Source organism: Roseitalea sp. MMSF_3546 (assembly GCF_030732865.1).
GTDB lineage: Bacteria > Pseudomonadota > Alphaproteobacteria > Rhizobiales > Rhizobiaceae > Roseitalea.
Map to the genome: position 1 here is coordinate 1 of NZ_JASHKB010000005.1, position 55,760 is coordinate 55,760.

Sequence of the window (55,760 nt, forward strand, 5' to 3'; positions counted from 1 at the left end):
TTTGGGCCATCGTCAGCAACCGGACGCCCTACGCGACAAACTTCAAAAATGCTGCTTGACTCAAACATTAGGCTGCCATCAATCGCCGCAATGACCCGTGACCGCAAATCCATCGAAAGTGGCTGACCCATCCATACCGGCCTCCTGATCCCGGCACAGAGCCTGAATCAGAAAACCAGCCCCGTGGGAATCCCCTTCGATTCAAAACGCTCGAAATCCGCTCTAAACGTCGACCGCGGTGACGATCGTTTGCGGTATGGGCACGGGCAGACCGTCTTCGGCCAAGCCCTCGATGTGAAAACGGATGGCGGCGGCGATTTCGGTCTTGGCTTCAGCCACTGTCTAGCCGGTCGCGACGCAGCCGGGCAGATCGGGCACATAGGCGGAATAGACCTCTCCGGCGTTTTCGATCATGATGGCGTAGTGAACCGATTGGAATTCTGCCTTAGCCCAGTTCATTGTCGATAGGTTTCAATTCGACCCACAAGCTCGCGCAACCGTGGAACGATCTTGTTCGTATCAATGTGTGGACAACCTTTGAAAATGCGAGCCATCCTCACATCAAGCCTTATCAGATCAACCTGATTGTGGTGATAGAAGTGCATCAAGTCTCCAAAATCTGATTTTTCCAAACTGGCCCCTCTTTTGAATATTGTATCTAGGAAACAATTTAAGTAGTTCATTCCATTAAATTTTTCGTCAAAGTCAACTGATTTGAACTTGCACTCTTTAACCTCTTTACCACTGCTTTTGGGGTGAGGCAACGTATGCCTTATACGCGGATCAGATCGGTAGTATTTCCTGGCGTATTCTCGTTGAGCGCGTTTAGCCATTCCTAAAAGTCTTTTTCGTTTTTCAATTAGATCAAAAAAAATCTCTAACCTATGAGAGAACTCAATGAACGGCTGTTCGACCATTTCTTCAAGATGATTTTTCTTGCCAGCAAACTTGTACCAGAGACCAAAGAAATAGACTGGGTCACGAATCCATCTCTGGAGAGCGGCGTCCATCTCGTGTTCTGTTATCTGGCCTTCCAGGTATCGTTGAATATAGCGGTTTTCGATGATGTCTGGAGCAACTGGTAGCTCCTCATACCAGAACTCTGCTCCACCCGAAAGGGCGCCAGATTCAGAGAGGAACTGTTTGAGATTAGCGGGTTTGCTTAGTCTGCGTCTGGTGGATCTGTTCAGGCGTCGTTCATCGGCGATCTTCTCCCGCATTAGTTTCAGGAGTTCCCGGCCAGTCAGTACACGTTCGACTGCGCGCGGCATCCAGTATCCCTTATTTGGATACCGATATCCAGCCACATAGTCTGTGGGGTACGGGTAGCAGTTGTTACCGCATAGCTCGTTCAAGACCGATGCGCGACGTTCTCGGTTCTCGCGCGCGTTCTCAGGACCGTCGCGGATCAACTCCATGACGTGCCAATAGGAATAGCCGTATTCGGCTACTCCCTTGTCTTTCAAATCTAAGAGCTGGCGTTTGATCGCTGATGGTTCACCAGAGTCCTTGGTCAGTTCGGCAAAATCCGCGGTGTCTAAGTAGACTCTGATTGGCTGTGTGGGCATTCCTCACGAGGACCCAGTTCTTGCGGCTCAACTACACCCGCTCGTCGCCCCGCACGTGTCGCACTTCAGGCACGTCCCATTCCTCACCATGGTGAAGTTCGAGCATTCGCCGCACATGTCGCCGGTGTAGCCGGCCATCATCGCCTGCATGCGCCGTTCGGCCTCGAGCTGCCTGGCGTCGTCCGCATCGGCCGATCTGTGCGTCGCCGATGGCGACAGGCCCGTCGCGGCGGCCGCGGCGGCCTGGGCTTCGGCCTGCGCGTCGGCCTCGCCCTCGGCGGCGCTTTCGGCCGGCTCGGGGCGGGCGGGCACGGCGCGTTCGGCGAAATCGCGGTGAAAGGCGGTCGCCTCCTCCTGCAATTGCAGAACCGGCGCGGTGGCCGCGCGGGCCGTGCCGCCGGCGCCGGGCGCGATGGCGGTCACATTGGTGTTGGCGGCCCCCGCCGGGGCGCCCGCGCCGGGGCCGGCCGAACGCACCACCGACAGCTTGTGCCCGCGCGTCCAGCCGGTCGAGACGGGCTGCGTCTTGCCCTCCTCGATGCCCCGGCCGAGCGCGGTCGAGGAGAACTCGGACTGGTCGACATGGGCCAGATCGTGCCGGCCAAGATAGGAGATCGCCAGTTCGCGGAAGACATAGTCGAGGATCGAGGTGGCGTTCTTGATCGCGTCGTTGCCCTGCACCATGCCGGCCGGCTCGAACTTGGTGAAGACGAAGGCGTCGACATATTCCTCCAGCGGCACGCCCCACTGCAGGCCGAGGGAAACGGAAATGGCGAAATTGTTGATCAGCGCGCGCAGGGTCGAGCCTTCCTTGTTCATGTCCAGGAAGATTTCGCCCAGGCGCCCGTCATCATATTCGCCGGTGCGCAGGAACACGGTGTGTCCGCCGATCTTGGCCTTCTGCGTGTAGCCCTTGCGGCGCGTGGGCAGCTTTTCCTGCTCGCGGACGATCTTTTCGACCACGCGCTCGACCACCTTTTCGGTGAGCTGGACCGCGCGGGCGGCGGCCGGCGCCTCGACCAGCGCGTCGAGCGCGTCCTCGTCCTCCTCGTCCTCGATGATGGAGGCGTTGAGCGGCTGGGACAGTTTCGAGCCGTCGCGGTAGAGCGCATTGGCCTTCAAGGCCAGCTTCCAGGACAGCATGTAGGCGTTCTTGCAGTCCTCGACGGTCGCCGCGTTGGGCATGTTGATCGTCTTGGAGATGGCGCCGGAGATGAAGGGCTGGGCGGCGGCCATCATGCGGATGTGGCTTTCCACCGAAAGGTACCGCTTGCCGATCTTGCCGCACGGATTGGCGCAGTCGAAGACGGGCAGATGCTCGTCCTTGATGAAGGGCGCGCCTTCCAGCGTCATCGCGCCGCAAATGTGGATGTTGGCGGCCTCGATGTCCTTCTTCGAAAAGCCCAGATGGGCAAGCAGGTCGAAGGTCGGATCGTTGAGGCGCTCCTCGGGCACTTCGAGCGCGGTCATCGTCTCGTCGCCGATGGTCCAGCGGTTGAAGACGAACTTGATGTCGAAGGCGCTCTTGAGGGCGGCGTTGATCTTGTCGATGGTCTCGTCTGAAAGCCCCTTGGCGCGCAGCGTGCCGCGATTGATGCCCGGGGCCTGGTCGAGATTGCCGTGGCCGACCGCATAGGCCTCGATCTCGGCGATCTGGCTTTCCGAATAGCCGAGCGTGCGCAGCGCTGCGGGGACGGCGCGGTTGATGATCTTGAAATAGCCGCCGCCGGCCAGCTTCTTGAACTTGACCAGCGCGAAGTCCGGTTCGATGCCGGTCGTGTCGCAGTCCATGACAAGGCCGATCGTGCCGGTGGGCGCGATGACGGTGGCCTGCGCGTTGCGGTAGCCGTGCTGTTCGCCCAGTTCCAGCGCCCGGTCCCAGGCGGCGCGGGCATGGGCGATCAGGTCGGCGTCGGGGCATTCGTCGGCCTTCAGCGCGACCGGGTTGACGGCCAGATCCTCGTAGCCTTGCGTTTCGCCATGGGCGGCGCGGCGATGGTTGCGCATCACGCGCAGCATGTTATTCGCGTTCGGCTTGTAGCCGGGGAAGGGGCCCAGTTCGCCGGCCATCTCCGCCGAGGTGGCGTAGGAAACGCCGGTCATGATCGCGGTCAGCGCGCCGGCGATGGCCCGGCCCTCGTCGGAATCGTAAGGGATGCCCGAGGACATCAGCAGCCCGCCGATATTGGCATAGCCAAGGCCCAGCGTGCGGTACTTGTAGGACAGTTCGGCGATCTGTTTCGACGGGAACTGCGCCATCATCACCGAGATTTCGAGCACCACCGTCCACAGCCGCACCGCGTGCTCGTAGGCGGCGATGTCGATCCTGTGGCCGTTGGCCGGATCGGCGAAGGCCATCAGGTTGAGCGAGGCCAGATTGCAGGCCGTGTCGTCCAGGAACATGTATTCCGAGCACGGGTTCGAGCCGCGGATGCGGCCGCCGGCCGGGCAGGTGTGCCAGTCGTTCATGGTCGTGTTGAAATGCAGGCCCGGATCGGCCGAGGCCCAGGCGGCGTAGCCGATCTTCTCCCACAGGTCGCGGGCCGGCACGGTCTTTGCCACCTTGCCGTCGATGCGGTTGATCAGCTTCCATTCGCCGTCGTTTTCGACCGTGCGCAGGAACTCGTCCGACAGCGAGACGGAGTTGTTGGAGTTCTGGCCCGAGACGGTCAGATAGGCCTCCGAATCCCAGTCCGTGTCATAGGTGCGGAACTCGAGCTCGGTGTAGCCCTGCCTTGCAAACTGAATCACCCGCTGGATGTAATTGTCGGGAACCAAAGCCTTTTTGGCGGCCCTGACCTCGCGCTTGAGGGCGGGGTTCTTGTTCGGATCGAAGCAGTCCTCGCCATGGCCCTGGCAATTGACGCAGGCGCGCATGATCGCGTTCATGTGCTTGGCGACGGTCTTCGAGCCGGTGACGAGGGCGGCGACCTTCTGCTCCTCGCGCACCTTCCAGTCGATATATTGCTCGATGTCGGGGTGGTCGATATCGACGACCACCATCTTGGCGGCGCGGCGCGTGGTGCCACCCGACTTGATGGCGCCGGCGGCGCGGTCGCCGATCTTCAGAAAGCTCATCAGGCCCGAGGACTTGCCGCCGCCCGACAGCCGCTCGCCCTCGCCGCGAAGCTGCGAGAAGTTGGTGCCGGTGCCCGAACCGTACTTGAACAGGCGCGCCTCGCGCACCCAAAGATCCATGATGCCGCCCTCATTGACCAGATCGTCGCCGACCGACTGGATGAAGCAGGCATGCGGCTGGGGATGCTCGTAGGCGGATTTCGATTTGGTCAGCTTGCCGGTGAACGGGTCGACATAGGAATGGCCCTGGCCCGGCCCGTCGATGCCATAGGCCCAGAAAAGGCCGGTGTTGAACCATTGCGGCGAGTTGGGCGCCACGCGCTGGGTGGCGAGCATGAAGGCCAGTTCGTCCATGAAGGCGCGGGCGTCGTCCTCGGTGTCGAAATAGCCGCCCTTCCAGCCCCAATAGGTCCAGGTGCCGGCCAGCCGCGTGAAGACCTGGCGCGCATCGGTCTCGGGGCCGTAGCGCGCGTCCTCGGGCAGGGCGGCGAGGGCGGCCTCGTCGGCGACCGAGCGCCACAGGAAGGAGGGGACGGCATTTTCCTCGACCTTCTTCAGGCGCGCGGGCACGCCGGCCTTGCGGAAATATTTCTGGGCGAGGATGTCCGCGGCGACCTGGCTGAACTGCTCGGGAACGTCGATGTTCTCGAGCCGGAAGACGATCGAGCCGTCCGGATTCCTGATCTCGCTGGTCGCCTTGCGGAAGGCTATCTCGGCATAGGGCGATTGGCCGTCCTTGGTGTGGTGCCGCTCGATGCGCATCGTTGTCCCTCGTTCCCTCAATATCTAGTGTGTTGTCCACAGGCTGCCAACGCGCCTGTTCAAACGCAAAACCGCTACCTGCCGTCCGGTTCCACCGGCCGGCTCGTCCGCGCGTCGATGCGGTGGGCAAAACCGCCGGCATGGCCCCGGATCGACGCTCGCTTGTTGATTGACGCCCTGCCTGACCGTGACCGTGTCCGGACAGGCCATTCACTTTATATGGTGTCTTGTTGGCCTGCAAACACTAAATATTGTGTAAACAGGCGACTTTCCCTTGTTGTCCAAAGCTCCCATATCCGGATTGCGGCGCACGGGAAACCTCCCGCGCAAACGATGGATGCCCATCGTCATCGCGTCCGCACTACGCTTCGATCAAACTGGATTTCGCCGGCCTTGTACGCGGCCCGACATGCGCTCAAGGTCGCACGACTGTCATAAAAGGCGACTCGGATCACAGGGTCAAGGGCTGGATGGCGCGAAAGCGAAAACACAACATGTAGGCCGAGCGCGCGTTGAAAAGCGGGGACAAGTCAGATTCCGTTAACCCTTCGCGCGCCGGTTCGGAGCCGATTCGGTTTGCCGGGACAGGGTCGTGCAATCGTTCGGCGTGCCGCCGCGCGGTCGGCCGCCATTGAGCGGCTCGCCATGGCGCCGGCCGATCAGGCCGCCTGCCTGTCCCTTTGCGCGCCGAAGGCTTCAATCAGCGCCGCCAGTTCGGGCTCCTCGACCAGCCGCGCGGCCTTGCCCGCCGTGGTCCATTTGCGTTCCCGCTCGCCGCGCTCGGGCCAGTTCTTGGCCTGCCGGTCCATGCGCAGCGCGAAGACGTCGACACGGCATGGCGTGCTGGAGGCGTCATCGGCATCGAGCTTGTCGTAACGGTAGCTGCCCAGCGGGGCGTCGGAAAGCGTGCCCTCGATGCCCGCTTCTTCCCAGGCCTCGCGGATTGCAGCTTGCGCGGCGGTCTCGGCGCCTTCGATCCATCCCTTGGGCAGGATCCAGCGGCCGGTCCCGCGGCTTGTGATCAACAGGATCTCGAGGCGGTTCTTGCGGTGACGCCAGACCAGAGCCGCCGCCTGCCTGCTCACCGCTTCGTCGCTTGCCGGCGCCGAATCGGCGGAAAACGCGCGGCGCAGGCTTTCGACGAAGCGAGCCAGTGGACTGCCGGGTGCCGTCATCGGTGCGAATCTCCCTTGCGCATGGATTATATGCGCCCTGGCCGGATTGACCAAAGGCGGTACCGGCCCGATGCGCACGGCGCGGTTGCCCGCCGTCGCCGCCGAGCCGGGTCACATCGTTGCGGGCCTGGCCCGCAGCGCAAGCCCGATCGAGACGATGAACGCAACCGCACCGGCGATGAACCACAGGCCCGGCACGGCGAGGACCGGGTCGGGCGCGGAGACATGGGCGAGCACGAGCGAGGCCAGCAGAGGGCCGAGGATGATGGCCAACGCGTTGACCGCCTGCAGGGTTCCCTGCAACTGGCCCTGTCGATCATCGTCGACGCTCTTCGAGCACAGGGCGGTCAGCGCCGGGGCGCCCAGGCCGTTGCCCAGCACGTAGCCGGCGATCAGCGGATAGACCATCCAGCCATGGTCGGCGAGACCGTAAAAGGCAAGCGAGACGCAGGATATGGCAAAGCCGGCGATGACCGTGCGCCAGTCGCCGACAAGGCGCACGACCGGGCCGACCAGCCCGCCCTGGACGATCACATACATCACCCCGACAAAGGCGAGCGAGAAGGCGGCGTCGCGCACCGTCCAGCCGAAGCGGAACTCGGTGTAGAGCACCCATGTGGCCTCGAGGCCGCGCTGCGCCGTGGCGGTGATCAGAAGCGCGATCAGCAGCGGGGTCAGCGCGGGAAACCGGCCGATCTTGCGCAGTGAGGCAAGCGGGTTGGCCTCGCGCGCGACCAGATCGGTGCGCCGGTTCTGCGGGGCGAGCGATTCGGGCAGGAAGGCCCAGGCGAGCACGAGATTGACGGCGGCCATGGCGGCGGCGGCCCAGAAGGGCAGGCGGATGTCGATCGCGCCCAGAACCCCGCCGATCAGCGGGCCCAGGATGAACCCCAGTCCGAAGGCGGCGCCGATCAGCCCGAATATGCGGGCGCGGTCGGCGGGTTCGGAGATGTCGGTGACATAGGCGTTGGCGGTGGGCAGCGTCGCACCCAGAATGCCGCCGAGGAGGCGGGCGAAGGCCAGCCAGACCAGGTTCGGGGCGAGGGCAGCGAATACGTAGTCGGCGGCGAGGCCGGCGAGCGAAACCAGCATGACCGGGCGGCGGCCGAAGCGGTCCGACAGCATGCCGATGAGCGGGCCGAACAGGAACTGGGCAAGCGCGTAGATGGTGCCGATGACGGCATAGGCGGCGGCCGCCTCGCTGACCGCGCCCGAACCCATGGACTGGACCAGCTTGGGCAGGATCGGCCAGGCAAGGCCGACGCCGATCATGTTGATCAGGATCGTCAGCAAGATGACGGTCAGCGCGCGTCGGCGCGCGGCGGCGCCGCCGGGCGTGGCGGGTATCGCCGCACCATCGCCCGACACACCCATGGCCGGTCAGCCCTTGCCGGCGCCGGCGATCGGCTCCTGATAGGTAAAGCCCATGTCCCAGGGAAAGAAGATCCAGGTGTCCTGGCTGACCTCGGTGATGAAGGTGTCGACCTGCGGCATGCCCTTGGGCTTGGCGTAGACGGTGGCGAAATGCGCCTTGGGCATCATGGCGCGAACCAGTTCGGCGGTCTTTCCGGTGTCGGTCAGATCGTCGATGATGAGCACGCCTTCGCCGCCATCGGTCAGAAGCTCCTCGCTCACCGACTTGAGAACACGGATTTCGCCCTGGGTGTCATAGTCGTGATAGGAGGCGATGCACACCGTCTCGATGATGCGGATTTCCAGCTCGCGGGCCACGACCGCCGCGGGGACCAGCCCGCCGCGCGTGATCGTGACGATGGCGCGCCAGTGGGGCGAGACGGAGGCCACGCGCCATGCCAGCGCCCGCGCGTCGCGATGGAACTGGTCCCAGGAGACGGGAAAGGATTTCTCCGGCAAGGCCATCGCGCGCTCCGTGGTCGTCTGCGGGAAGGGTTGCGATAGCGGGGCGCGGCGGGGAAGGCAAGGAGCGGGGCAGTGAATGGTGAATGGTGAGGGGCAGTGAATGGTGAATGGTGAATGCGGGCGGCTTGCAGCGACCTGCCGTGCCCTGCGACCATTCACCATTCACCATTCACCATTCACCATTCACCATTCACGCTCCAGCATCGCCTCCACATCCTGCCGAGCCGCATCGAGCGTTGCCGCGTCGGGGGCGCGGATGACGATCTTCACCCAGTAGTCACCATCCTCGTAATGCGGATAGGAGCCGATCAGCGCGTCGGGGTGGGCCTTGTCGATCGCGGCCAGGGCACTGCCGATGACGCCCTCGCCGAAGCGGCAGTGAATGGTCTGGCTCAGCAGCCGGCGTCCGGTCTTCAGGGTCGGCAGCACGTTGTCGAGCATGGCCTGGAAGATCGGCGGCACGCCGGCCATGACATGAACGTTGTCGACGACGAAGCCCGGCGCGGCGCTGACCGGGTTGTCGATGAGCGTGGCGCCCTGCGGCATGCGGGCCATGCGCTGGCGCGCTTTGGTGAACGGCTCGCCCATCGCCTCGTAATGGGCGGCGAGCACCGCCATGGCGCGCGGATCGGGGCCGAAGGGCCGGCCGAGCGCTGCGGCGACGGCCTCGGCGGTGATGTCGTCATGGGTCGGGCCGATGCCGCCGGAGGTGAACAGATAGGTGTTGCGCGCGCGCAGCGTGTTGACCGCCTCGACGATCGCCGCATGGTCGTCGGCGACGACGCGGATCTCGCGGAGGTCGATGCCGGCGGCGCTCAGCACCCTTGCCAGGTGATGGGCGTTGGCCTCGCGCGTGCGGCCCGAAAGGATCTCGTCGCCGATGACAACGATGGCGGCGGTGACGATGGCGTTCGGCATGGGGGCTCCCATCGGATCGGCTTTTCGCCCCTCATACGCGGCGCCCCGGGCCAGGGCAATTGCGGTGAACGCTGTGTCGCCCGGCTGCCCACTTTTGCGGCGGGCGCCGTTCGGCCACCTATCTCCGTACCGACAACCGCGAAAGGGACGGATCGATCATGACCAAGGTTCTCGTGCTCTACTATTCAAGCTGGGGCCACATGGAGGCGATGGCGCAATCGGCGGGCGCGGGCGCGCGCGAAGCCGGCGCCCAGGTGACCGTCAAGCGCGTGCCGGAACTGGTGCCCGAAGAGGTGGCCAAGGCATCCGGTTACAAGCTCGACCAGCAAGCCGAGATCGCCGATCCGATGGAGCTGGTCGATTACGACGCCATCATACTCGGCGTGTCGACGCGCTACGGCATGATGGCGGCGCAGCTGAAGAACTTCCTCGACCAGACCGGTCCGCTGTGGGCCGAGGGCAAGCTCATCGACAAGGTGGCCTCGGTGATGAGTTCGACGGCGACCCAGCATGGCGGTGCGGAACTGGCCGTGCTGACGACCCAGGCCGCGCTGCAGCATCACGGCATGATCATCGTGCCATTGTCCTATGCCTATCAGGGACAGATGGGCAATGACGTGGTGCGCGGCGGCTCGCCCTACGGCATGACCACGTCGGCCAATGGCGACGGCTCGCGCATGCCCTCCGAGCAGGAACTGGAGGGTGCCAGGTTTCAGGGCAAGCGCGTCGCCACGATTGCCGCAAAGCTTGCCGGCTGAGCCGATGCCGGCTTCGGGGGCGGCCGGTGCCGGCCCCGTTTCCATTTTCGGCCCGATTCCGCTAGGGGTGCCTGCGGGCCCCCTTGGCGGAACAGGTAGACGCAAGGGACTTAAAATCCCTCGGCTTCGGCCGTGCCGGTTCGAGTCCGGCAGGGGGCACCATGGCATCGCGTGCGCGCCGAAACGCTGGCCGGGCAGGGGGCCGCATCGTCCGGCCAGGGTCTGACGAAACCGCGCCAATGCCAGGCGGGGGGGCCTGCCGGCGCCAGACCGCCAAATGTCCGAGCGGCGGTCACCCGAGGGCGACTTCATGGATCATGGTCGCGCTGGTCAGCGCCAGGAAGCCGGCGAAGCACCAGCGGAGCACGGCCGGCGCAACGGCATGAGCGATGCGCGCCCCGAGCGGCGCGGTGAGCATCGATGCGGGGACGATCGCGGCAACGCCGAGCACGTTCACATAGCCGATCGAAAACGGTGGCAGGGTCGCTTGCCCGAAACCGAACCAGGCAAAGCCGATCGCGCCGGGAACGGCAATGATCAGGCCGATCGCGGCGGCGGTGCCGACCGCGCGCCTGATCGGGTAGTCGAAAAACGACAGGATCGGCACGGTGAGCGTGCCGCCGCCGATCCCCATCAGCACCGAGAATCCGCCAATGCCCAGGCCAAGCGCTTCGCGCAGCGGCGTGCCGGGCATCGGCCGTTGGCCGGTGGTGCGCGCCGGCCGAACGGCCATGTTGACGGCGACGATCGCGGCGATGAGGGCGAAGATCAGGGTCAGCGCGGCGCCGGCGATGTTGCCGCCGACAACGGTTCCGGCGACGACGCCGATGGCGATCGGCGGGCCCCAGCGCGCCAGCAGGGCCGTGTCGACCGCACCCTTGCTCCAATGGCTGCGCGCCGACATGAAGCCGGTGAAGATGATGGTCGCCAGCGATGTGCCGATCGCGACATGCATCAATACCGTCTCGTCGACGCCAAGACCCATCAGGACGACGAACAGCACGGGGACGATGACGATGCCGCCCCCGACGCCGAGCAAGCCCGACAGGATGCCGGCCACCGCGCCGGTGGCGAGCAGCGCGGCGATCAGCCTGACGGCTTCAAGGACGCTGACGTCAGTCATTGACGCACTCCGGCCCCCAGGCGCTATCGACCAGCGGCATAGGCGGTTCGGCGCGGATCGGCTGCGGCGGACAGGACAGGCCCGTCGACACCACCCAGATCGATGCGACCGGCCATCATCACGGCGCCGGCGTCGAATTCCCAGCTTGGCCATTCATGCAGCTTGTGGCCGCGCGCAGCCAGATCGGCGCGCACCTCGCGATCGATGCGGTTCTCGACATCGACACGCTGGGGGAAGGCGGGGTTGGGGAAGAAGGAATTGGGCAGGGCGAAGGTCGCCACCCGCGCGGCCTCGACCGCCTGCTGCGGCAGCATGCCGTGGGCGATCAGATTGACGAAGCCCTGCAGCATGGCCTGGACGATGACGTCGCCGCCCGGACAACCGAAGGCGAGGACCTGATCGGCGCCATCAACCGACGGTCTGAGCGCGATCGCCGGCGCGGGCGTCACCCGTGGCCGCTTGCCGGGGGCGAGCACATTGACATGGGCCGGGTCCAGCCGGCTTTGCACGCCGCGGCAGGAGACCATGGCGCCGATGCCGGGCACGATCGGCGAGCCGTCAAGCGTATCGGACGGCATGACCGACATGGCGTTGCCGGCGGCGTCGACGGCGCACGCATATGTCGTGTCAAAGCGCGGGCGCGAATCGGTAGGCGGCGGGACGTCGAAGGCGCGGGCGCTGCCCATCTCGATCCGATCGGCGAGCGCTGCCAGGTGCGGCGCGGCGAGCAGCGCGGCCTGGTCGCTTCTTGCAAAGGCCGGATCGCAATAGTGGAGCTCGCGGTCGGCGAAGCCCAGCTTGAGGGCCTCGATCACAAGATGCAAGGCATCGGCCGAGCCATGGCCGGCGGCGGCCAGGTCGAACTGGCGCAATATGCCGAGCGCCTGGAGCATGACCGGCCCTTGCGTGCCGAAATCGCTGGTCGCCACGCGCCAACCGTCAAAGTCCACTTCCGGCGCGGGAGCGAATGCGCCGCGGAAACGGTCAAGGTCCGCGCGGTTCAACGTGCCGCCGTGGGCGCGGTTGAACGCGACCATGGCTTCGGCGATCGGTCCGCCATAGAACGCCGCCCTGACGTTGTCGATGCGAGTGTCGCGGTCCGAGCCGGTTTCGGCGGCGGACATGGCTTCGAGCGTGCCGGCCAGATCGGTCTGGCGGATGACCTCGCCGATGCGCGGTGCGCGGCCCTTGGGCCAGTAGACGGCGCGCGAACTGTCCCATTGCGCAAAGCTGCGGCCCATGATCCCGAGCGCGATGGCCGTGCGATGATCGAGAACCAGGCCGTCGCGGGCATAGGCGATCAGGGGTTCGACGATATCGGCGAACGACCAGGTGCCGAAGCGCGCCAGCGTGCCAAGCAGGGCATCGGGCGCGCCGGGCACAATGCCGGTTGCCGGGCCGAGCGGGATATCGTCGCCCCAGCGGGCGCGAAAGGCGTCAAGATCGGTCTGCTCTCCCCATACGCCGACCCCGGCCGTCGTCCACAGCGCGCCCTGGCCCGCCTGGCGCACGACCACCGGCGCGATGCCGCCCAGATTGCACATGTCGGGCTGGATGACGGTGCATGCGAAACCGCCCGCCACGCCCGCGTCGATGGCTGTGCCGCCGGCCTCGAGCACGTTGGCCATGATCTGCGCGACGATCGGATGGCCGGCGCAGACCATGTAATGCCGGCCGACGAGCGTGGGCCGCATGGACTCGGGCGGCGGATAGACCGAAGGCGTCGGCGCATCGGCGTTGCGCATGCCGCCTGCGGAGGTCTTGTCGGGTTCGAACGGGGCGGCAAGGCCGGTATCGTGCTGATCATCCATCCTTCAGGCGCTCTCCTGCGGAGTCTGTGTTTGGTTGGCGGACACGGCGTCGGGTATCTCCTCGAACTCGATCACCGCTGCACCCGGTGCACGCACATAGACGCAGCGTCCCTCGGGGAAGGTGACGATCTCGCCGAGCGGTTCGGCACCGGCGGCGCGGACATCGGCAAGCGTCGCCTCGAGATCGGCGACGGCGAAGCAGATGTGTGCGAGCGGCACCGGGCCCGCGCCCGCCGCCGGTACGGCATCGCGGTCGTTGAACTCGATCAGTTCCAGCCGGCAGCCGTCGCCGGCCCGTGACATCTGCGCCAGCCTGACGGTCAGTCCGTCACGCCGTGTCAGGCGCGCCACCTCGTCGGTGAGATCGTCGGCGCGCAATTGCGTCGCAAAGCCCAGCGCGCGCTCGAAGAACGCGATGGCGCCGTCGAGGTCGTCGACGGCCAGCGAAGCGTGCAGGAGCGGTGCGGCGGTCATGGCGCGATCCGGGGGGAAAGCGTTGCGGGAGGCGGCCAGCCGGTGGCTCGCCGCCGTCCCCGAACGATGAGCTGGCGCGTGAGCGGCTTCGATTTCTTGTCCCTGGCCAATTGTGATGTCGTCCTGTGGTCCAGCATGTCAAGCAAGGCACGGGGATGGCGGTCGGCGACCGCAATCCGCGGTTCAGACGGCGATGGGAAGCTGCGCATCATTCTTCAAGAACAGGGGTATGCGTTCGAGTGGGGCGTCGGCGGTTATCACGGCGCCGCCGGCATGGGTCTGACCGGTCCAGGCGTCGGTCCACTGCGCGCCGGCGGGCAGATAGACGGTGCGCTCGCGCGCGCCGTGTTCGAGGACCGGCGCAACGAGCAGGTCGGGGCCGAACAGGAAGCTGTCTTCGGCACGGACGGCTTGCCGGTCGTCGGGAAAATCGACCAGCAGGGGCCGCATCGGCGGCAGGCCCGTCTCGTGCGCCCGGCGCATCTGGTCGGCGATGTAGGGCTTGAGCCGCTCGCGCAGATGCAGATAGGCCGACAGGATCTCGTAGGCCCGTTCGCCGAACGACCAGACCTCGTTGTCGGCGCCGCCGAACAGGAAATCGCGCCCCAGCCGCCGGTCGCCTTCGGAATCCTGGCGGAAGCCGTGCAGGCGGAAGACCGGGCAGAACGTGCCATACTGGAACCAGCGGATCATCAGTTCGCGGAATTGCGGATCGCGGACGTCGCCGTGCTTGAAGCCGCCGATGTCGGTGGTCCACCAGGCGATGCCGCTGAGCGCCATGTTGAGCCCGGCGCGCACCTGGCGGGCGAAATCGGCGAAGGTCGAATCGACGTCGCCCGACCAGACCACGACGGGATAGCGCTGGGTGCCCAGCCAGGCCGAGCGCGACAGCAGGACGCCCTCGTCCATGCCCTCTGCGGCCATGTGCTCCGCATAGCCCTTCTGGTGCAGCACCGGATAGGCATTGGTGACCGCACCACCGTCGCCGGCATGATAGCGCAGATTGCCCGGATGGGCCGGATACACCTCCGGCTCGTTGGCATCGAGCCAGAATGCCTCAAAGCCGTGTCGGGCGTAGCCGTCCCGGACCCGCGCCCAGTGATAGGCGCGTGCTTCCGGGTGCGTCGCGTCATAAAACGACAGAGCCGTCCGCCCTTCGGCATTGGCGTCGATGAAGATCGAGGAGGCCTGAACGCCGCGCCGGTGGGTGATCAGATAGCCGGCATCGCGCATTTCGTTGTGGTTTTCGGCGTTGACGTTGACCGCCGGCCAGATCGACACCATCGGCTTGATGCCCATCGATTCCAGCTCGGTGACCATGGCCGCGGGGTCGGGGAAGTCCCTGGGGTCGAACTTCCATTCGCCGCCGCGCGTCCAGTTGAAGAAGTCGATGACGAGACAGTCGAGCGGCAGGCCGCGCCGCTTGTATTGGCGGGCGATGTCGAGCACCTCGTCCTGGGTGCGATAGCGCAGCTTGCACTGCCAGAAACCCATCGCCCAGCGGGGCATCATCGGCGGCCGGCCGGTCAGGCCGGTGTACGCTTGGAGAATCGCGGCCGGGCCTTCGCCGGCGATGACGACATAGTCGAGCTGGGCGGTGCAATCCATGACCCAGCGCGTCCGGTTGGCGGCCAGCTCGACGCGGCCGATGCCAGGATTGTTCCAGACCAGTCCGTAGCCGCGCGAGGAGATGGTGAAGGGGATCGCCACCTCGGTGTTCATCTGCAACAGATCGATGACGCAGCCCTTCTGGTCGAGCCGGCCGTGCTGATGCTGGCCGAGCCCGTAGAAGCGTTCGCCGTCATGGGCTTTGAAACTGGTCTCGATGCGCCACAGATCGCCCTGCTGGGCGGCGTAGTGGCGGGTGTTGGGATAAAGGATGTGCGGCATCTGCTCCTGCAGGAGCAGGTTGCCGTTGACCGTGTCGTGAAAGGCCAGCTCCAGCGTCGGCTGCAGTCCGCGGGGCATGCGTCGGACGGTGGCCCGAACCCGGCCATGGGTCAGCGTCGCGGCTTCCTCGCCGATCTCGATCGTGCCGGAAGCGCAGGGCAGATCGTCGATCAGGCCGTGGATCCGGCCTTCGTCGATGGCCGCGTTCATCGTCGCGCGCACGCGCACCGAGTCGGCGCCCACCGGTTCGAGCCACAGCGTTTCACGGCCGATGCGGCAGACGAGGCGATTGTCGATCGTGCTGAAGGTGGGATGCGTCATGGCGCTCTCATGGCGAAGCCGGCGGGTCGGGCAGGGCGGCCGGGTGGAGGATGCCGCCATGGCCGGTCAGAAGAGCCAGGTCCGACTGCCGCGCGCGCCGCATCAGCGCAAGGCGCGTCGCCCTGGCGGCGTCGGCATCCATGTCCCAATCGGTCGACCACTGGGGATGGGCAAGCTGGATCGCCGGCACGTGGATGATGTCGCCGCAGGCGAGCGCATGCTGGCGCTCGAACAGCCATGCGGTATGGCCGGGCGTGTGTCCGCTCGCCTCGATTGCGATGGCCTGTCCGATGCGGTCGCCGGGTGCGATGCGGTCGGTCCGGTCGGCATAGGGGGCGATCGCACGGGCCGCCTCGTCGGCAATCGCGCGCATGGGCTGCGGCACGTCGCCCCCGAGCCAGCAGTCGGCTTCGGCCGCGGGCAGGGCAAGTCGGGCATTGGGAAAGGCGGCGGCACCATTGGCCGCGAGCAGCCCGCCGCAATGGTCGCCATGCAGATGGGTGAGGTAGACACGGACGATGTCGCCGGGCGCGATCGAGCGGGCCGCGAGCGCCGCCGCAACGCCGCCGAAACCGGCGTTCATGAAATGGCCGCCGCCGGTGTCGACCAGGCATGGTCCGTCAGCGGTCACGATCAGATAGGCCCAGACAGGCACGTCGATCCGGGCGGGCAGCACGTCAACGCCAAGCAAGCGGGCGGCATGGACGGGATCATCGCGCACGCCGGCAAACAGTTCTGGATCGAAGCCGAAGCTCATGTCATGGATCGCAATGGCGCCGTTGCCGGCCACTTGCCGAGACGGGGCCGCCGAGGCCACAAGACGCGCAGCGCGGGCCGCGCCGATCCAGGCTGGCGGCGGCGTCGCCCTTCGCGCAGCGCGTGCCCGGGCGACCAGTTCGGCCTCGGCCGTCTCCAGATCGACGCCGGTCAACCGCCCCTCCGCGACGATCTTGCGGCCGGCGACATGGACCTCGCGCACCGCGGACCGGCTCCAGCGGCCCATGGCGAGCGCGGCCAGGGTGTCCGGATCATCGTCGAGCCGGTCGGCGGCAAGCGCCTCGACCGAAAGCGCCACCAGGTCCGCCTCGGCACCTTCCACCAGGCCCGGCGCCGCAACGCCGTCATGGGCGCGTCGGCCGGTCGAAAACGCCGCCGCGAGCACCGCCTTGCGCGGCAGGCCGGGCCTGTCGAAACCGCGTCCACCGAGCACCTGCGCGGCCAGCCGCACCTCGCGCAGCATGTCGGCATCGTCGTCCATCGCCATACCGTCAAGGCCGATGCCAAGGCATAGTTCCGTCGCGTGCAGCGCCGCGCCGTCTGCGATGCCCGAAGCCAGGCGCAGATTGGAGCTCGTGTTGAGCGCCAAGGTCGCGCCCGCCTGGGCGAAGGCGGCGATTTCGTCCGGCCTGAGCCAGACCCCATGGGCAATGGTCAGCCGATCGTTCAGCAAGCCGGCCTGGTCGAAGAAGACATGCGCGCCGGCGGGCTGATGGGCGTCGACCCATGCGCGTTGCTGTGCCGTCTCGAGAAGATGCACGTGCGTTCGCCGGCCCTGCGCGCTCGCTGCGGCGCCGACCTTCTGCCATGCCGGCTCGCTCAGCCAGTGCGGGCCGGGCGGACCGAACTGGGTGACGATGTCGGGACCGTCGATGGCCTCGGCGATGGCCGGCACCAGGGCGATCTGTTCGGCGACCGGCGGCAGCGCCTGGGCGGCGCGCAGTTCGGCCATGGCGTCGGCCGGCAGCGCCGCGGCGATCGCCGCACCATCGTCGTAGCCGGCAAGATTCCGGTCGAGGATCGGAACGACGAAGGAAAGCCGCAGGCCGACATCGCGCGCGGCGCGGGCGATCGCGTGGGCCTCAGCGGCGAGATCGTCGCCCTGCGGCAGGTGGTTGTGGACCACCGTGGTCACGCCACAAAGCGCCATGCGCCCGAACGCGACCAGCGCGGTGAGATAGGGATCGGTGCGCGGCGCGCGCCACAGATCCCAAAGCCATGCCTCGAGCGGCGCATCGGGCGCGCCAATGGCAAGCGGGCGGACGCCGCGGCCATGGTCATGGGCGTTTACCAGGCCGGGCACGAGCAGGTGGTCGCCGGTGGGCGCGCCATGCGCGATGGATGCAATGCGGCCGGCGGCCAGCCGAACCTTGCCGCCCCATTGCGGCGGTTGTGCCCAGGGGCGCGCCCAGATCGCCGCGCTTTCGAGGACCGTTTCGCTCATAGCCCCAGCAGCTTCGCCAGATTGCCGCCTTCGACCATGGCGCGGTGTTCGGGATCGGCGATGGATTTGCGGATCTTCAACCGCTCGAGCTCGAAGTCGCTTCCCGGCCAGTCGGTGCCCATGATGAGCTTTTCGGGGCCCAGGTCCTTGTAGGCCATCCGCACCTCGATGAGCTGCGTCGAAGAGGTCTCGAGATAGATGTTGGGCGTGCGGCCGGCGACGAGAATCGCCTCGCCGACATTCCAGACCGTGCCCATGTGCGCGATCAGCGTCGGCACCGTCGGATGATGCCGGGCGATCTCCTCGATACCGAGCGGATGGATGAAGGCGTCGTCGAGCGCGTTGAAAAGAACCATCATGCCGCGCTCGGCGCAGGCTTCAAAGACCGGATCGAGCAGACCGCGATCGACCATATGATAGCCGTGCAAGACGGGATGCAGCTTCAGCCCCCGGAAGCGGTGCCTGTCATGGTCGCGGCGGATCTGGTCGGCGGCGTCGGCGTCGCGCGCATTGACCTGGCCGAAGGCGATGATGCGGTCGGGATATTTGGCGCCGACGCTTGCGGTATAGTCGTTGTCGATCATCTGGCCGAGCGAGCAGCCGACCGCCATGTCGACGCCGGCCGCATCCATGTCGCGCAGCATCATCTCGACCGAATAGGTCTCGGCAGTCAGATAATCGGAGTTCTGACCGGCGGTCCAGATGTTGTTGTAGGCGTCGATGATCATGTCGTGACCAGTCCTCTTTCATCATGTGTCGCATTGGCGGGCAGCGGATTGTGACAGGCAGCGAGGCCGCCCTGCGGCATCGGCATCAGCCGGGGCGCCTCGGCAGCGCAGCGGCCCGTGGCACGCGGACAGCGGCTGCGGAACGGGCAACCCGCCGGCGGGTCGAGCTGGCTTGGCAGGTCGGCGGACGGCGCTGCCGTGGCCAGGCGGATCGTCTCGCGCGCCGCGGCGACATCGGGCCTTGGCGTGGCGCGCAGCAGCATGGCGCTGTAGGGGTGGGCCGGATTGGCCGCAAGCGGCCCGGCGGGGGCCAGTTCGACGATCTCGCCGAAATACATCACCGCGATGCGGTCGGCGATCGCGCTCACTATGCCCAGATCGTGGGAGATGAACACCAGCGTCAGGCCGCGCTCGCGCTTGAGGTCGATCAGAAGGTTGACGACCTGTGCCTGGATGGACACGTCGAGCGCCGAGACCGGTTCGTCGGCGACGATGATCTGCGGCTCCGTGGCAAGGGCGCGGGCGATCGCGATACGCTGGCGCTGGCCGCCGGAAAAGGCGCTGGGCAGGCGCTCGAGCGCATCGGTATCGAGGCCCACCGAGGTGATCAATGCCCTGGCGCGCGCCACGCGTTCGGATGCGGGCACACCGACATGGGCGAGCACATCGTCGAGCATGGCGCCGATGCGCCGGCGCGGATTGAGCGAGGAATACGGATCCTGGAAGATCATCTGGAAGCGGGGGCGCAGGGCACGCAGCCTGCGCGGGGCGAGCTGGACGAGATCGGTGCCGCCGTAGCGGATCGCGCCGCCGGAGGGTTCGACAAGGCGCAGCATGGCCCGCCCGAGCGTCGTCTTGCCAGAGCCGCTCTCGCCGACAACGGCCAGCGTTTCGCCGCGCGCGATGTCCAGATCGGTCGGATGCAGCGCCGTGATCTCGCGCCAGCCCAAGCCCTGCCGGACCGGATAGCGGACGGTCAGCCCGTCAAGTGCCAGGATGGTATCCGTCATGGGGCGCCATCGCTGTCGGGGACCGGATGCCAGCACGCCGCAAGGGACCGGCCGACCGATGCGAGTTCGGGCCGGCGGGCGTGGCACTTCTCGATGGCGTTGGCGCAGCGGGGCGCATAGGCGCAGCCATCGCCCTTGCGGTCGATGCGCGGCGGCGCGCCGGCGATCGCGGCGAGGTGGCCGCCGGCATCGCGCTCCATGCCGGCCGCCTTGATCAGATCGCGTGTGTAGGGATGACGCGGGGCGGCGAACAGCGCCTCGACCGTTGCCATCTCGACGATGCGGCCGGCATAGATGACCATGACGCGGTCGGCGACGCCGGCGACCACGCCCAGATCGTGGGTGATCAGGATCATCGCCATGCCGCGCCGACGCACCATGTGCGAAAGCAGCGCCAGGATTTGCGCCTGGATCGTCACGTCGAGCGCGGTCGTGGGCTCGTCGGCAATGAGCAAATGCGGGTCGCAGGCCAACGCAAGGGCGATCATCGCCCGCTGGCGCTGGCCGCCGGAGACCTCGTGCGGGTAAAGCCCGGCGCGGCGTTGCGGTTCGGGCATGCCGACCTCGTCCAGCAATGCGACCGCCCGCGCGCGCGCCGCACGCCAGTTTGCCGTACCGTGCACGACCAGCGACTCGGCGATCTGGTCGCCGATGGTCTCGCATGGGTTGAGCGCGGTCATCGCATCCTGGAACACCATGGCGATGCCCTTGCCCCGCAACTGGCGCAATCGCGCCGCATCCATCGCCAGCACGTCCTCGCCATTGAGCCGGATCGACCCGCCGATGGCGGCGCCCGGTCCCTCGTTGAGCCGGGCGAGCGCCATCGAGGTGGCCGACTTGCCCGAGCCGCTTTCGCCGACCAGGGCGACGATCTCGCCGGGCTCGACGGCGAAGCTGACGCCTTCGACCGCGAACAGATCACCGCCCGGCGCGCCGAAGGCGACCGAAAGGTCGTCGACCTCGAGCAATGGTGCGCTCATCGGCCCGGCTCCCGGCGCAAGCGTGGATCGGCCCACCGATAGGCGAGGTCCGTCGCCAGGTTGACGAAGACATAAAGCGTGGCGATGACGAGCGCGGCGCCCTGGGCGACGGCATAGTCACGGGTCAGCACGGCGTCGATCATCATCCGGCCGATACCGGGATAGCCGAACACCACTTCGGCGATCACCGAGCCGCCCAGCATGGCGCCGAATTGCAGGCCGATCACGGTCAGCACGCCGAGCGCCGCGTTGCGCAGGATGTGGCGAAAGAAGATCCGCCCGCCCGGCACGCCCTTCATGCGGGCGGTCCGAACGAAATCGAGCCTGCCGGTCTCGATGATGCCCGATCGCGCAAGCCGCATCAGCATGCCCGAGGTTGTCAGACCGACGGTCAGCGCCGGCAGGATCAGATGCGCCAGCCAGGGGCCGATCAGGTCGGGGCGGCCAAGCGCGATCGCATCGACAAGCACGAAATTGGTGACGGGCTGATAGTCGAGCGTCGAGGGCAGCCGGCCGAACGAAGGCAACCAGCCCAGCCACAGCGAGAACACGATGATCAGGATGATGCCGAACCAGAACCAGGGCAGGGCAAACAGCGTCATCGCCACGAAGCGCAGGCTGGCGTCGATGAGCGAGCCGGGCCTTGCGGCCGCCGCCATGCCCGCGCCCAGGCCGAACAGGACCATGACGATCAGCGAGGCAAGCGCCAGTTCGATGGTCACCGGCAACGTCTCGCCGACCATCACCGAAACGTCCTTTCCGGTGATGAACGAACGCCCAAGGTCGAACGTGACAAGCTCGCGCAGATAGATCAGGTATTGCTGCCACAATGGCAGGTCGAGACCGAGTTGGGCGATGAGCTGATCGCGCAGGCCGGCGGTGGCGAATTGCGAGCTGAGCATGTCCACGGTCGAACCGGGCAGGGCGCGCAGCGCGATGAAGACGAGTGTCGCCACCACGAACAGGGTAACGGGCAGAAAGGCGATGCGGCGCACAATCTCGGCGATCATGGCGCCATTCCCACAGCGCGGTCATCGCCGAGCTGGTCGCCGCAGAACGACACCGCCAGCGCGAAGATGGCGATCACGAGCCCGGGCAGCAGCGCCTGTTCGGGCGCGATGAAGATCAGTTCCTGGCCTTCCTTGACCATATAGCCGAGATCGGGCGCCGGCGGGCGCACGCCCAGGCCCAGATAGGACAGGGCGGCGGCGGTCAGCGCAGCGACGGCAACGACGGAGGTCGCCTGTACCAGAAGCGGCCGGATGATGTTGGGTGCGACCTCGCGCACCATGATGCGGATCGGCGCGAAGCCGGCGGCGCGCGCGGCCATCGCGTAATCGCGTGCCGCCTCGCCGGACGCCAGCGCGCGGGCAAGCCGGGCGAAGATCGGAAGCTGCGAAACCGCCACGGCCAGCGTCAGGTTGACGAGCGAGGCGCCGAGCGCCGCCAGAACGAGTATGGCCGCAAGGATCAGCGGAAACGACATCACGATGTCGACGGCGCGCATCATCACCCAGTCGATGCGCCAGCCGCTGACGCCGGAGACGAGCCCGTAAATGCCGCCCACGACCAGCGCCAGCACGACCGAGCCCAGCGAGACCACCAGCATCGGCCGCAGCCCATAGAGAAGGCGCGAGAGCTGGTCGCGGCCGAAGCCGTCGGTGCCCAGGACGTGGCCGTCGGTGAACAGCGGCATCATGGGCATGCCGACGTTCTCGATGGGGTCATAGGGCGCGATCAGCGGCGCCAGCAGCGCGGCCAGCACGAAACCGGTCGCGATGACCCATGGCACGAGCCGCAGCACGTCCGCCGGACCGAGGCGGCCGCGCCGTGTCGCGGCAACCGGCTTTGGTGGAGCGGCGAATGAGTTGGCCATGCAAACTCCGCGGGACCGGGCCGGGCGCTCGGGGCGCCCGGCGCGTTCTACTCAGGGGCAAAGGGGCTCAGGCCGCATAGCGCGCATCTTCAAGGAAGGTGCGATAGGTGCCGAGCGCATTGGCGTTCACGCCTTCAAGATCGGCCGTCACGGCGACCGGCAGGAAGGTGTTCACCACCGCGGCCACCGGCATCATCTCGTCGGCCATGAAGTTGTTGAGCTCGACATACAGCTGGGTGCGCCGTTCCGGATCGCCTTCGGCGTTCGCAGCGATGATCATCGCATCCAGTTGGGCCTGTTCGGGCAGGCCGGACTGCGCGGTGATCTGGTCGGCTCCCGCCGTCCCGGTCTGGAACAGCGGCGAGAAGCGGCCGTCCGGATCGGGGAAGAAGGCCGAGCGCTGCAGGAAGGCCAGCTCATGGGCGGTCTTGTCGAACAGGCGCCCGTTGAATGTGCCGCCATCGAGATATTCGGTCGTCACGACCAGGCCGAGATCGTTCAGGCTGCGCTCGACGACCTGCCCCAGGCGCGGCCAGAAGCCGGAATTCTCCGAGATCAGGCTGAGTTCGGCGCCCATCGCCCCGGCCTCCTCGAGCAGCGCGCGCGCGGCATCGGGATCGTATTCGGAGTGACGCTGATGCTCGGGCGCGTAGCCCTGTTCGGCGGCCGGAGTGATGTAGCCGGGCACCTCGGCCTTGCCGAAGAACGCCTCGCGGACCACGGCCTCGCGGTCGATCCCCAGATTGATCGCCCGGCGCACGCGGATGTCGGCGAGCGGACCGGCCTCGCAGTTCATCGCCAGCATGGCCGAGATGAAGGCGGCCGATTCCTCGATGCGGATGCCCTCCATCGCCTCGAGCCGGTCGACATTGGAATGCGGGATGAGATTGGTGACGTTCAAATCGCTGGCGGCCAGAGCGGTCATCTGCGCCACCGCTTCCGGGATCACCTGCATCACCACGCGCTGGATTTCCGGCGTGCCCTTGTAAAAGCCGTCGAAGGCCTCGAGCACCACGCGCTCGTTGGGCGTCACGCTCGATATCCTGTATGGGCCGCAGGAGACGAAGTTCAGGCCGATTTCCTTGCCATGCGCCTCGAGCGCGGTCGGCGAGATGATGACCATGTCCGGGCGCGACAGGCGGCCGAGGATGGCCGCGTCGGGCTGCAGCAAATTGATGCGGAAGGTGCGCGCGTCCGGCGCCTCGAAGCCGTCGACGTTCGGTCCGCCCAGATTGTCGAGCGCGAAAGACAGTTCGGGCCGTGTCGGATCGTCTTCGTCCTTCATGCGCTGGAAGGTGCGCAGCACGGCGGGCGCGTCGATCGGCGTGCCGTCATGGAATGTCAGGCCATCGCGTATGGTGAAGTCGTAGACCGTTCCGTCTTCCGAAACGGTCCAGCTCTCGGCGATGGCCGGCCGCGGCAACGGGTTGGCGAAGTCCATATGCGTCAACCCGCGCGCGACCGTGTCCATGACATGGACAGTATCGCCAAATCCGACCCAGGTGTGCGGCTCGAAATTGCCGACAAGGCCGGGAAGGGCGAAAACGAGCGTCTGCACGCCACCCTGCGCCTCGACCTTCCAGGGCAGCATGGCGATCGCGCCGGTCAGCCCCAGCATCTGGCCGAAGCGGCGCCGGCTCATGTTCGTTGGGGCGTTGAAGTCTTTCATACGTGTCATCGTGGTTCTCCCTGTGTCCGACGACTGCAATGGGGTGAAACGGAACGCGGCGCTGCGGCGCCATTCTCGTTGGGGCCGCTGCCGCGACCCGGTTTGATCCCGTCAGACGGTTTCCCCCAAAAGGCTCACATGTGCCGAGACGATGCGCCAGCCGTCGGCGGTGCGCATCAGCGTCTTGGTTTCGCGGCCGGGGCGGTCATGGCCCTGGCGCAGATATTCGGTGTTGGCGGTCGCGAAATCGCGGCCATAGGTGGTGATGACCGTGTTGTGCAGCGTGCGCTTGAACGGGCCGGTCTGCCGCGCACGGCGAAAGGCGGAGATCGCCTGCCAGCCGTAGAGGTTTTCGCCGACGCCGTAGCGCGTGGTCTGCGGTGCGTTCCAGAACAGTTCCTCGAGCACGGGCACGTCGTTCCCGGTCAGCGCCGCCTCGTAGCGATCGAAGACGGCGCGAACCTCGGCGACGATCTCCGGATCGTTGATGACGGTCGTGCTGGTCCGGGGGGCGCTCATGTCAGCGGCTCCGGCGCGGCAGCAAAGCCGGCCCTTTCAAGCGCGGCGGCGGCGGCCAGGACCTGATCCTCGCGGAACGGGCGGCCGACCACCTGCACGCCGACCGGCAGACCGGATCGCCGGCCGATCGTCGTCACCACGGCGATGGGAACGCCGGTCAACGTCAGCGCCTGGGTATAAAGGCCGATGTCAAGGCGGACGGCGAGGCTCCGGCCGTCCACCTCGCAGCGTTCGGTGCCGCTCGGAAAGGCGGGGCATGGCGTGGCCGGCGCGATCAGCACGGGCGTGCGCTCAAGCGCCGCGATGAGCTGTCCGGTGAGCATGCGCCGCAGCTTCTGTGCCCGCGATACCCATGATGCCGGCAGCAGCGCGCCGGCGCGAAGCCGGTCGCGCACAAGCGGGCCGAACCGATCGGGCCGGCTGGCGAGCGCGCTTCGATGCAGCGCGCCGCCCTCGGCATTGGTGATCACGAAGGCGGCGGCGCGGCCGGCTTCGGCGAGCGGCAGCTCGACTTGCTGCCGGGCGCCGAGCGCGTCGCAGGCGGCATCGACCGCGTCCCTGACGTCGGCATGCAGCGGGGCGACGAAAAACCCGCCAAGACGCCCGGCGCCGGGCGGCCCGGCGGCGACGAGCGTGTCCGCGACGGGCTCGCGCCCGCGCCGTGCCTGCACGGGATCGCGGTCGGAAAGTCCCTGCATTGCGTCATAGGCGACCGCGAGATCGGCGACGTTCGCGGCCAGCGGCCCGACATGGTCGAGACTGTCGACGAACGGATAGGTGCCGCCGCGCGAGAGCCTGCCATAGGTCGGCTTCAGACCGGCGATCCCGCACAGGGCGGCCGGCACGCGCACCGAGCCGTTGGTGTCGCTGCCCAGCGCGACGGGCACGATGCCGGCGGCGACAAGCGCGGCCGAACCCGACGATGAACCCCCGGTCACGCGCGGCGCATCGGACCCACCCGACCGGCGTGGATTGACGGTCGCGCCGTCGCGTTCGCATTCGCCCGTGAAGCCGTAGGCGAGTTCGTCCATCGTCGTTGAGGCGAGCAGGATCGCGCCGGCGGCTTCCAGACGCGCAATGGCGTCGGCATCGCGTTCGGCGGGCGCGTCGGCATCGGTGGCGCGGCTGCCGGCGCCGGTGACATGGCCGGCGACGTTGAACAGGTCCTTGGCGGCGAAGGGCACGCCGGCGAGCGCGCCCAGCGGTTCGCCGCTGTCGCGCCTGGCGTCGATGGCCGCGGCCCTGTCGCGCGCGCGGTCGGCGTGGATCCGCGTCACCGCATTCAGCGCCCTCGCGCGAGCGAGCGCGTCGAGCGCGCGTTCGACGACGGCGCTCGCCCTGATGCGCCCGGCGGCGACATCGGCGGCAATGGCCCGAGCAGAATCGTGCGAGGCGGCCATCGCGGTCATGGCGAACCCCGCTCGTCTTGCCGGGCCGGCGCGAAGACCGGCGCGGGCGACACCTTGTCCAGTTCGGGCACCGCCTTGTCGACGATGCGGGCAAATCCGGCGGCACGCTCGAACTGGGCGGCGACGGCGGCGATGTCGTCTTCGGTTAACGCCAAACCGATCGCCGGCGCCGCCGCCCGGACAAAGGCGAGGGCATCGAGGCCATCGCTGTCGAATTCGGTGCGGCCGTGTCCGCTCATGCGCGCGTGATCCTCCTCAAGGGCTCAGCAGATAGCCGCCGTCGACCGGCAGCGTGGCTCCGGTGACGCCGGAAAAGCCTGGGGAGCAAAGCGCAAGGCACACATGGGCGACCTCCGCCGGTTCGATCAGGCGCCGCGCGGCTCCGGCTGTCGAAAGCGCCTGCCAGACCCGGTCGACATCGTCCTCGCCAAGCGCGGCGATGCTGTGGGCGACATCGCGCAGCATCGGGGTATCGACGTTGCCGGGCGCGACGGCGTTGACCCGGATACGGTGGGCGGTCAGTTCCGCCGCGATCGACTGGACGAGCCCGATCAATCCGAACTTGGAAGCACAATAGGCCGAGGCGTTGGCCTCCCCGCGCTGGCCGGCGGCCGAGGAAACGAACACCATCGCGCCGCCCCGATCGCGCGCGATCATGGACCTGGCAAAGGCGGATGCGACAATGGCCGCACCATCGAGATTGACCGCCATGACCTTGCGCCAGATGGCGAAATCGGTCTGGGCGATCGGCATGGTGGCGGCGATACCGGCGCAATAGACCACGGCGTCGATGCCTTCGGCGGCATCGGCCATCTTGCCGACGGCGACCGGATCGGTGCTGTCGAGTGCCAGGGCCGTGTGATCGCCGATGGCTGGCGGTGAAGCCGTGGCGATCGTCTCTTGCGCGGCGGCGCCGTCGATGTCGGCCGCGGTGACCGCCCAGCCGGCCTGCGCGAAGGCGCTCACGCAGGCCCACCCGATGCCGCCGCCGGCGCCGATGATGGCGGCGCGGCCAGGCCCGGTCCGCGCGGGCGCCTCGATGGCGGGGGCTGTGACGGCGGTCGACACGTCAGGATCCTTTTGCCATGGCGCGCAAATGCTCGGTGATCGCATCGACGCCCGGCATGACTGCCTTTTCGAGCGACAGCGCGGCGGGAATTGGGACATCGGGCACGGCAAGGCGCCCGATCTGTCGCAGCGCATCGAAACCGAGGCTTTCGAGAACGCGCATCGACAGTTCCGCCGACAGGCCGAAGCTGAGATAATCCTCGTCGACCACCAGCAGCCGGCCGGTGCGCGCGGCCGATTGCGCGACCGTGTCCGAATCGAGCGGCACGACGCTGCGCAGATCGATCACTTCGACCGATATGCCCTCGGCATCGACCGTCTGCGCCGCTTCGAGCGCGTGTTCGACGGACGCGCTGAGCGTTGCCAGCGTCACATCGGTGCCCTGCCGGACGACGGCGGCTTGGCCGATCGGGACGGTGTAGGCGGCATCGGGAATGTCGGGATGATGGCGGAAGTCGCGGCCCTTGGACAGCAGCAGCGCCTTGTGCTCGATGAAGACGACCGGATCGTCACTGCGCAGCGCGGCGGCCATCAGCCCCTTGTGGTCGTGCGGGCTGCAGGGGGCGACGACCTTCAGGCCGGGCAGATGGGCGAACAGGCCCCACAATGCCTGGCTGTGCTGGGCCGCCGAACCGATGCAGCCGCCGGCCGTCTTGTAGACGATCGGCATGCGCTGGCGGCCGCCGGACATGTAGTGGATCTTGGCGGCGGCGTTGTAGACCTGCTCGAGGCATACGCCGATGAAGTCCGCGAACATGATCTCGATCAGCGGTCGCATGCCCGCCTGGGCGAGGCCGACGCCCATGCCGGTGAATGCCATCTCGGCGATCGGCGCATCGAGCACGCGCTCGGCGCCGAACCGTTCCTGCAAGCCGCGCGTCGCACCGAACACGCCACCGGCCCTGCCGATATCCTCGCCGATGCACACGATCGCGTCGTCGCGCTCCATCTCCAGCATGATGGCCTCGGCGATCACGGCGGGCAACGGCATGGCGAGCCGGTCGTTGACGATCTCGTTCATGGCCGCGCCCCATCGGCGAAGACGCCCTCAAGCGCGCCCGCCGGATCGGGCATGGGTTCGGCGAGAATGTCGGCGAGCATCGCCTTTGCGGCCTCCTTCTCCTCGGCACGGATGGCATCGACCCTTGCGCGGTCCACGCCGGCCTGCGTCAGCCGCGCTGCATAAAGCGTGAGCGGATCGTGGGCGTTGCGCAGGCGGTTGCGTTCGTCGCGGCTGCGATAGTGTTCGGGATCGCCTTCGAAATGGCCGCGAAAGCGGTAGCACGTGGCTTCCACGATGGCAGGGCCCTGGCCCGCGCGGGCGTGCTCGACAGCCCTGGCGAAGGTGTCGGCCACCGCGTCGACATCGGTCCCGTCGACATGAATGCCCAGCGCGCCGTAGGCGGCGGCGCGTTCGGCGATGGTGCGGGTCGGCGAGACGGCATGGAAATCGACCGAGATCGCAAGGACATTGTTCTCGACCAGCACGACCAAAGGCAACTTGCGCGCGCCGGCCATGACCAGCGATTCGTGAAAGGCACCATTGTGCGAGCCGCCGTCACCGGTGACGCCGACGGCAACGTTGTCCTGCCGGCGCAGCCGGAAGGCATGGGCATAGCCGAGCGCCACGGGCAGCGAGGCACCGACGATGCCGGTCGCCGAGAAATGGGTGGACGGATCGAATGGATGCATGTGACCGCCGCGACCGCGGCACAGCCCGCTCCCGCGCTCGCAAATCTCGGCGAGCAGGGCGCGCCGATCCACGCCCTTGGCGATGCCGTGATAGTGATTGCGATGGGTGGAAACGACCGCATCGTCCGGTCGAAGGCTCTCGGCCATGCCCGCGCCGATCGCCTCCTGGCCCAGGCCGACATGCAGTTCGCCGTGAATGGCCTTGCGCCGAAGGGCGTCGAGACAGGCCTCGTCGAAGGCGCGCATCGTCGCCATGCGGCGGAACCGCTCCAATTGCGGCGTGGCGGGGGGGTCTGGCGTTCCCGGCATTGTCGCTCCCGGCATTGTCGCTCCCGGCATTGTCGCTCCCTGTCGCCGGCCGGACCAAGGCGGGCACAAAATTGGATACACGGATGTAAATATCCCCTGAGCCGATTGTCAAGCGCGACCGCTGCTGACAAAATGAGCATCACGAGATCCGGGAATTGAAAGGCCTTGCCATGACGAGCGCAACGCGCGCCAACGCCGCCGAAAGCACCGTGCCGGAAGCCGGCCACGACCTGAGCGCGCGCGCCATTGCCTACCGGCACCTGTTGTCGCAGATCCGTTCGGGTCACCTCGCCGGCGGCACGCACATCGCCGCCGAAACCGTGGCGCAGGCGCTCGGGCTCAGCCGCATGCCCGTGCGCGAGGCGCTGCGCCAGCTCGCCAGCGAAGGCTTCGTGACCTTGCGCTCCAATCGCGGCGCGGTGGTCACGCCGCTCGGCGCGGCCGAGATATCGGAGCTCTACGAGATGCGCGCCGTGCTCGAAGGGTTGGCCATGCGCTCGGTCGTCGAGCGCATCGATGCGCATGGAATGGACGAATCGGAGATCGCGCTCAAGCGGCTGACGCGCGCGCGGCACGACACGGACTGGTTCGTGGAAGCGCACGACCAGTTCCATGACGCGCTGCTTCGATATTGCCACCGGCCGCGTCTGGTCTCAGAGATCAAGCGAATCCGGTCGACGACCGAGCCCTATCTGCGGATCACGCTGCGCATGAGCCCGACCGCCATCTCCAATACGGTGCGCGAGCACACCGACGTGCTGGACTCGGTCCGTTCCGGCGATGCCGATCGCGCCGAATGCACCATGCGCCAGCACATTCTGGATTCCGACATCGCCGAACTGATCGGCGGCGACTGACGCCGCCGCGCCTTGTGGCGTTCCATGCCAGAACGCACCATTTGGCCCGATCGGGTCCGGGCGGGCTTCCGGCCGGCACGCCTCGCGCGCGCTTGGCTGTGCGCACCCAAGCTTGGCTATGCGCACCCAACTCGCCGGGCACGGCCGCACCGCGCGGCGGCGCGACATGGAAACCGGCGCTATTCGGCCTCGTCGGCCGAAGCGGCGTTGAGCAGCCCGTAGCGCTCGGCGCCCAGCTTGTCGAACAGTTCGAGCTGGGTCTCGAGGAAGTCGATATGGCCTTCCTCGTCGGCGATCAGCGCCTCGAACAGGTTCTTGGTGACGTAGTCGCCGGCCTGTTCGCAGATATCGCGCGACTTGGTGTAGGAGTTCCAGGCATCCTGCTCGCCGGCCAGGTCGGCTTCCAGCACTTCGCGCACATTCTGGCCGATGCGCAGCGGCGCCACGTTCTGCAGGTTGGGCAGGCCGTCAAGGAAGATGATGCGCTCGACGATCTTGTCGGCGTGGTGCATTTCCTCGATCGATTCGGCGCGCTCCTTGCTCGCCAGCTTCTGATAGCCCCAGTCCTCGAGCAGGCGGTAGTGCAGCCAGTACTGGTTGACCGCCCCCAGCTCCAGAAACAGCGCCTCGTTGAGACGCTCGATGACCTGATCATTGCCCTTCATGCACACAATCCTCCGGTTGGCTGCATGCGCAGATGCACCAATGGCCCTGCATTATCAAGTGGGTTGCCCGGTCAGGCGGCGCGGCGCAGGCGCCGCTCGCGGGCCAGCGCCCTGGCGGTCTCGCAGCGTTCGTGCTCGCTGCGCAGGCGCGCGACGAAGGGAACGATCTCGGCTTCCGGTGTCTGTCGGCGGCGGTGGAACTCCTCGCTGACCCGCACGATGACGTCGATGACCCGCGGAAAGCACGAGCAGCATTTCCCGCGCTTGTGCATGGCGTGGTAGACCATGCCCGCGGTGATGAGTTGCCACTCGTCGCGTTCGAGAAACTCGGTGACGACCGCCTCGATCTGCTGGCGGGCGATCACGTTGCAGCTACAGACGATCATGGGCGCATCTATCCCTTGTTCACCGAGCGTCAGTTTCCGCAAGCCGGCCGGCCGTCGCCATGATCCTGATCAAATCGGCTTCGCCAAGGGCCTGCATGAGGATTGCGACAAGGGCCAGTTTCAACGGTTCGCCTTCCTTAGTGCATCGTCGTGCCCGCCGCCCCGGCACGGACGGCGAGGACCTCGTCGACGGCATGGCCGGGTACCGGCGCCAGCGTCTGGCCCAACGCCTTCATGATCAGCGCGAAGGAGCCGGCGGCGACGGCCAGTTCCTCGCAGCGCCTGTGGCAGGTCAGGGCGCGCAGGCAGGTTTCGGCCAGTGCGTCATCGCCGTTCTGGATCGCCGCGATCAGGGCCAGGATCAGCCGTTCGTCGTCGCAGATGCGGGGCGAGCCGGCCTCGCACAAATGCAAGGGGCAACGCGCGCACAGGCCGAGCGTGGCGACGAACTGATCGAGCGCGGCCAGGGCCTGGCGGACATCGCGCCCCGATAGGGCGGCTCCGTAAAGGTGCCGCAATCGTTGCCGGGCCGCCGCCGCGCAATCGGCGGGGCGATGACCGGCATGCCGATAGCCCTCGAGCACGAGCCGCTCGGCAACGCCCAGACCGTCGTGCGCGCGCGGGGCGCCTTTATGACCCTGCCGGATGGACACGGCTGCCGTCCTCGTCCGCAAACCTGATTTCAGAGGTCAATTTATGATCGGCGCAAAGTGGTGTCAAATACTCTAGTTTTTAACGATTCTAAGATTCGCCCGTCTGAGATGCGCGCGCCTTCGCGTTGGGCGGCGCACAGAGCCGCATCGGGTCGGTGCCGCCCGCAACCGGTGTCGTCGGTGTGAATGCGCGGTATGAAAAATCTACAGGCCCGGTAACTTAACGTAAACCATTAACCAGCGCTGCAAGCTCTTGGTGTGTTCGTTAGGCTATTCTTGTCCTTTTGAATATAGTTTTCCGGTGTCTTGCAGGGGAGACGCCGATTCATGACCGATACGGTCGCGACAGAACGGCTCCGGTCGGAGCCGCGGGTCGGGGGCATCGTGCCGCGTGCCATCGCACTGGCCTATTGGCGCGCGCTCGGCGCGCCGGTCGGACGCGTGGCGCGAGCGCTGCATGCCGATCCGGCCGACATCGCCGCTGCGCTGGCGCAGCCGGTGGAGCCGGCGCTGTCGGGCCTTCACGCCGTGCCGCGCTCGGCCGTGCCGTGGGCGGCGCGCACCGCCAACACGCTGATCGAGCAGGGGCTGTCGCGCCCGCAGGACGGACAACTGGTCTTCGTTGCCGGAGAAGGGGCGCTGAACGCCGGCGAGGTGGCGGGACTGGTCGGGCGCATCTGCGCAGGGCTCGGTGCGCGCGGCATCGGCAAGGGCGACCTGGTGGCCGTCGATGCGAGCCAGCGGCTGGAAAGCTATCTGGTGGCGCTGGCGACGCTGCTGTCGGGCGCGGTGCTGGTGCGCCTGGGCGATACGGTCGGGCCCGAGCCCCTGCGCGCCATGGTCCGCGCGGCGCCGGCGCGGATCAGCTTTTCGGACCGTTTCGCGCAGATCGGTCCGATGGAACAAACGGGCGCGCGCATCGCCCTTGGCGATGAGGGTCCGGCAGAGAGCTTTGCGGAATTCCTCGATCGTTGCCCCGAGCCGGCGGCCGAATGGCGCGACCATCTGCCCGCCGTCGCGCCCGACGATGCCGCCTTTGTCGGCTTCACCAGCGGGTCGACCGGCGTGCCCAAGCCGATGCTGACGAGCCATGAAGCGATCTTTCGCTCGACCGAGATCGCCCGACGCGTGTTTGCGTTCGATGCGACCGACATCTTCTGCACGGCGACCGATTTCACCGCGCTGAGCGCGTTCCGGTCGCTGGTCACGCTGCCTCTCGCATGCGGCGGTCGCGTCGTCATTCCGAGCCCCGAAGCGCGGCAGAGCCCGCTGGCGCTGGCGCTCGAGTGCGAACGCTATGGCGTCACGCGGCTGACCGCCGTGCCCGGCGTCATCCGCGCCTTCAACAAGGCCGGCGCGCGCCTTGACCGTGACAGGCTGGGCGCGCTGCGCACGGTGTTTTCCGGCTCGGGCGTGCTCGACCGGACGACGGCGGAGAGCTTCGGCGAGCGGTTTTCCATTCCGGTCATCGACTATTATGGCGGGCGCGAGTTCGCCACGGCCGCCTATGCCGATGCCGAGGGCGAGCGCACCATGAGCGCCGGCGGCGGCTTCGTGCATGACTGCGCCGTGCTGATCGTCGACGAGAACGGCGTGCCGGCGCGGCCGGGCGCGGTCGGCGAGATCGTCGTTCACTCCGACAGCATGACGCTGACCGATCTGGCCTCGATCCGCCGTGCCGGTCGCTGGGCGGGCTGGCACTTCACCGGCGATCTGGGCCGATTCCTGCCCGATGGCCGCCTGGAAATCGTCGGGCGCATCAAGGACGTCATCAAGAGCCCGGACGGCACGCTGGTCAGCCCGGCCGAGGTCGAGGGCGCGCTCAACGGGCTTGGCTGGGTCGCCGATGCCGCGGCGTTCTCCTTCACCGATGCCGCCGGCATCGAGCGCGTCGGCGCGGCGGTGGCGTTGCTGGCCGGGGCGGTGCCGCCGGCCGATCCGCAGGCCGAGGCGCGGCGGGCGGTGGAAGCGGTGCTCGGCCCGCACAAGACGCCGGCGCGGGTTCTGGTGTGCGCGGCGTTGCCGCAGGTCGGTCGCGGCAAGCCCGACAAGCGGCGCTTGCGGCAAATGATGGCCGAGGGGTCGGCCGATAACGGGGCGGGGAGCCGGAATTGTTGAGTCAGGCAGGGAATTTGGCGGAGCTTCTTGATGAAGCGATTCAGGCGGCCGCGCCCATCAGGCCGTTCATGGTGGTCGACGGCAAGCCGCTGACCTATGGCCGTTTCATCGACCGGATGGGCCGCATCAACGCGCTCCTCGCAAGCAAGGACATCGCGCAGGGCGCGCGCGTGGCGATCGTCAGCGAGGACCCGGCCATGGTCGCCGCGCTGCTGCTGGCGTGCCTGCGCGCCGGTATCGCCGTGGTCAACCTGAACCCGGACATGACGCCGCCCGAACGCATGAACGCCCTGGTCGCCTGCGATCCTGCCCATCTTTTCATCGACCGGGCGATCTTCGAGGCCGGCCCGCTGCCGGCCGGGCTTGCCCATGCGGTGATAGAGGCCGACACCGGCCCGTCCGGGCTGATCGGCAAGCTGCTCAAGCGCGGCGCGCCGGGCACGGGGCAGGGCGGCCTGCGCGCCGAGATCGAGGCGACCGCTCCCGCGCCGTTCCCGCAGGCCATCGCGCCCGGGACGATCGGGCTGATGCTGTTCACCTCGGGCACGACCAGCGCGCCCAAGATTGTCCAGCTCTCGCATGCAAATCTGGCCGCGCAGCTTTCGACCTTCGGCAAGGTCTATGACTACGATGCCGATAGCCGGATCCTCAACCCGCTGCCGATGCATTTCACCGACGGCATCCTGCACGGGCCGCTGGTCGCCTTCGTTACCGGCGCGACGCTCTACCGGCCCCGGCGCTTCAACGTGCACGAACTCGGCGCGCTGCTCGACGGCGTCTATCGCGACCGCATCACGCATTTCAATCTGGTGCCGGCGATGCTGTCGCTGATGGACCGGCTGGGCGAGGAATACCGCTCGGTCTTCGCCACCGACGAGTTCCGCTACATCCGATCGAGCGGCGACAGGCTGCCCGAAGCGTTGTGGCGGGCGGTCCAGGATCGCTACGGCGTGCGCGTGATCAACACCTACGGGCTGTCGGAGACCGTGTGCGAGGCAATCTATTGCGGGCCATCCGAGCAGACCTTCCGCATCGGCACGATCGGCAAGCCGGTCGACTGCGAGATCCGGCTCGTCGATGGCGAGGGCAATGACGTGCCCGAGGGCGTGGCCGGCGAACTCGTGATCCGGGGCGGGAACATCATGGTCGGCTATCTGGGCCGGCCGGACCTGACCGAGGCGGCGATCGATGCCGATGGCTGGTTCCGGACCGGCGATCTGGCGACCATCGACGCCGAGGGCTTCGTGACGATCACCGGACGCAAGAAGGCGCTGATCATCTCGGGCGGCGTGAACATCCAGCCCCAGGAGATCGTCGACGCGCTCATGACCCATCCGGCGGTCGCCGAAGCCCATGTGTTCGGCTTGCCCGACCCGGTCTGGGGCGAGCGCGTGGTCGCCGCCGTCGTCGCCCGTCCGGGCGCCGCGCAGCCCGACGAAGCGGCGCTGACCGAGCATCTGCGCGCCCTTGTCAGCGCCAACAAGGTGCCGCGCGCGATCCGCGTGCTGGAGGCGCTGCCGCGCAATCCGGCCGGCAAGGTGCTGGTCGAGGCGCTGCGGCAGATGTTCGCCGGCGCAGGCGACGGCTCGGGGGCCGCGCTCACCGGCTCGCTCGAAGAGCAGATCAGGCAGATCGCCGCGCATGTGTTCACCTGTTCGCCCGACGAGCTTCGGCTGTCCTCGCAGCCGCGTTCGACGTTCGGCTGGGACAGCTTCGCCCATCTGACGCTGATCGGCGAGATCGAGCGGCAATACGGCATCACGCTGTCGGCGCGCGACGTGTTGCGCGTGACCACGCTCGGCCATCTCGTCGAGATCGTCGGCGAGAAGCTGCCACGCACGGGGACCTGATGGATGGATCGCAATTCGCGCACGCCGCGCCTGGCCGGCCACTATCGCCCGGCGCCGCCGGCGGTCTGGCTGCTGGCCGGCATGATGCTCGCGGTGCTGGCCGGCTCGGCGGCGCTGTACATGCTGATCGTGGACTGAAAGCCCGGACGACAAGCGGGCGACGATGAGCTACCTTTCGGTCACATGGCTGTTCTGGATGTGGCTGACGGTGTCGCTGTACTGGCTGGCGCCGCGCGACGTGCGCCAACTGGTCCTGATGGCGCTGACGGTGGTGTTTCTTGCGACCCGCTCGCCGGAATCGGCGGCGATCCTGCTTGCCTTCACCGCGCTCACCCATGTGACCGGCAATCTGCTCGTGCCGACGATGCGTGTGGTGGCGACGGGGATCGTCGTCATGCTGGCGGTGCTCGGCGTCTACAAGATCAATCAGACGGTCAATTCGGCGAACCTGTTCGACACCGTCGCCATCCCGCTGGGCCTGTCCTACTACACCTTCCGCTGCATCCATTTCCTGATGGAGCGCTACAAGGCGGCGGTGCCGCGCGCGAGCGCGCACGAGCTTGCCGGTTACCTGCTGTTCCTGCCGACCATCGTGGTCGGGCCGATCCACCGCTATGACGATTACCGCCGCGACCTGAACCGGCAGCGCTTCGACGCGGCGATGCTGTCGGAGGGCGCCGAACGCATCCTTTACGGCTATGTGAAGATCGTCATCGTGTCGAACTATCTGACCGAGGGCGTGCTGGGCGATTACATCGCGGGCCTTGCGAATCCCGAGGCGCCGGGCGTGATCTATCTGAAGATCGTCCAGAACGGGCTCAACCTCTACTTCCAGTTCTCGGGCTATTCGGACATCGCCATCGGCTTTGCGCGGCTTCTCGGCTACCGGGTCATGGAGAACTTCAACTGGCCGTATCTGCAGCCCAATATCGCCGCCTTCTGGCGGTCCTGGCACATCTCCCTGTCGCGCTGGTGCCGCGACTACATCTATTCGGTGGTCGTCGCGCGGACCCGCAGCCCGGCGCTCGGCGCCATGGCGACGATGATCGCAATCGGCCTTTGGCACGAGATCTCGCTGCGCTTTGTGCTGTGGGGCGCCTATCACGGCATCGGGCTCGTCGTCTGGCAGAAATCGCAAGGCTGGACGACGCGCCTGGAGCGCTCGCTGCCCGAAACGGCGCTGCCCGTGCTGCACATCGCCAAGGTCGCCTTCACCGTGCATTTCGTCTGGTTCGGCTTTCTGATCCTGACCGCGGAAACGCCGGCGCAGGCGCTCGTCACGTTCGGCAAACTCATCGCCATCACGGAGGGCTGATCGATGTACGGATTGCTGCTCACCCGGTTTGCGCCCAAGACCGCCGCGATTTTGTGCGCGGTTTGGTATTGCGCGCTGATCGTCGGCGTCATCGCCCTGAGCGTCGAACCGCCGGCGGATTTTCGCTATGCGCGCTATTGAGGCGATCGCCGATAGCCGGCCGGTGCGCTGGGTGCGCTCGTGGCGCGAGCGGCAGGTCGAGGTCGCCTTCGGCGCCGGGCTGATGCTGGTCGTCGTGCTCGGCTTCGCCGCCGGCGAGATGCTGGCGCGGGTGCACCATGCCAACGCCATTGCCGGGCGCGATTTCGACTGGATGTCCGTGATGGTGCAGATGGAGCGCGAGGATCCGGCCGGCCCGATGCGCTTTCCCAGAGGCTCGAACGTGGATGGCTTGCGGTTCAATGCGCTCGGCCTGCGCGGCCCCGACGTGCCGCGGCCAAAGCCCGACGACACCGTGCGGCTGGCCTTCGTCGGCGACTCCAAGCTCGTCAATGGCGAGTTCGCCGAACAGGAGATGATCGCCGCCCGCACCGCCGCGCTGCTGCAGGCGGGCCACCGGACCTGCCGGTTCGATCACGTCACCGTGGCCGGGCCGGCCTACACGATCGAGGACCTGGCCTATCTCATCGACACGGAGGTGGGTGCGCTCGAAGCGGACATCTACATCGTGCTGGTGGGGGCGACGCGCGACGCGCTGACGGTGCATGCGCGCGACGCCCGCGATGGCGGCTACATGGCGCAGTATCCGTTCCTGGGGCATTATTCGGTGCTCTGGGACAAGCTGTCGCGGGCCTTCCACCTGAGGCGCCAGGCGCGCTTTGCCGCCCAGCGCGGGCCCTTGCCGAAGCTCGAAGGCGATCGGATCGCCACCGCGCTGGACGCGCCATTGGCAAGGCTCGATGCCGCCATGGGCGATGCGCCGGTGCTGGCGGTCGGCTATCGCGGGCGCATGCGCGCTGGCCAGAGCGATGCCGAACTGGCCCGTTCGACGCGGCAAATCCGCATGGAAACCCGCAAGTTGGGCGCGCGCGACTTCGTTGCGCTCAATGCGGCGATCGTGAACGCGCAGCGACGGGCCGCCGCCCGCCATGGCTGGGCCTTCGCCGATCCGATCATGACCATTGCGGGCACGGAAGAGAATTTCATCGATTCGGCGCATTTCTCGCGCAAGGGCATTGCGCTGTTTTCGCGCGAGCTGGCCGGACTGCTTGCCCCAATGCTGCCGCAGACCGATGCTTCGTGCCTTGCGGTGGGCCGGTGAGAGCGATCGGCGCCGCACCACCGTGACGGACCCGGCGACGACCGCACCGGTCCCGGCCCTTGCACTGCAACGACCGACGCAGCATATGCATGCTCATGCCAACAATCGGATATGGCCGTTCCTGGCCTCCCGCGCGTCGGGCAGTCGGCGCTTACGCAACGTTGACAGGCGTCCGGCCCGATGGAACCCAGTACACAACGACGACAAGGACGATTCGGTGATGACGATGACAGGGCGCATCACGGCGGAGGTCGGTCCCGAGCAGCGCAGCTTTCGGGAGCGCGTGTCCTTGTGCACGACGAGCTATGATCTGCTGCGGCTGACAAAGCAGGTGGCGGTCGAGCGCGGATTTCCGTATTTCGCGATCGTTCGGCTGCCCTCGTCCAAGGACGACAAGCTGGCCCAGATCTCGGTTCTGACGAACTGGCCGGAATCGCTGGTCAAGGCATATGACGAGATGGGGCTGCTCAAATCGAGCCCGATGTTCAAGGCGCTCAAGACCAGCACCAAGCCCTATGTGTGGTCGCACAAGCGCGAGGCGCGCCACTACATCAAGGACAACGATCCGCAGATCGAGCGTCTGTTCTGCGCCCACGGCATGTGCAACGGCGTGCAGTTCAGCGTCCAGGAACCTGGCGGCAAGCGCGGCGTGATCGGCTATTCGGGTGACAGGGCACCGCCGATGGAAGCCGAACTGGCCGAGCTGAGCTATTTCTCCATGCTCGTCTATGACCGGTTGTGGGAACTGAAGAAGTGCGGCAAGGCTGGCAGCCCGCAAAAGCTGTCGACGCGCGAGAACGAGTGCCTGATGTGGACCGCCTCGGGCAAGACCAGCGCCGAGATCGCCATCATCCTCAAGCTGTCCGAACACACCGTCAACCACTATCTGACCGCGGCGTGCCAGAAGCTCGGAGCGACCAACCGGGCGCATGCGGTCTACAAGGCCATGCGGGCGGGTCTTCTGGACTGATTGGGGGGAAGGGCATGGACCGCCCGATACATTTCGAGGTCTACGAGGAGCCGCGGCCGGCCCAGCCGCTGGAAGATGTGGGCCTTGACGCGGTGAACCTGCTCGACGTGATGTCGCAGTTCAATCCGTGCGGGCTGTGGCGGCTCGATATCGAGACGGGCCTTGCCTACTGGACCCGAGATGTCTTCGAAATCCACAACCTGCCCTACAAGCCCGGCCCGGTCGACGTGATGGCCGCCGTCGATGCCTATCACCCGCAGGACCGGGAACTGCTCCTGAACTGCCTGGAAGAGGCGGTCGCGCGAAAGACGGGCTTCCAGTATGTGTTGCGGCTGACGACGCCTTCGGGCGGCAGCAAGATGGTCCGGGCCATCGGCAAGTACCAGGTCGGCGAGAACGGGCGCGAGGAGGTGATCGGCATCGTCTACGAGACGTCCGGCACCGTGCGGGGCGTGGCCGTCAGGTCGTAAGGTCCGGCCGCGACGGTCCCGTTCGCCGGCACGGTGCGGAATCGGCCAGCCATGCGGCGATGTCGGCCGGTCGGTGATGGGCGGCCATGTCGGACCTGGCGACGACGCGCGAGCCCAGCCGGTTCTGCATGAAGGCCTGTTCGAGCAGGCGCGCATCGGGCGGTGCGGTCTCGCCCGCCCGGCCGGCATGGGCGATGTCCTGCAGTTCGAGCCAGGCATGATCGGCGTGAAGGATCACGCGCAGGCGCACGGTGAAGTGGGCGGCCAGCACGATGATGCCCAGCGCGACATGGGCCCGGCCGGTCCAATCCAGCGCGATGTCGGCATCGCTGTCATAGCGGATGAAGCCGGGGGCGAAATGCAGTTCGGCCGCGCCGGTGACGATCTCGGCGACGCTGGCCGCGCGCTCGTTGACGACATGGTCGACGAAGGTGACAAGGTCGGTCAGGCGCAATTCGCTGACCAGCGGCCGGAGCTGCTCGGCGATGATCGGTTCGAGATCGCGATAATGCACATCGGCGAGCATCGGTGTCAGTTCCTGGCCGGCTGCTTGTTCAGATAGACGATGATCTCGGCCACGGCCTCGAAGAACTCGCGCGGAATGATCTGGTCGACGGTGACCGCCTTGTACATGGCGCGGGTTAAGGCGGGGTTTTCATGGACCGCGATGTTGTGCTCGGCGGCGATCTCGCGAATGCGCAGGGCGATCAGGTCCTGACCCTTGGCAAGCACCACGGGCGCCTGATCCCCGGGCGGGCTGTAGCGCAGGGCGATGGCATAGTGCGTCGGATTGGTCAGGACCAGCGTGGCCTTGGGAACCTGGTTCATCATGCGCTTGCGGGCGCGCTCGCGCGCGATGGACTGCATGCGCGCCTTGACCATCGGGTCGCCTTCGGCCTGCTTGTGCTCGTCCTTGATCTCCTTGTGCGACATGCGCAGGTCCTTCAGCCACTGCCGGTTCGTCCACACAAGGTCGGCGACCGCGATCAGCGTCATGGCGAGCACCATGGTGAACAAGAGGCCGAACAGGATGCGGCCGATCTGGGTGAGAAAGACCGCCGAGGCCGTCATCGGCCCCTCGGAAAGCACGGGCATGATGCCGGCGGCGAAAAAGGCGATGCAGCCGGCGGTGAAGACGATCTTGGCAAGCACCTTGAAGAATTCGGCCCAGCCCTTGGGGCCGAAGATGCGCTCGAAGCCCTTCTTGAGCGAGATGCGGGACAGTTCGGGCTTGATGCGCTTGGCCACCAGCCGCGGCGGGTTCTGCACGAGCGAACCGGCCAGGCCGGCAAAGGCGAGACCCAGCAGAACCGGGCCGAGCACGACCACGCCGATCTGCCAGTAAAGGTTCATCACCTGCAACACGTCCGCCGTGGTGTTCAGCGGCAACTGCGAGGAGGTGTCCATGAGGTTTTGCAGATAGGTCTTGAGCCGCGCCGTCAGCCCGTTCGCGCCAAAGCCGATGATCGCGGTGATCGCCGTCAGCGTGAACAGGACCGGCAACTCCTTGGAAAAGGCCGTCTGCCCCTTTTCGACCGCGTCCTGGATCTTCTTTTCGGTGGGCTCCTCGGTCTTGGACTCCTTGTCTTCGTGCTCGGACATTGCGCGCTATCCCGGCGGCGGTCAGCTGCGCTTGGGCAGGTCGAAACGGCCTTCGGAGGCCAGCTTCATGGCAAGCTGGGCGATCGTCTTCTGGGCCTCGGCGATCTGGGCGGGGGTGTCCTGGCCGCCGGCGGACAGTTCGGATTCGATCATCTTGCGGGCGCGCTGGCTGATGGAGGAAAGTGCCGCCTCGCGCAGATCGGGACCGGCATTGCGCAGCGCGGTCACGAGCAGTTCGCTCGGAAGGCCGTCGACGATGAGCGTGCGCGCCCCCGGATCGAGCAGCACCAGATCGTCGAAGCGGAACAGGCGCTGCTCGAGCTGGGCCAGCTTCTTGGGCTCGATGCGCTCGCGCACCCGGCGCATCAGTTCGTCGCTCTTTTGCTTGTCCATGGCGTTGAAGATCTCGGCGACGCGCATGGGCGCGGCGTCGTGACCGGCGCCGTTGCCGCCCTGGTCGAGCTTGAGGTCACGGACGAGCGCGCGGCCGACATGCAACAGCCGCTCGCCGGGCACCTCGCGCGCGGTCATCATGATGGTGACGACCTGCGTCTGCGCCTGCTCGGGCAAGGCCTCGATGACGCCGGCGACTAGACCCGAAGGCAGTTGCGACAGGAGCGCTGCGACCAGTTGCGGCGGCTCGCTCGCCAGACGCCCGGCCAGGGTCTCGGCATCGACGCCCGCGATCAGCTCCCAGGGCGTGCTGGGCCTGTCGCCATTGCCGGCAGGGGCCGGCGCGGTCGGCTCGGGCTCGTCGTCGAGTGCGTCGCCCATGATCGCGTCGATCGCATCGCGCGTATCGATCAGCCCGGAACCCTCGACGAAGGCCTGCTCGAATTCGCCGACCAGGGCATCCACATCGGTCTGCGACAGGGCCTTGAGCGTGTGACCGGCATCGATCATGCGCCGCAGCTCGTCGCTCTTGAAGTATTTGAGCAATTGCTTGGCGCGCGGCTTGCCCATGGCGATCAGCACGGCGGCGGCCTTTTGCGGAGGCGTCAGGGTAAAGCGCTGCTGCATGGCGTTCGAGATCCCGCACTCACTGGCAAACGCTGATCACCTTGAAGGCGAAGCGATCCGGGTCGTCCTCGGAGAGTTGCATCTGGCCGGTGGCGACCTTGACGCCGTTGACCATGATGTCGACGGGCTCGCCGACGCGGCTGTTGAGCGGCACGGTGGCGCCCTTGCGCAGGCCGTTGAGCTGGGCGACCGACATCTCGGTGCGGCCGATGACCGCCTGCACCTCGAGCGGGATCTCGCGCAATGTCCGCGACATGCCGCCCGCCCCGGGCGCGGCGGGCTGCACGGTCAGTTCCTCCTGGTCGCGCCCGGCGACCGAGCGCAATTGTCCGATCGCCTTTTCCAGCGCGTCATCGGGATCGAGCGTCCGGTCGGGCCTGGCTTCGGCCGTCCCCTGGGCGGCGCCGCGGGTTTCGTGGTGGGCCGGTTGGCCCTGTGTGTCAGCGGGCGTTGCCATCGCGCTTGTCCCCTTGCGTTCGCTGTTGATGGGCATGGGCTTCCAGGGCCGCGGTCATCGGCGCGATCGGGCCGGCAATGCGCACGGCATGGACCTGGCCAAGCTTGCCCAGTTGGGTGGTGAAGATGTTGCGCCCCCGCGCGCGCAGCGTCGCCTGGCCGTCGCCGGCCGGATCGCATTCGAGCACGTCGCCGGGCTGGAGCCGGGCCAGATCGTCGAGCGTCATCGGTGCGAGCGGCATCACGCTTTCCACGGTGATATCGAAATCGGGGACCTTGAGTACGTCGTCGGTGTCCGGGGTGATCGGCGTGTCGGCGCCTTTCTCGGAAAGACCGATAAGGTAGTGGTGCGCCAGGTCCAGCCAGCACCAGGCGGCGTTCGCGCCGAAGCGAAGCTCGAAGGTCAGGCTGGCGACCGCACCCGGCTCCGGCCCGCCAAGCGCGCCGTCATCGCCGCGCACGACGTCGACCCGGTCGAGCCGGACCAGCGGGCTGCGGGCGCGGCGCGTTTCGACGATGAGCTGTGCCAGGGTTTGCAGGACGCCGATCTCGAGCTGGCTGATCTCGGCCGCCGTGGCGGCGACCGGCGTGTCCGGGTCCGCACCCAGCAGCGCGGCCATCAGCAGGTCGACGCCGGCGCGGTCGAGCGTCAGCAGCGCATCCTCGGACGCCTCGGCAAAGCCCAGGCAGAAGGCGGCGTTGGCCGCACCCATCAGTTGCGGGCGCCGGGCGCCCGCCTGCTCGCCGTCCTCGATAAAGCTCACCGACAATTCGGGCGCCGCCTTGCGGGCGCTGGCGTTCAGATGGGCGGCCAGATCGTTGCCGAAGCGCGCAATGACGCGGCGCACGGCATCCTCGCTGACGCGCCGCCGCAGGATGCGGTCGAGAACGTCGCGCTCTTCGGGCGGAAGATCGTATTTGCCGGCGATCGTCATCAGGCGGCCCTGGCTTCGCCGGCGCCCGAGGCCTCTTCCTCGACTTCCTCCAGGGTCGGCCGGTCATAGGCCGAGATGGTCTTGCGGCCGAATTCGAGCGCCACCTGCGGCATGGAGCCGTTCATGTAGGCGATCAGCGTCTGCTTGGCGACGAAGTAAAGGCGCATGGACTTCTCGCGAACCGACTTGACCTTGTTGGCGACCGGGCCGACGATCCCATAGGCCAGGAAGATGCCCAGGAAGCTGCCGACGAGCGCGGCGGCGATCAGGCCGCCCAGGATCTCCGGGCTCTGGTCGATCGCGCCCATCGCCTTGATCACGCCCAGGATCGCCGCGACGATGCCGATCGCGGGCAGGCCGTCGGCGGAGTTCTGCAAGGCGTTGTAGGGCTTGAGCTTGTCGTAGCGGACGACGCCGATCTCCTCTTCCATCAAGGCTTCGACCTCGTGCGGGCGGGCATTGCCGACGATGATCAGGCGCACATAGTCGCAGATGAAATTGGTCAGGTCCTCGCGCTCCAGGATTGCCGGATAGTCGGCGAAGATGTCCGATTCCTCGGGGTTGTCGATATGGCCTTCGACCTCGTTGCGGGGCTTGGACTTCAGGTCGCGCATCAGCCGATGCAGCAGACCCAGCAGTTCCATGTAATCGTCGGTGGTGGGTACCTTGTTGGTCAGCGCCTCCATGATCGCCCTGCCGCTGTCTTTGACGACCGCCATCGAATTGGCCATCAGGAAGATTCCGACCGCGGCGCCGCCGATGATGACGAATTCCCATGGCTGGATGAGCACCTTGATATAGCCGCCCATGGCCATGTAGCCGCCGATCACGCAGCCGAAAGTGACGATCAATCCGACGATGATGCCCACGCAAACCCCCTTGCCGCGTTGATCGATAGTTAACGGGCAAACCTTGCTTGAACCTGTCCGGGGTGGCGCAGGGCGCGGCTGCAGGCGGCCCGTCGGGCGCCGCGCTCAGCCTCGCGCAAGCAAGCCATGGTAAGCGCTATCATGCTCAACAGACCCTAGTGCGGGCAGGGCCGGAATGAACACCACGCTGATCAGCTTCAACCAGATCGCGCGCGACATGGACGCCTCGATCGGGCGTCTGTCCGAGCGCGCCGACATCCAGCGCGAGGTCGACTATTACCGGGAGACGATCGAGGCCATCAAGTCGCCCGAGGATCTGGTGGCCGATACCCGGCTGTTCGATTTCGCCATGCGCGCGCACGGGCTGGAGGACATGGCCTATGCCAAGGCCTTCATGCTCAAGGTCATGAAGGAGGGGCGCGACGCCGACGATGCATTCGCCAACACGCTGACCGATCCGCGCTATCGCGACTTCGCGGCGACCTTCGATTTCGCCCGCTACGGCGAGACGGCGACCACCTTCACCAAGGCGCGCGAGGGCGTGGTCGAGCGCTATCTGGTGCAATCGCTCGAAGCCGAGGCCGGCGCCTCCGATCCGGGGGTGCGGCTGGCGCTGTATTTCCAGCGCAAGGCACCGCAGATCGACAACTACTACGCCATCCTGGCCGACAAGGCGCTGGCGGAGGTGGTGCGCACTTCGCTGGGCCTGCCCGATTCCATGGCCATGCTCGACATCGACCGGCAGGTCGAGATCATCTCCGAAAAGCTGTCGCTGGACGATCTGAAGGATCCTGAGAAGATCGACGAGATGCTGCAGCGCTTCGCCAATCTCTGGCAACTCAAGGGCGGCGGGCCGCAGGCGGGCCAGTCGACCGTGGCGAGCCTGCTCATGCCGAGCGCCTCGCGCGCCCTGTCGCCGGACCTGCTGCTGCAGATGCAGCAATTGGGGCGCTGACCATGGACAGTTCAGCGGTCGCGCTCTCCTCGGTCATCGCCGCCGAGCGGCGGCTGACGACAATCGCCTCCAACATCGCCAATGCGCGCACGGTCGGCTTCCGCGCATCCGAAGTGCGCTTCGAAGAGGTGATCCAGCGCGTTCAGACGCAGTCCGGCCCCGAGAGCGTGGCCTTCGCCTCGCAGGGCGAGGAATACATGGACACCGAGCCGGGCGGTCTCGAGCGCACCGGCGGGCCGCTCGATTTCGCCATTCGGGGCGATGCCTGGTTCGCGCTGCAGACGCCCGAGGGCGTGGCGGTGACGCGCGACGGCCGCTTTTCCATCCTGCCCAATGGCGATGTCGTCTCGCTTTCGGGGCATGCCGTGCTCGATCCGGGCGGCGCGCCGCTCGTCGTCGACCCGGAGGGCGGGCCGCTGCGCATGGGCGCGGACGGCTTCCTGCGTCAGGATGGCCAGCAGATCGGTGCCTTCGGCCTTTATGCGTTCGAGCCGAAGGCCGATTTCGTGCGCCACGCCGATTCGGGCATTCTGGTCGGGGCGCTGCCCGAGCCGGTGGTCGACGAGGCCGATGTCACCATCGTGCAGGGCTTTGTCGAGCAGTCCAATGTCGACCCGGTTCTGGAGATCACCAAGCTGATCACCGTGCAGCGCTCGTTCGACTATTCGAACGCGATGGTGAACGCGACCGCGGAATCGCGCAAGAAGCTGATCGATGCGCTCCATGCCCGCTGAGCCGCGCCAGGACCTGGACGCGCTGGCCGGACGGCTGCTGGCGCTGCCGGCCGCGTCCGACCTGGTTGCCGAGGGCGGGCGCGTTGTCGCGCTGCGGCCCGATGCGGCGATCGTGCGCGGCCTGCCCGCGCATGCGCGCATCGGCGATGTGGTGCGCTTTGGCGCCCTGCGCGAGCAGGCGCTCGGCGAGGTGCTGCATATCGAGGGCGGCGAGTGCATCGTGGCGCGGATGACCGGGCTTTCGGGTCTGGTGGTCGGCGAGGCGGCGTTCCATCTCGGCGCGATCCGGCCGCAAGCGGACGAGAGCTGGCTGGGCCGGGTGGTCGACGCGCTCGGCCGGCCGGTCGACGGGCGCGGCCCGCTCGCTTCGACACGAGCGCGCGCCAGGGCCGGGCAGCGCCATGGGGCGCTCGATCGCGGCCGGGTCAGCGAGGCCTTTCGCACCGGCGTGCGGGTCATCGACCTGTTCACGCCGCTGTGCATCGGCCAGCGCTTCGGCGTCTTCGCCGGCTCGGGCGTGGGCAAGTCGACGCTGTTGGCCATGCTGGCGCGCGCCGGCGCTTTCGACGCGGTGGTCGTCGCGCTGGTCGGCGAGCGTTCGCGCGAGGTGCGCGAGTTCGTCGAGGACACCCTTGGCGCCGACACCATGGCGAAATCGCTTGTCGTGGCCGCCACGGGCGATGAGAGCGCGATCATGCGCCGGCGTGCGGCGCCGCTCGCCATGGGGTTCGCCGAAGCGCTGCGCGACAGGGGCAGGCGGGTCCTGTTCCTGCTCGATTCGGTCACGCGGTTCGCCCATGCGCTGCGCGAGACCGGCATCGCGGCCGGCCAGCCGCCGGTGCAGCGCGGCTATCCGGCGACCGTGTTCGCCGAGATGCCGATGCTGCTCGAGCGCGCCGGGCCGGGCGGGGCTCAGGGCGGGTCGATCACCGCCATCGTGACCGTGCTGGTCGATGGCGACGACCACAACGATCCCGTCGCCGACACCATGCGCGGCATTCTCGACGGGCATCTGGTGCTCGAAAGGGCGATCGCCGATGCCGGCCGCTATCCGCCGGTCAACGCGCTGTCGTCCATCTCGCGGCTGGCAAGCCGCGTGTGGACGCCGCAGCAGGCCGAACTGATCACCAGCCTGCGCGCGCTGATCGCGCGGTTCGAGGAGACGCGCGACCTGCGGCTTCTGGGCGGCTGGCAGAGGGGCGTCGACCCGGAACTGGACAAGGCCGTCGAAACGGTGCCGCAGATCTATCGCGCGCTGCACCAGACCCCGCAGCATCCGCGCTCGGCCGACCCGTTCGCCGAACTGGCCGAACTGCTGCGCCATGAAAACCGTGCCGGCTGAGCGCGACGTGAAGCGGATCCTTGCACGGGTGGAGCGAAAGCGCGCGCGCAAGCGGCGGCGCCGGGCGACGCGCATCGCGCCGGTCGACGTCGCCATCGGCTTTGCGGTGACGATGATCGCCGGCTTTTCGATCTATCTGCCGCTCGACGCCCATTTCAACGCCGACGGCTATTCGCCCCCCGAGCTCGAATTCTCGCGTGGCGGCAAGGTGCCGGCCGACGAGATCGGCGGACAGCAGCCGCGCACGCCGCTGTTCGATGCCGAACAGACCGCGCGCGTCGTCGCACCCGACGAGGCCGACCCGGGCGAGGCGGCGGCCGGCGCGACCGACCCGGTCACCACGGCGGGCGTGCCCCCCGGGGTCGACCCGGTCACCACCGGCACGGTGCCGCAGGAGGACAGCCCGCGCCGCGTCGGCGAGGATGCGGCGGTCTATACGCTCGTCGACGCGCGACCGGGCTCGGCGCTGATCGCCGACCGCCAGGGCATCTATCTGGTGCGACGCGGCGCGCGCCTGCCGGACGGCCGGCGTGTCGTGGCGGTTTCCGGTCAGGGCGCGACCGTGCGCATCGAACTCGCCGGCGGCGATGTCGCCCGGCTCGAAGCGCTCGAGTGAAACCCGGCAAGCCACGCGCAAGTCAGCCGCCATAGGATCGGGACAGGAAAGGTTCCGACCATGACGCCAGTGCAGCTTTTCGACCTTGCGACCCGCCAGGCCCAGTGGCTGTCGGCGCGTCAGGCGGCGATCGCCGGCAACATCGCCAATGCCAATGCGCCGGGCTACCAGACCATGGATGTGGTGCCTTTCGAGGCAAGCTTCGAGGCGCAGATGCAACTCGCCCGGGTGCGGCTTCAGGCGACCCATCCCGACCATGTGGGCGTGCGCGCGGGCGCCGAGGCGCCGGGCGCGCCGATGCCGGCGGTCGAATCGACCGGCAAGCCCGTGGGGATGGAGCAGGAGCTGGCCAAGTCCGGCGCGGTGCGCGCCGGCATGCAGATGAACACGGCGGTGGTCGCCGCCTTCCACCGCATGACGCTGATGGTCACGAAGGGCTGACGCCATGGATCCGCTTTCGGCAGCACTGAAGGTCGCCGGTTCGGGCTTGCAGGCCGAATCGGTGCGTTTGCGCGTTGTTTCGGAGAATATCGCCAACGCCAACTCGACCGGCGATACGCCGGGCGAGGTGCCCTATGGGCGCAAGCTCGTCTCCTTCAGGACGATCATGGACCGCAGCGCTCCCGGCGCCATGGTCGAGATCGACCGGATCGCGCTCGACCGGGCGCCGTTCATGCAGGAGTTCAATCCCTCCCATCCGGCCGCCGACGATCAGGGCTATGTCAAGTTGCCCAATGTCAACGCGCTGGTCGAGATCGCCGATATGCGCGAGGCCAATCGCAGCTATCAGGCCAATCTGCAGGTGCTCAAGCAGGCCCGTGAACTGATCTCCATGACCATCGACCTGATGAGGACGCGCTGATGATCGAGGGGCTCAACGCGGTCGCGCTCGACGCCCTGTCGCGGGTCGACCGGACCGGCGTCGCCGGACAGGGTGCCGGCGGTGCCGGCGTCGGCAATGTCGGCGACATCTCCTTTACCCAGGTGCTGCGCGAGCAGATGGCGGCGACCGCGAGCACGGTGAAGACGGCCGAGGCGACGGCGATCCGGTCCATGACCGGCCAGATGGATGCGCGGGCGGTGGCCGACGCGGTGATGGAGGCCGAGCGCAACCTGCAGGCGGCGGTGGCCATCCGCGACAAGATCGTCACCGCCTATCTCGACATGACCCGCATGGCGATCTGAGGAGTTTGAACCGATGAAGGCCCTTTCCATCGCCGCGACCGGCATGAATGCCCAGCAGGCCAATCTGGAGGTGATCGCCAACAACATCGCCAATGTGAACACCACCGGCTTCAAGCGCGCGCGGGCCGAATTCACCGACCTTCTCTACCAGGTCGAGCGCGCCGCCGGCGTGCCGGTGCGGGCCAATGACAACCTGGTGCCCGAGGGCAGCCATATCGGGCTTGGCGTGCGCACGGCCGCGGTGCGCGAGATCCACACGCAAGGGGCGCTGAACGCGACCGGCAACAGTTTCGATCTGGCGCTGACCGGCGAGGGCTACTTCCAGATCGAAAGCGCCGATGGCGGCACGCACTACACGCGCGCGGGCGCCTTCAACACCAATGCGCAGGGCCAGCTGGTGACGATCGACGGCTATCCCGTCCAGCCGGCGATCGCCGTGCCGGCCGATGCGGTGGACGTGATCATCAATGACAGCGGCCAGGTGTTCGCGCGGGTCGCCGGGCAGGCCGAACTGCAGCAACTCGGCCAGCTCACGCTCGCCACCTTCGCCAACAGCGCCGGCCTCAAGCCGCTGGGCGGCAATCTGTACGCCGAGACCGAGGCGTCCGGCGCGCCTGTGGTCGGCGTGCCCGGCGATCCGGGCTATGCGACCTTGCGCCAGGGCTATCTGGAAGCGTCCAATGTCGATCCGGTCAAGGAGATCACCGAGCTGATCGCCGCGCAGCGCGGCTACGAGATGAACTCCAAGGTCATCCAGGCGGCCGATCAGATGGCCGGGACGATCTCCAACGGCCTGAGATAGGCGCGGGGGCAGGTGATGCGCACCATCGCGGCCCTGATACTCCTTGTGGCCGGCGCCCTGCCGGCGCTGGCGGCCGGTCCCTATGACTATGCCGTCGTCACGAAGGTGGTCTATCCGGGCCAGAAGGTCGAGCAGGCGGCGACCGATATCCGCCAGCACACCGTCGAAATACCCGATGGCTATCCGGTGCTGCGCGCGCGCGCCGATCTGGCCGGCATGGTGGCGGTCAAGACCTTGCTGCCGGGCCGCGCCATCGCGCCCGACATGGTGCGCGAACCGCACGCGGTGGAGGCGGGCACGGCCGTCTCGGTGCGGCTCGTCGAGGGTCCGCTGACCATCGAGATGAAGGCGGTCGCGCTCGAGGACGGCGCGGTGGGCGATTCGATCCGCGTGCGCAATGCCGACAATGGCCGGTCGATCTGCGCGGTGGTGCGCGCGGCGGCGACGGTCGAGGCGTGCTGACCATGGCGCGGCTGTTCCTTGCCCTTTTGCTGTGCGTCATGGCCGGCGCCGAGGCGCTGGCCGCCTCGCGCATCAAGGACATCGCCGTGCTGCAGGGCGCGCGCGACAACCAGCTCATCGGCTACGGCCTGGTCGTCGGCCTGCAGGGGACCGGCGACAGCCTGCGCAATGCGCCGTTCACCGAACAGTCCATGCGGTCCATGCTCGACACGCTGGGCGTTGCGACCGCCCAGGGGCGGGCAAGGCTGCGCAACATCGCCGCCGTCATGGTCACGGCCGATCTGCCGGCCTTCGCCACTTCGGGCGCGCGCATCGACGTGACGGTCTCGTCGCTGGGCGATGCCTCCTCGCTCGGCGGCGGCCAGCTCGTCATGACGCCGCTTCTGGGCGCGGACGGGCAGATCTACGCGGTGGCGCAGGGGCCGGTCTCGATTTCCGGCTTTTCGGCCGAAGGGGCGGCCGAGACCGTCACGCAAGGGGCGCCGACCACGGGCCGCATCGCCGGCGGGGCGATCGTCGAGCGCGAGATCGGCGTCGATTTCGACCGCGAGGGCGCGTTCCTTCTGCAATTGCGCAATCCCGACTTTTCGACCGCCGTGGCGGTGACCGATGCGATCAACGCGTTCGCGCGGACGCGCTTTGGCCGGGCGACGGCCACCGAACTGGACGCGCGCACGGTCCGGCTGCACAAGCCCGAAGGCGTGTCGCCGGCGCGGTTCATCGCGGCCATCGAGAACCTGACGGTGACGACTGACCAGCCGGCGCGGATCGTGCTCGACGAGAAGTCCGGCACGGTGGTGATCGGCGCCGATGTGCGCGTCTCCAAGGTCGCCGTCAGCCATGGCACGCTGACCGTGCGGGTGACGGAAATGCCGCGCATCGTCCAGCCGCGTCCCTTCACCGATGGCGAGACGGCGGTCGAGCCGTCGACCTTCATCGATGTCGACCAGGCCGGCACGCAGATCGGCACGATCGAGGGCGTCGACCTGCAAAGCCTGATCGAGGGGCTCAACCGGCTCGGCGTGCAGCCGCGCGACATCATCGCGATCCTTCAGGCGATCAAGAGCGCCGGTGCGCTCAATGCCGAACTGGTGGTGCAATGAAAGCCGACCGCACATCCGCCGGCCGGCCGGCCGATCCGGGCAGGCGGGCGCTGGCCGCCGGTCTCGCCGCGCTGTGCGCGGGTCTGCCCACGGCGGCGCTTTCGCAGTCGCGGGCGCAGTCGGACATCGAGACGTTCTGCGCGAACATTGCCGACGATGCGCGCGAGCGGCGCTATGCGATCCAGCGCGAGCAGCTCGAGGCGCTGCGCGCCGAGATCGAGGACAAGATCGCGCTGCTGGAGGAAAAGCGCGCCGATTTCGAGCGCTGGGCGCGCAAGCGCGAGGAATTCGCCGATGCGGCCAATGAAGGGCTGGTGGAGGTCTATTCGAACATGCGGCCCGACGCGGCGGCCGCGCGCATGGAGGAGATGCCCGCCGAACTGTCGGCGGCCCTGCTGGCCAAGCTCAAGCCACGCAGCTCGGCGGCGATCCTCAACGAAATGAACGCCCGGCAGGCGGCACTGATCACGCAGATCATGGCCGCGGTCGGCGACACCAATCTGGGCGGCTGACATGGCAATGCAGGGCAGGGGCGCGAGACTGGCGGTGGCGCTCGTGGCCGCCGCGGCGCTCTCGGGGTGCGGTGTGACGCGCGATCTGGGCAAGCCGCCGGAGCTCTCGACGGTCGGCTCGGGCGTGCCGGGCGCCATGCCCGGCCCGCTCATCGAGCCGAAATATCCCGGCCCGGCGCTCAACAAGTATTCGACCTGGGACGACCGGTCGGCGAGCCTGTTCACCGCTCGCAAGGCGCTGACGCGCGGCGATACGCTGACGGTGCGCATCGAGATCCAGGATCGGGCGCGGGTGCGCAGCGATTCCGAGCGCTCGCGCACGACCGGCCGGTCCTGGCGGCTGGGCGGCGACTACGACGTCAGCGGCGTCGGCGGCGAGGCCACGGGCAATGCGAGCCTTGGCGGGCAGACCGATTTCGACGGCGCCGGCGCGACCTCGCGCTCGGAGACGATCAGCCTGCGCATCGCAGCCTTCGTCGTCGATGTGCTGGAGAACGGTCATCTGGTCATCAAGGGCACGCAGGAGATCCGCGTCAATGCCGAGGTGCGCGTGCTGACGGTGGCCGGCATCGTGCGCCCGTCCGACATCGACCCGTCCAACACCGTCGACTATGACCGCATCGCCGAGGCGCGCATCTCCTATGGCGGCAAGGGCCATATCGCCGAGATGCAGCAGCCGCCCTATGGCCACCAGCTGATCGACCGACTGTCCCCCTTCTGAGCGTGATGCGATGAGTGCCGCGACATCCCGGATCGACACCGATGACGACGATGACGAGCAGGCCCGGTCCTCGCCGCTGATGACGATCGCGCTGATCGCCCTGGCCGCGCTGATTGCCGGCGGGGCTGGTTTCGGCGCCGGAAAGGTGCTGTTCGCGCCGCTGGTCGCCGAGCGCGCGGTCGCGCCGGCACAGAAGCCGGCCGTGAGCGAAGCGGTCAGCCAGAGCGCGCCGGCGGTCACATACGGTGCGGAGGGGCCGGATCTGGGCGATCTGACGCTGATGGCGCTGGAGCCGGTGATGACCAATCTCGCCGCGCCCGCGCAGACCTGGGTGCGCGGCGAGTTCACGGTCGCGCTCGAGGGCGCCGCCGACGAGATGCTCGCCCAGGAGCTGCAGGCCGACATCGTCGCCTATCTGCGCACGGTGCGCCTGCAATCGGTGAGCCAGCCCAGCGGTTTCCAGCACCTTGTCGCCGATCTCGAGGACCGGGCGGCGCTGCGCAGCGGCGGACGGGTCAAGCGCGTCTTCGTCAGGGCGCTGTTGTTCGAATGAACGGGATCCGCGCCGCGCTCGTGCTCGCCGCGCTCGTCGCCCTTCCCCAGATGGCGGCCGCGCAGACACTCGACGGGTTGACCCTGCCCGACGAGATCGCCGGGCTGACCAGCGGCAACATCATCCAGCTGTTCGGGCTGATCACGGTGCTGGCGATCGCGCCGGGGCTGCTGATCATGGTGACGAGCTTCACGCGGTTCGTCATCGTCTTTTCGATCCTGCGCACCGGGCTGGGCCTGCAATCGACGCCGGCCAACATCATCCTGATATCGCTGGCGCTGTTCATGACCTTCTACGTCATGGCGCCGGTCTTCGACCGGGCATGGCAGAGCGGGCTGCAGCCGCTTCTGAACAACGAGATCGAGGAGGACGAGGCACTGGCCAACATCGTCGATCCGTTCCGCACCTTCATGCTCGAGAACACGCGCGACGAGGACCTGAACCTGTTCACCGACCTTGCCCGTGAGCGCGGCCAGGACGTGGTCACCAACGGCACGGTCGATCTGCGCGTGCTGATCCCGGCCTTCATGATTTCCGAGATCCGGCGCGGTTTCGAGATCGGCTTCCTTGTGGTGCTGCCGTTCCTGGTCATCGACCTGATCGTTGCGACCATCATCATGGCGATGGGCATGATGATGCTGCCGCCATCGGTGATCTCGCTGCCGTTCAAGATCCTGTTCTTCGTGATGATCGACGGCTGGAACCTGCTGGTGGGGAGCCTGGTGCGCTCGTTCGTGTGACCGGCGCAGCACATCGGTAACGATATCGCGCGCGGGGGTTGCGCCACGGCCGGGCGCAATCCGGATTTCAGGAAATCTTAAAGCTTTGACGCTAGGTGGGTTGCAACAGCAGTGAATGCCGGGGGACGGCAGGGCATGAGGCCAATTCACTGCGACCGGATGACCGGCATGTCTCTCTGGCAATACAATTGTGGAAAGGGGCAGAAATGTCCAGCATCCTGACCAATGTGTCAGCGATGACCGCGCTGCGGTCGCTGCAGAACACCAACGCCCAAATGGAAATCACGCAGAACCGGATCTCGACCGGCATGCGTGTGGCAGAAGCGTCCGACAACGCCGCCTATTGGTCGATCGCGACCACGATGCGCTCGGACAACAAGGCGCTTTCGACCGTGCAGGACGCGCTGGGTCTGGGAGCCTCGAAGGTCGATGTCGCCTATACCGGCATGAACAGCGCCATCGAGGTGGTCGACGAGATCAAGACCAAGCTGGTCGCCGCGCGCGAGCCCGGCGTCGACAAGACCAAGATCCAGTCGGAAATCACGCAATTGCAGAGCCAGCTCTCCGGCATGGCCACCGCGGCGGGCATCGACGGGTCGAACTGGCTGGCGATCGATTCCGATGCCACCGGCTACAGCGCGACCGAAACCATCGTCTCCTCGTTCAACCGCGCCGCCGACGGTTCGGTGTCGATCAGCACGATCAGCGTGAACAAGGCCAATATCGCGCTCACCGACGCCGGATCGGGCGCGGGCCTGATCGAGCAGACGATCACGCTCGGCGCGGGCTCGACGACCGTGGCAGGCCTGTCGATCGACAACACCACCTCGGACAGCGACATCGAGGCGATGATCAGCGGCGTCGACACGGCGCTGCAATCGATGACGACGGCCGCCGCCGACCTCGGCGCCGCCAAGAAGCGCATCGACATCCAGACTGAATTCGTCGGCAATCTCATGGACGCCGTCGACCGCTCGGTCGGCCAACTGGTCGATGCGGACATGAGTGCCGAATCCACCAAGCTCCAGGCGTTGCAGACGCAGCAGCAGCTCGGCATCCAGGCGCTTTCGATCGCCAACGGCAACGCCCAGTCGATCCTGGCGCTCTTCCGGTAAGACAATAACGATCGGGCCGCCCATGATGCGGCCCGACACACCGGGCGGGCCCGCCATGCGGCGGGACCGGCCGTAAGCAGGAGCGACTTGGTGGGTGCTCCCGAGCCGGCATGATGCCAGACCGCCAAACCGGGCCGACCGGCATGTATCGCGTAATTCTGGGGTCTGAGAAGGGGGACAGAAATGTCCAGTATCCTGACGAACGTCTCTGCCATGACCGCGCTGCGGTCGCTGCAGAACACCAACAACCAAATGG

At 67.2% G+C, this 55,760-nt stretch carries 58 protein-coding genes and 1 tRNA gene (1 of these 59 running past the window's edge); 27 read left to right on the forward strand and 32 right to left on the reverse strand.

Annotated features, from left to right (window positions below; translation table 11 throughout):
- Positions 1-455 precede the first annotated feature (455 nt).
- The 6 genes from RBB34_RS05625 to RBB34_RS05650 all read right to left on the reverse strand — a co-directional run bounded on the left by RBB34_RS05625 (position 456) and on the right by RBB34_RS05650 (position 9,379).
- Entirely contained in the window at positions 456-1,568 is a 1,113-nt protein-coding gene (locus RBB34_RS05625) for a hypothetical protein (RefSeq protein ID WP_306118220.1), read from the reverse strand.
- A 27-nt stretch (positions 1,569-1,595) separates the two neighbouring features.
- Positions 1,596-5,408 (reverse strand): vitamin B12-dependent ribonucleotide reductase, encoded by a 3,813-nt coding sequence (locus RBB34_RS05630; RefSeq protein WP_306118221.1) that lies wholly within the window; start codon positions 5,406-5,408, stop codon positions 1,596-1,598.
- 659 nt (positions 5,409-6,067) lie between these two features.
- Entirely contained in the window at positions 6,068-6,583 is a 516-nt protein-coding gene (locus tag RBB34_RS05635; protein ID WP_306118222.1) for an NUDIX hydrolase, read from the reverse strand.
- 111 nt (positions 6,584-6,694) lie between these two features.
- Positions 6,695-7,957, reverse strand: a complete 1,263-nt coding sequence (locus RBB34_RS05640; protein ID WP_306118223.1) for an MFS transporter — start codon at positions 7,955-7,957, stop codon at positions 6,695-6,697.
- A gap of 6 nt (positions 7,958-7,963) precedes the next feature.
- Positions 7,964-8,461 (reverse strand): xanthine phosphoribosyltransferase, encoded by a 498-nt coding sequence (gpt, locus tag RBB34_RS05645; RefSeq protein ID WP_306118224.1) that lies wholly within the window; start codon positions 8,459-8,461, stop codon positions 7,964-7,966.
- A gap of 183 nt (positions 8,462-8,644) precedes the next feature.
- Positions 8,645-9,379, reverse strand: a complete 735-nt coding sequence (locus tag RBB34_RS05650; protein ID WP_306118225.1) for a molybdopterin-binding protein — start codon at positions 9,377-9,379, stop codon at positions 8,645-8,647.
- 158 nt (positions 9,380-9,537) lie between these two features.
- On the opposite strand from RBB34_RS05650, the gene wrbA reads away from it, so the two are divergent.
- Together wrbA and RBB34_RS05660 are read left to right on the forward strand one after the other, a co-directional pair.
- Entirely contained in the window at positions 9,538-10,137 is a 600-nt protein-coding gene (gene wrbA, locus RBB34_RS05655) for an NAD(P)H:quinone oxidoreductase type IV (RefSeq protein ID WP_306118226.1), read from the forward strand.
- Positions 10,138-10,214: 77 nt separating this feature from the next.
- Positions 10,215-10,299, forward strand: a tRNA-Leu gene (locus tag RBB34_RS05660).
- A gap of 130 nt (positions 10,300-10,429) precedes the next feature.
- Here the strand turns inward: RBB34_RS05660 and RBB34_RS05665 are convergent.
- The 17 genes from RBB34_RS05665 to RBB34_RS05745 all read right to left on the reverse strand — a co-directional run bounded on the left by RBB34_RS05665 (position 10,430) and on the right by RBB34_RS05745 (position 29,237).
- On the reverse strand, positions 10,430-11,260 hold the full coding sequence (locus RBB34_RS05665; protein WP_306118227.1) for a sulfite exporter TauE/SafE family protein: 831 nt from the start codon (positions 11,258-11,260) through the stop codon (positions 10,430-10,432).
- Between the two features lie 23 nt (positions 11,261-11,283).
- Positions 11,284-13,071, reverse strand: coding sequence for a gamma-glutamyltransferase (locus RBB34_RS05670; RefSeq protein ID WP_306118228.1), 1,788 nt, complete (start codon positions 13,069-13,071; stop codon positions 11,284-11,286).
- A gap of 3 nt (positions 13,072-13,074) precedes the next feature.
- Positions 13,075-13,545: a VOC family protein gene (locus RBB34_RS05675; RefSeq protein ID WP_306118229.1), complete on the reverse strand. Its 471-nt coding sequence runs from the start codon at positions 13,543-13,545 to the stop codon at positions 13,075-13,077.
- A gap of 183 nt (positions 13,546-13,728) precedes the next feature.
- Positions 13,729-15,756 carry a TIM-barrel domain-containing protein gene (locus RBB34_RS05680; protein WP_306118230.1) on the reverse strand — a complete coding sequence of 676 codons (2,028 nt, stop codon included), beginning with the start codon at positions 15,754-15,756 and terminating at the stop codon, positions 13,729-13,731.
- A 7-nt stretch (positions 15,757-15,763) separates the two neighbouring features.
- Positions 15,764-17,977 (reverse strand): amidohydrolase family protein, encoded by a 2,214-nt coding sequence (locus RBB34_RS05685; protein ID WP_306118231.1) that lies wholly within the window; start codon positions 17,975-17,977, stop codon positions 15,764-15,766.
- Complete coding sequence (locus RBB34_RS05690) at positions 17,974-18,705, reverse strand: amidohydrolase family protein (protein ID WP_306118232.1); 732 nt, start codon at positions 18,703-18,705, stop codon at positions 17,974-17,976. The genes RBB34_RS05685 and RBB34_RS05690 overlap by 4 nt, the downstream gene beginning before the upstream one ends.
- Entirely contained in the window at positions 18,702-19,715 is a 1,014-nt protein-coding gene (locus RBB34_RS05695; RefSeq protein ID WP_306118233.1) for an oligopeptide/dipeptide ABC transporter ATP-binding protein, read from the reverse strand. Before RBB34_RS05695 ends, RBB34_RS05690 begins: the two co-directional genes overlap by 4 nt.
- Entirely contained in the window at positions 19,712-20,695 is a 984-nt protein-coding gene (locus RBB34_RS05700) for an ABC transporter ATP-binding protein (protein ID WP_306118234.1), read from the reverse strand. Before RBB34_RS05700 ends, RBB34_RS05695 begins: the two co-directional genes overlap by 4 nt.
- Positions 20,692-21,705 carry an ABC transporter permease gene (locus tag RBB34_RS05705; protein WP_306118235.1) on the reverse strand — a complete coding sequence of 338 codons (1,014 nt, stop codon included), beginning with the start codon at positions 21,703-21,705 and terminating at the stop codon, positions 20,692-20,694. The genes RBB34_RS05700 and RBB34_RS05705 overlap by 4 nt, the downstream gene beginning before the upstream one ends.
- Positions 21,702-22,571, reverse strand: coding sequence for an ABC transporter permease (locus tag RBB34_RS05710; protein ID WP_306118236.1), 870 nt, complete (start codon positions 22,569-22,571; stop codon positions 21,702-21,704). The genes RBB34_RS05705 and RBB34_RS05710 overlap by 4 nt, the downstream gene beginning before the upstream one ends.
- A gap of 67 nt (positions 22,572-22,638) precedes the next feature.
- Positions 22,639-24,249 (reverse strand): ABC transporter substrate-binding protein, encoded by a 1,611-nt coding sequence (locus RBB34_RS05715; protein WP_306118237.1) that lies wholly within the window; start codon positions 24,247-24,249, stop codon positions 22,639-22,641.
- A 102-nt stretch (positions 24,250-24,351) separates the two neighbouring features.
- Entirely contained in the window at positions 24,352-24,759 is a 408-nt protein-coding gene (gene hpxZ, locus RBB34_RS05720) for an oxalurate catabolism protein HpxZ (protein ID WP_306118238.1), read from the reverse strand.
- Positions 24,756-26,168 (reverse strand): AtzE family amidohydrolase, encoded by a 1,413-nt coding sequence (locus RBB34_RS05725; protein ID WP_306118239.1) that lies wholly within the window; start codon positions 26,166-26,168, stop codon positions 24,756-24,758. Before RBB34_RS05725 ends, hpxZ begins: the two co-directional genes overlap by 4 nt.
- Positions 26,165-26,407, reverse strand: coding sequence for a DUF4089 domain-containing protein (locus RBB34_RS05730; RefSeq protein WP_306118240.1), 243 nt, complete (start codon positions 26,405-26,407; stop codon positions 26,165-26,167). Before RBB34_RS05730 ends, RBB34_RS05725 begins: the two co-directional genes overlap by 4 nt.
- A 16-nt stretch (positions 26,408-26,423) precedes the next feature.
- Positions 26,424-27,236, reverse strand: a complete 813-nt coding sequence (locus RBB34_RS05735; RefSeq protein WP_306118241.1) for an SDR family oxidoreductase — start codon at positions 27,234-27,236, stop codon at positions 26,424-26,426.
- Position 27,237: 1 nt separating this feature from the next.
- Positions 27,238-28,257, reverse strand: a complete 1,020-nt coding sequence (locus RBB34_RS05740; RefSeq protein WP_306118242.1) for an alpha-ketoacid dehydrogenase subunit beta — start codon at positions 28,255-28,257, stop codon at positions 27,238-27,240.
- Entirely contained in the window at positions 28,254-29,237 is a 984-nt protein-coding gene (locus RBB34_RS05745; protein ID WP_306118243.1) for a thiamine pyrophosphate-dependent dehydrogenase E1 component subunit alpha, read from the reverse strand. Before RBB34_RS05745 ends, RBB34_RS05740 begins: the two co-directional genes overlap by 4 nt.
- A 170-nt stretch (positions 29,238-29,407) precedes the next feature.
- Between RBB34_RS05745 and RBB34_RS05750 the strand changes: the two genes are divergently transcribed.
- Positions 29,408-30,094 carry a GntR family transcriptional regulator gene (locus RBB34_RS05750; RefSeq protein ID WP_306118244.1) on the forward strand — a complete coding sequence of 229 codons (687 nt, stop codon included), beginning with the start codon at positions 29,408-29,410 and terminating at the stop codon, positions 30,092-30,094.
- 179 nt (positions 30,095-30,273) lie between these two features.
- Here RBB34_RS05750 and bfr read toward each other — a convergent pair whose 3' ends face one another.
- The 3 genes from bfr to RBB34_RS05765 form a co-directional block, all read right to left on the reverse strand.
- On the reverse strand, positions 30,274-30,759 hold the full coding sequence (gene bfr, locus RBB34_RS05755; RefSeq protein ID WP_306118245.1) for a bacterioferritin: 486 nt from the start codon (positions 30,757-30,759) through the stop codon (positions 30,274-30,276).
- A gap of 71 nt (positions 30,760-30,830) precedes the next feature.
- Positions 30,831-31,145: a (2Fe-2S)-binding protein gene (locus RBB34_RS05760; RefSeq protein ID WP_306118246.1), complete on the reverse strand. Its 315-nt coding sequence runs from the start codon at positions 31,143-31,145 to the stop codon at positions 30,831-30,833.
- Between the two features lie 137 nt (positions 31,146-31,282).
- On the reverse strand, positions 31,283-31,798 hold the full coding sequence (locus RBB34_RS05765) for a hypothetical protein (protein ID WP_306118247.1): 516 nt from the start codon (positions 31,796-31,798) through the stop codon (positions 31,283-31,285).
- Between the two features lie 327 nt (positions 31,799-32,125).
- Between RBB34_RS05765 and RBB34_RS05770 the strand changes: the two genes are divergently transcribed.
- The 8 genes from RBB34_RS05770 (at position 32,126) to RBB34_RS05805 (ending at position 39,782) form a co-directional block, all read left to right on the forward strand.
- A complete protein-coding gene (locus RBB34_RS05770) occupies positions 32,126-33,916 on the forward strand; it encodes a class I adenylate-forming enzyme family protein (protein WP_306118248.1) in 1,791 nt (596 codons plus the stop codon).
- 14 nt (positions 33,917-33,930) lie between these two features.
- A complete protein-coding gene (locus RBB34_RS05775; RefSeq protein ID WP_306118249.1) occupies positions 33,931-35,766 on the forward strand; it encodes an AMP-binding protein in 1,836 nt (611 codons plus the stop codon).
- A 3-nt stretch (positions 35,767-35,769) separates the two neighbouring features.
- Positions 35,770-35,904 carry a hypothetical protein gene (locus RBB34_RS05780; protein ID WP_306118250.1) on the forward strand — a complete coding sequence of 45 codons (135 nt, stop codon included), beginning with the start codon at positions 35,770-35,772 and terminating at the stop codon, positions 35,902-35,904.
- Between the two features lie 25 nt (positions 35,905-35,929).
- Positions 35,930-37,081 carry an MBOAT family O-acyltransferase gene (locus tag RBB34_RS05785; protein WP_306118251.1) on the forward strand — a complete coding sequence of 384 codons (1,152 nt, stop codon included), beginning with the start codon at positions 35,930-35,932 and terminating at the stop codon, positions 37,079-37,081.
- 3 nt (positions 37,082-37,084) lie between these two features.
- On the forward strand, positions 37,085-37,222 hold the full coding sequence (locus RBB34_RS05790) for a hypothetical protein (protein ID WP_306118252.1): 138 nt from the start codon (positions 37,085-37,087) through the stop codon (positions 37,220-37,222).
- Positions 37,209-38,342 carry a hypothetical protein gene (locus RBB34_RS05795; RefSeq protein WP_306118253.1) on the forward strand — a complete coding sequence of 378 codons (1,134 nt, stop codon included), beginning with the start codon at positions 37,209-37,211 and terminating at the stop codon, positions 38,340-38,342. Before RBB34_RS05790 ends, RBB34_RS05795 begins: the two co-directional genes overlap by 14 nt.
- A gap of 220 nt (positions 38,343-38,562) precedes the next feature.
- Complete coding sequence (locus tag RBB34_RS05800; protein ID WP_306118388.1) at positions 38,563-39,312, forward strand: LuxR family transcriptional regulator; 750 nt, start codon at positions 38,563-38,565, stop codon at positions 39,310-39,312.
- Between the two features lie 14 nt (positions 39,313-39,326).
- Entirely contained in the window at positions 39,327-39,782 is a 456-nt protein-coding gene (locus RBB34_RS05805; protein ID WP_306118254.1) for a PAS domain-containing protein, read from the forward strand.
- On the opposite strand, the gene RBB34_RS05810 is transcribed toward RBB34_RS05805, so the two are convergent.
- The 6 genes from RBB34_RS05810 to motA are packed head-to-tail and all read right to left on the reverse strand — an operon-like array spanning position 39,772 to position 44,664.
- Positions 39,772-40,308 (reverse strand): hypothetical protein, encoded by a 537-nt coding sequence (locus RBB34_RS05810; RefSeq protein ID WP_306118255.1) that lies wholly within the window; start codon positions 40,306-40,308, stop codon positions 39,772-39,774. The genes RBB34_RS05805 and RBB34_RS05810 overlap by 11 nt on opposite strands.
- Positions 40,309-40,313: 5 nt before the next feature.
- Positions 40,314-41,384 (reverse strand): flagellar type III secretion system protein FlhB, encoded by a 1,071-nt coding sequence (locus tag RBB34_RS05815; protein WP_306118256.1) that lies wholly within the window; start codon positions 41,382-41,384, stop codon positions 40,314-40,316.
- A 21-nt stretch (positions 41,385-41,405) separates the two neighbouring features.
- Positions 41,406-42,404 (reverse strand): FliG C-terminal domain-containing protein, encoded by a 999-nt coding sequence (locus RBB34_RS05820; protein WP_306118257.1) that lies wholly within the window; start codon positions 42,402-42,404, stop codon positions 41,406-41,408.
- Positions 42,405-42,423: 19 nt separating this feature from the next.
- Complete coding sequence (locus RBB34_RS05825) at positions 42,424-42,861, reverse strand: FliM/FliN family flagellar motor switch protein (RefSeq protein WP_306118258.1); 438 nt, start codon at positions 42,859-42,861, stop codon at positions 42,424-42,426.
- Positions 42,845-43,795, reverse strand: a complete 951-nt coding sequence (locus RBB34_RS05830; protein WP_306118259.1) for a FliM/FliN family flagellar motor switch protein — start codon at positions 43,793-43,795, stop codon at positions 42,845-42,847. Before RBB34_RS05830 ends, RBB34_RS05825 begins: the two co-directional genes overlap by 17 nt.
- Entirely contained in the window at positions 43,795-44,664 is an 870-nt protein-coding gene (gene motA, locus RBB34_RS05835; protein ID WP_306118260.1) for a flagellar motor stator protein MotA, read from the reverse strand. Before motA ends, RBB34_RS05830 begins: the two co-directional genes overlap by 1 nt.
- A 175-nt stretch (positions 44,665-44,839) precedes the next feature.
- On the opposite strand from motA, the gene RBB34_RS05840 reads away from it, so the two are divergent.
- The 16 genes from RBB34_RS05840 to RBB34_RS05915 all read left to right on the forward strand — a co-directional run.
- Positions 44,840-45,619, forward strand: a complete 780-nt coding sequence (locus RBB34_RS05840) for a DUF1217 domain-containing protein (RefSeq protein WP_306118261.1) — start codon at positions 44,840-44,842, stop codon at positions 45,617-45,619.
- Between the two features lie 2 nt (positions 45,620-45,621).
- A complete protein-coding gene (flgF, locus tag RBB34_RS05845; RefSeq protein ID WP_306118262.1) occupies positions 45,622-46,353 on the forward strand; it encodes a flagellar basal-body rod protein FlgF in 732 nt (243 codons plus the stop codon).
- Positions 46,343-47,695 (forward strand): FliI/YscN family ATPase, encoded by a 1,353-nt coding sequence (locus RBB34_RS05850; protein WP_306118263.1) that lies wholly within the window; start codon positions 46,343-46,345, stop codon positions 47,693-47,695. The genes flgF and RBB34_RS05850 overlap by 11 nt, the downstream gene beginning before the upstream one ends.
- Positions 47,696-47,702: 7 nt before the next feature.
- Entirely contained in the window at positions 47,703-48,311 is a 609-nt protein-coding gene (locus RBB34_RS05855; RefSeq protein ID WP_306118264.1) for a hypothetical protein, read from the forward strand.
- Between the two features lie 60 nt (positions 48,312-48,371).
- On the forward strand, positions 48,372-48,752 hold the full coding sequence (locus RBB34_RS05860) for a flagellar basal body protein (RefSeq protein WP_306118265.1): 381 nt from the start codon (positions 48,372-48,374) through the stop codon (positions 48,750-48,752).
- A 4-nt stretch (positions 48,753-48,756) separates the two neighbouring features.
- Positions 48,757-49,173, forward strand: a complete 417-nt coding sequence (gene flgC / locus RBB34_RS05865; protein WP_306118266.1) for a flagellar basal body rod protein FlgC — start codon at positions 48,757-48,759, stop codon at positions 49,171-49,173.
- Positions 49,173-49,496: a flagellar hook-basal body complex protein FliE gene (locus tag RBB34_RS05870; protein ID WP_306118267.1), complete on the forward strand. Its 324-nt coding sequence runs from the start codon at positions 49,173-49,175 to the stop codon at positions 49,494-49,496. The genes flgC and RBB34_RS05870 overlap by 1 nt, the downstream gene beginning before the upstream one ends.
- A 13-nt stretch (positions 49,497-49,509) precedes the next feature.
- Entirely contained in the window at positions 49,510-50,298 is a 789-nt protein-coding gene (gene flgG / locus RBB34_RS05875) for a flagellar basal-body rod protein FlgG (RefSeq protein ID WP_306118268.1), read from the forward strand.
- Between the two features lie 15 nt (positions 50,299-50,313).
- Positions 50,314-50,760: a flagellar basal body P-ring formation chaperone FlgA gene (gene flgA, locus RBB34_RS05880; RefSeq protein ID WP_306118269.1), complete on the forward strand. Its 447-nt coding sequence runs from the start codon at positions 50,314-50,316 to the stop codon at positions 50,758-50,760.
- A 38-nt stretch (positions 50,761-50,798) separates the two neighbouring features.
- Positions 50,799-51,863 (forward strand): flagellar basal body P-ring protein FlgI, encoded by a 1,065-nt coding sequence (locus tag RBB34_RS05885; protein WP_306118389.1) that lies wholly within the window; start codon positions 50,799-50,801, stop codon positions 51,861-51,863.
- On the forward strand, positions 51,860-52,375 hold the full coding sequence (locus RBB34_RS05890; protein WP_306118270.1) for a MotE family protein: 516 nt from the start codon (positions 51,860-51,862) through the stop codon (positions 52,373-52,375). Before RBB34_RS05885 ends, RBB34_RS05890 begins: the two co-directional genes overlap by 4 nt.
- Positions 52,376-52,382: 7 nt before the next feature.
- Positions 52,383-53,096, forward strand: a complete 714-nt coding sequence (locus RBB34_RS05895) for a flagellar basal body L-ring protein FlgH (RefSeq protein WP_306118390.1) — start codon at positions 52,383-52,385, stop codon at positions 53,094-53,096.
- A 10-nt stretch (positions 53,097-53,106) separates the two neighbouring features.
- Complete coding sequence (locus RBB34_RS05900) at positions 53,107-53,649, forward strand: flagellar basal body-associated FliL family protein (protein WP_306118271.1); 543 nt, start codon at positions 53,107-53,109, stop codon at positions 53,647-53,649.
- Positions 53,646-54,389: a flagellar type III secretion system pore protein FliP gene (gene fliP / locus RBB34_RS05905; protein WP_306118272.1), complete on the forward strand. Its 744-nt coding sequence runs from the start codon at positions 53,646-53,648 to the stop codon at positions 54,387-54,389. The genes RBB34_RS05900 and fliP overlap by 4 nt, the downstream gene beginning before the upstream one ends.
- A gap of 206 nt (positions 54,390-54,595) precedes the next feature.
- Positions 54,596-55,504, forward strand: a complete 909-nt coding sequence (locus RBB34_RS05910; protein ID WP_306118273.1) for a flagellin — start codon at positions 54,596-54,598, stop codon at positions 55,502-55,504.
- A 183-nt stretch (positions 55,505-55,687) separates the two neighbouring features.
- On the forward strand, positions 55,688-55,760 hold the 5' portion of the coding sequence (locus tag RBB34_RS05915; protein WP_306118274.1) for a flagellin. The gene runs 857 nt beyond the window's last position; only the first 73 of its 930 coding nucleotides appear in the window; it begins with the start codon at positions 55,688-55,690; its stop codon lies beyond the right edge, outside the window.

Bases quoted from the DNA above. Each gene is read 5' to 3' on its own strand.
- flgC (WP_306118266.1), top strand. From the start codon at position 48,757: ATGGATCCGCTTTCGGCAGCACTGAAGGTCGCCGGTTCGGGCTTGCAG.
- RBB34_RS05910 (WP_306118273.1), top strand. From the start codon at position 54,596: ATGTCCAGCATCCTGACCAATGTGTCAGCGATGACCGCGCTGCGGTCG.
- RBB34_RS05690 (WP_306118232.1), bottom strand. From the start codon at position 18,705: ATGATCATCGACGCCTACAACAACATCTGGACCGCCGGTCAGAACTCC.
- RBB34_RS05900 (WP_306118271.1), top strand. From the start codon at position 53,107: ATGAGTGCCGCGACATCCCGGATCGACACCGATGACGACGATGACGAG.
- bfr (WP_306118245.1), bottom strand. From the start codon at position 30,759: ATGAAGGGCAATGATCAGGTCATCGAGCGTCTCAACGAGGCGCTGTTT.
- RBB34_RS05640 (WP_306118223.1), bottom strand. From the start codon at position 7,957: ATGGGTGTGTCGGGCGATGGTGCGGCGATACCCGCCACGCCCGGCGGC.
- RBB34_RS05725 (WP_306118239.1), bottom strand. From the start codon at position 26,168: ATGACCGCGATGGCCGCCTCGCACGATTCTGCTCGGGCCATTGCCGCC.
- RBB34_RS05770 (WP_306118248.1), top strand. From the start codon at position 32,126: ATGACCGATACGGTCGCGACAGAACGGCTCCGGTCGGAGCCGCGGGTC.
- RBB34_RS05800 (WP_306118388.1), top strand. From the start codon at position 38,563: ATGACGATGACAGGGCGCATCACGGCGGAGGTCGGTCCCGAGCAGCGC.
- RBB34_RS05750 (WP_306118244.1), top strand. From the start codon at position 29,408: ATGACGAGCGCAACGCGCGCCAACGCCGCCGAAAGCACCGTGCCGGAA.
- RBB34_RS05810 (WP_306118255.1), bottom strand. From the start codon at position 40,308: ATGCTCGCCGATGTGCATTATCGCGATCTCGAACCGATCATCGCCGAG.
- RBB34_RS05790 (WP_306118252.1), top strand. From the start codon at position 37,085: ATGTACGGATTGCTGCTCACCCGGTTTGCGCCCAAGACCGCCGCGATT.
- RBB34_RS05700 (WP_306118234.1), bottom strand. From the start codon at position 20,695: ATGAGCGCACCATTGCTCGAGGTCGACGACCTTTCGGTCGCCTTCGGC.
- RBB34_RS05715 (WP_306118237.1), bottom strand. From the start codon at position 24,249: ATGACACGTATGAAAGACTTCAACGCCCCAACGAACATGAGCCGGCGC.
- RBB34_RS05785 (WP_306118251.1), top strand. From the start codon at position 35,930: ATGAGCTACCTTTCGGTCACATGGCTGTTCTGGATGTGGCTGACGGTG.
- RBB34_RS05675 (WP_306118229.1), bottom strand. From the start codon at position 13,545: ATGACCGCCGCACCGCTCCTGCACGCTTCGCTGGCCGTCGACGACCTC.
- RBB34_RS05805 (WP_306118254.1), top strand. From the start codon at position 39,327: ATGGACCGCCCGATACATTTCGAGGTCTACGAGGAGCCGCGGCCGGCC.
- RBB34_RS05635 (WP_306118222.1), bottom strand. From the start codon at position 6,583: ATGACGGCACCCGGCAGTCCACTGGCTCGCTTCGTCGAAAGCCTGCGC.
- flgF (WP_306118262.1), top strand. From the start codon at position 45,622: ATGGACAGTTCAGCGGTCGCGCTCTCCTCGGTCATCGCCGCCGAGCGG.
- RBB34_RS05630 (WP_306118221.1), bottom strand. From the start codon at position 5,408: ATGCGCATCGAGCGGCACCACACCAAGGACGGCCAATCGCCCTATGCC.
- hpxZ (WP_306118238.1), bottom strand. From the start codon at position 24,759: ATGAGCGCCCCCCGGACCAGCACGACCGTCATCAACGATCCGGAGATC.
- RBB34_RS05815 (WP_306118256.1), bottom strand. From the start codon at position 41,384: ATGTCCGAGCACGAAGACAAGGAGTCCAAGACCGAGGAGCCCACCGAA.
- RBB34_RS05885 (WP_306118389.1), top strand. From the start codon at position 50,799: ATGGCCGGCGCCGAGGCGCTGGCCGCCTCGCGCATCAAGGACATCGCC.
- RBB34_RS05665 (WP_306118227.1), bottom strand. From the start codon at position 11,260: ATGACTGACGTCAGCGTCCTTGAAGCCGTCAGGCTGATCGCCGCGCTG.
- RBB34_RS05730 (WP_306118240.1), bottom strand. From the start codon at position 26,407: ATGAGCGGACACGGCCGCACCGAATTCGACAGCGATGGCCTCGATGCC.
- RBB34_RS05860 (WP_306118265.1), top strand. From the start codon at position 48,372: ATGACGCCAGTGCAGCTTTTCGACCTTGCGACCCGCCAGGCCCAGTGG.
- RBB34_RS05625 (WP_306118220.1), bottom strand. From the start codon at position 1,568: ATGCCCACACAGCCAATCAGAGTCTACTTAGACACCGCGGATTTTGCC.
- RBB34_RS05795 (WP_306118253.1), top strand. From the start codon at position 37,209: ATGCGCGCTATTGAGGCGATCGCCGATAGCCGGCCGGTGCGCTGGGTG.
- RBB34_RS05670 (WP_306118228.1), bottom strand. From the start codon at position 13,071: ATGGATGATCAGCACGATACCGGCCTTGCCGCCCCGTTCGAACCCGAC.
- RBB34_RS05680 (WP_306118230.1), bottom strand. From the start codon at position 15,756: ATGACGCATCCCACCTTCAGCACGATCGACAATCGCCTCGTCTGCCGC.
- RBB34_RS05830 (WP_306118259.1), bottom strand. From the start codon at position 43,795: ATGACGATCGCCGGCAAATACGATCTTCCGCCCGAAGAGCGCGACGTT.
- RBB34_RS05820 (WP_306118257.1), bottom strand. From the start codon at position 42,404: ATGCAGCAGCGCTTTACCCTGACGCCTCCGCAAAAGGCCGCCGCCGTG.
- RBB34_RS05650 (WP_306118225.1), bottom strand. From the start codon at position 9,379: ATGCCGAACGCCATCGTCACCGCCGCCATCGTTGTCATCGGCGACGAG.
- RBB34_RS05745 (WP_306118243.1), bottom strand. From the start codon at position 29,237: ATGCCGGGAACGCCAGACCCCCCCGCCACGCCGCAATTGGAGCGGTTC.
- RBB34_RS05890 (WP_306118270.1), top strand. From the start codon at position 51,860: ATGAAAGCCGACCGCACATCCGCCGGCCGGCCGGCCGATCCGGGCAGG.
- RBB34_RS05695 (WP_306118233.1), bottom strand. From the start codon at position 19,715: ATGACGGATACCATCCTGGCACTTGACGGGCTGACCGTCCGCTATCCG.
- RBB34_RS05685 (WP_306118231.1), bottom strand. From the start codon at position 17,977: ATGAGCGAAACGGTCCTCGAAAGCGCGGCGATCTGGGCGCGCCCCTGG.
- flgA (WP_306118269.1), top strand. From the start codon at position 50,314: ATGCGCACCATCGCGGCCCTGATACTCCTTGTGGCCGGCGCCCTGCCG.
- flgG (WP_306118268.1), top strand. From the start codon at position 49,510: ATGAAGGCCCTTTCCATCGCCGCGACCGGCATGAATGCCCAGCAGGCC.
- gpt (WP_306118224.1), bottom strand. From the start codon at position 8,461: ATGGCCTTGCCGGAGAAATCCTTTCCCGTCTCCTGGGACCAGTTCCAT.
- RBB34_RS05870 (WP_306118267.1), top strand. From the start codon at position 49,173: ATGATCGAGGGGCTCAACGCGGTCGCGCTCGACGCCCTGTCGCGGGTC.
- RBB34_RS05895 (WP_306118390.1), top strand. From the start codon at position 52,383: ATGCAGGGCAGGGGCGCGAGACTGGCGGTGGCGCTCGTGGCCGCCGCG.
- RBB34_RS05710 (WP_306118236.1), bottom strand. From the start codon at position 22,571: ATGGCCAACTCATTCGCCGCTCCACCAAAGCCGGTTGCCGCGACACGG.
- RBB34_RS05780 (WP_306118250.1), top strand. From the start codon at position 35,770: ATGGATCGCAATTCGCGCACGCCGCGCCTGGCCGGCCACTATCGCCCG.
- RBB34_RS05740 (WP_306118242.1), bottom strand. From the start codon at position 28,257: ATGAACGAGATCGTCAACGACCGGCTCGCCATGCCGTTGCCCGCCGTG.
- RBB34_RS05760 (WP_306118246.1), bottom strand. From the start codon at position 31,145: ATGATCGTCTGTAGCTGCAACGTGATCGCCCGCCAGCAGATCGAGGCG.
- RBB34_RS05850 (WP_306118263.1), top strand. From the start codon at position 46,343: ATGCCCGCTGAGCCGCGCCAGGACCTGGACGCGCTGGCCGGACGGCTG.
- RBB34_RS05705 (WP_306118235.1), bottom strand. From the start codon at position 21,705: ATGATCGCCGAGATTGTGCGCCGCATCGCCTTTCTGCCCGTTACCCTG.
- RBB34_RS05840 (WP_306118261.1), top strand. From the start codon at position 44,840: ATGAACACCACGCTGATCAGCTTCAACCAGATCGCGCGCGACATGGAC.
- fliP (WP_306118272.1), top strand. From the start codon at position 53,646: ATGAACGGGATCCGCGCCGCGCTCGTGCTCGCCGCGCTCGTCGCCCTT.
- wrbA (WP_306118226.1), top strand. From the start codon at position 9,538: ATGACCAAGGTTCTCGTGCTCTACTATTCAAGCTGGGGCCACATGGAG.
- RBB34_RS05825 (WP_306118258.1), bottom strand. From the start codon at position 42,861: ATGGCAACGCCCGCTGACACACAGGGCCAACCGGCCCACCACGAAACC.